The sequence below is a fragment of the Gluconacetobacter sacchari genome (assembly GCF_014174255.1).
In the GTDB taxonomy this organism is placed as follows: domain Bacteria; phylum Pseudomonadota; class Alphaproteobacteria; order Acetobacterales; family Acetobacteraceae; genus Gluconacetobacter; species Gluconacetobacter sacchari.
In genome coordinates this window covers 1-56,767 of record NZ_JABEQJ010000011.1, presented here as the reverse complement: position 1 = coordinate 56,767, position 56,767 = coordinate 1, and the positions used below count along the sequence as shown (strand labels likewise).

Genomic DNA, 56,767 nt, shown 5'->3' with positions numbered 1-56,767 from the left:
ATCTGCGTCGCCGGCATCGGCGCCATCGGCGGCACGCTGGCGGCCACTCTGGCGCGCGGGGGCGCCCCTGTGTCGCTGATCGCGCGCGGCGAAACCCTGTCGCACCTGCGCGCGCACGGCCTGACCCTCACCGGGGCCGGCCAGGCTTACACCTGCCGGCCCGACGCCGCCGAACGCGCCTCCGGCCCGGCGGATATCCTGTTCCTCGCCGTCAAATCGCATCAATTGCCCAGCCTGCTGCCGGCGATCCTGCCGGCCGTCGGCCCCGAAACGCTGATCGTCCCGGTCGTCAACGGCATCCCATGGTGGATGACGGCAGGCGACGCCCCGCCCGCCTTCCGCGCGATCGCCCCCCTGCTGGACCCAACCGGGCGACTGGCCATCCATCTGCCGACTCGACAGATCGCGGGCTGCGTCGCCTATGCCTTTTCCGCCAGCCCGGCCCCCGGCCGGGTCCATTCCCTGCGCCCGATGCGCCTGATGCTGGGCCCGGCCACTTCCGGCCCGCACGCGCGGCTGGACCAGCTGGCCGATCTGCTGCGCGCCTGCGGGATCGACGCCTGCATCGCCGACACCATCCGCGGGGAAATCTGGACCAAGCTCGCCGGCAACGTGGCATCGAATCCCCTGTCGGTCATCACCGGCGCCACGCTCGCGGCCATGGCCACCACCCCCGCCACCCGCGCCATCGTCCACGCGACGCTGAACGAGGCGATCGCCGTCGGCACGGCCTGCGGCATCCCCCCCCTCAAGCCGGCCGGCGCGATCTGCGACATCATGGCGGCGGCCGGCGCGCACGAAACCTCGATGCTGCAGGATTTCCGCGCCGGCCGCACGCTGGAAACAGTGGCGATCGGCGACGCACTGGTCGCCCTGGCGGCCCATCTGGGCGTACCCACGCCCGTGACCGCCACCCTGCTCGGCCTCGTGACCTTCCAATGCACCTCCCTGCCCGTAAAGGAACAGACATCATGACCAGCGACGCGATGCAGGACGAATGGACCCTCCGGGTCCGCCTGGCGGAATGCTATCACCTCATCAGCCATCTCGGCTGGACCGAGATGATCTTCAACCACATCTCGCTGCGCCTGCCCGGCGAGCCGACGCGCTATCTCGTCAATGCCTTCGGCCTGCATTACGAGGAAGTGACGCCGGAAAACCTGCTGGTCGTCAACGCCAGCGGCGAACTGGTGACCCAGTCGGCCTACAAGCCCAATCCCGCCGGCTTCGCCCTGCACGGCGCGATCCATACCGCGCGCGACGACATCCATTGCGTGATCCACACCCATACCAGCGCCGTCACCGCCGTCGCGATGAAGGAAGGCGGCTTCAGCCACGACAATTTCTACGGCGCCCAACTCTTCGGCCGCGTCGGCTACCACACGTTCGAAGGGATCACGCTCTATGACGAAGAGCGCCCCCGCATGCTGGAAAGCCTGGGCGACAGGAATGTGCTGGTCCTGCGCAATCACGGCCTCGCGGTCGGCGAGGCCGATGTCGCGCGCGCCTTCTTCCTGCTGTGGATCTGCCAGCGCGCCGCCGAGATCCAGTGCCATACCGGCATGATCCCCGGCGCCGACGTCCGGCTGTCCGACGAGATCCGGCGCGGCTGCGCCCGCGACGCGGCCGGGCTGATCGCCCATTCCTCGGCGGCCGACCTGACCTTCGACGCCGCCGTGCGCAAGATGCGCCGCGAACGCGGGCCGCTCTGGCCCGGCGACAACGCGGCCTGACGGAAAAGCAGGGCACATGACTTCCGACATCTCCGTCACATCCGACCAGTTCCGCCGCGCGATGGCCCATTTCGCCACCGGCGTGGCGGTGGTCACCGCCCGGGACGATCACGGCGACCAGGGCGCCACCATCAGCGCCCTCAGCTCGGTGTCGCTCGACCCGCTGACCCTGCTGATCTGCCTCAAACGCGGCAGCGCCACCTGCCGGGCGATCGAACACACCCGGCGCTTCGGCCTCAGCGTGCTGTCCCACGGCCAGGAACCGATCGCCCGCTATTTCGCCCTGCCCGCCGACCGCAAGCAGGGCAGCGTCGCCACCCGGCGCGAGGCGGACGGCACGGTGCTGGTCGACGGCGCGCTGGTCCACATCACCGCCGAGGTGGTCGAGACCCTGCGCGGCGGCACGCACGAGATCTTTCTCGCCCGGCCATTGCACGTCGCGGTCGATCCCGACCCGGCCGCCGGGCCGCTGCTTTATTTCCGGGGCGCCTTCGACCTCCCGGGCCAAACGGAACGCCATCCAGGGTAAGGAATGTCATGACAGGCCAGACCATCGACCCCACCGCCCGCATCGCGCACATCGCCCGTTTCGAACCCGGGATCCAGGCCTTCGCGGCCCACGATCCAGACCGCCTGGAACAGGATCTGGCAACCGCCCCGCCGGGCCCCCTCAACGGACGGCTGGTCGGCGTCAAGGACATCGTCGATACCCAACATTACCCCACCGGCTACGGGTCGGAAATCTACGCCGGCCATCGCGCGACCGGCGACGCCGCCTGCGTCGCCCTGCTGCGCGCGGCGGGCGCCAGCATGGCAGGCAAGACCGTCACCACCGAATTCGCCTTCTTCCGGCCCGGCCCGACCACCAATCCGTTCGATCCGGCCCGCACCCCCGGCGGCTCCTCCAGCGGCTCCGCCGCCGCCGTGGCGATGGGCATGGTCGATATCGGCATCGCCTCGCAGACCGCGGCTTCCCTGACGCGCCCGGCCTCCTATTGCGGCGTCGTCGGCTTCAAGCCCACCTACGGGCGCTATGCCCTGTCGGGGGTCAAGGCGCTCGGCCCCTCCTTCGACGCGCTCGGCACCATCACCCCCGACGTGGCGACAGCCATCGCCGCCGACGCGGTGCTGGCCGCCCCGGTGCCCGCCACGCTGCCCGTCTCTCCCCGGGCCCCGGCCCGGATCGGCATCTGCCGCACCCCATGGTGGAACGAGGCCGAAGAGGGCACCCGCATGGCGATGGAGGAGGCCGAGCGCCTGTTCGGCGCCCACACGGCGGTCGAAACGGTGCAGATGGACGATTTCGCCGCCGCCGCCGACCTGCACGTCACGATCATGAGCTTCGAGGCCGCCCAGGCCCTGGCCTGGGAATACCAGGCCCGCCGGGACATGTGCAGCCCGCAGATCGTCGGATTGATCGAGGCCGGGCGCAAGATCACCCGCGCCGCGTACGAACAGGCCCAAACCCAGGCCGCGGACCTGCGCCGCCGCGCCGCCGCGCTGTTCGCGCAGTACGACATGCTGGTGGCGCCGGCCGCCCCCGGCGAGGCCCCGTTGCGGAGCCAGGGCACCGGCAGCCCGATCTTCAGCCGCCTGTGGACCCTGCTCTATCTGCCCACGGTGACGCTGCCGGGCCTGCTCGGCCCGTCGGGCCTGCCGGTCGGCATCCAGTGCCTGGGCCCCCATGGCACCGACCACGCGCTGCTCGGCCACGCACTGTGGGCCGAGGCCCTGCTGCCCGCCCGCCCAATGCCGCCCGCGCTGAAATCATAAGGAGTCCGGTCATGAACATCGAAGACCGCCTGGCCCGCCTGGAGGCGAAACTGGACGCGCTGTCCGCCGAGGCCGATATCCGCCGGATTCAGGCGCGCTACATGTTCCTGTGCGACACCCCCTGCCCCGAGCCCGGCCAGATCGACGACGCCGAGCGGATCGCGCGGATCATGGATCTCTATTGCGAGGACGCGGTCTGGGAAGGCGTGGGCGCCTATTACGACAACCAGTTCGGCCGCGCCGTGGGCAAGGACGCGATCCGCGCCCATTTCGAAAAATTCTGGAGCCCGTCCCGCAGGCCCGGCCTGCTGCTGAACGCGCATTACCTGACATCGGAACAGATCCACGTCCATGGCGACGAGGCCGACGGCCAGTGGATTCACTGCCAGCCCTGGATTTTCGACGACGGCACCGCGCTCCTGCGCTCCAGCCGCCTCAACAATCTGTTCCGCAGGGTGGACGGGGTCTGGAAGGTCGCCCGCACCCGCACCGAAAACGTCTTCGTCGCGCCGCTGACACCGGGATGGGCGAATGCCTATCCCGCCGTTTCCGTCCTGATGAATCCCTGACCGCCGGAGTGTCCCGCACCATGACCGACCGTTTGCTGAAAGCCGCTCACGATGAAATCGTCGCCCTGCATGTCGTCCTGCAAGCCTGGTTCCGTGGCGAAGGCACCTCCGATCCGGCAACGGTACTCAAACATTTCACTCCCGACTACGCCATGGTCGGCGCCGCCGGCCGCCTTCTGCCGGTCGAAACCTTCGCCACTGCGCTGCCCACCCTGCACGGCTCGCGCCCCGGCCTGGTGATGACGATCGAGGACGTGGCCCTCCGCCATGTCTTCCCCGGCGGCCTCCTGGCCACCTACCGGGAAATCCAGACCCAGGGCGAAACCCGCACCGAACGCTGGTCCAGCGTAACATTCGCCGAAGGCCCCGACGACACGCTGCTCTGGGCGTTTCTACAGGAAACCTTCTGCGCGTGACGCCGCTGCGGGGCGGCTAAATCGCGATATGCGCGCGAACCTGGTCCGCCGCCAGGTTCTCCGCGCGCCCCGCAAGGACGACCTGGCCACGATCCAGCACGGTCACCGCATCGGCCAGTTCGAACGCGAAATCGAAATATTGCTCCACCAGCACGATCGCCATGTCCCCGCGATCGCGCAGCATACCGATGATGGTGCCGATATCCTTGATGATGCTCGGCTGGATTCCCTCGGTAGGTTCGTCGAGAACCAGCAGCTTCGGCCCGATCACCAGCGCACGCGCGATCGCAAGCTGCTGCTGCTGCCCCCCCGACAGGTCGCCCCCCCTGCGATCGAGCATCCTGGCCAACACGGGAAAAAGATCGAAGATCTCATCGGGCACCTTCCTGCGTCCGCGCGGCAGCAGGCCGAAGCCCGTGGCCAGATTCTCGCGCACCGTCAGCAGGGGAAAGATATCCCGCCCCTGCGGCACGGTGGCGATGCCCCGCCGCGTCCGCTCATAGGCCGGCAACGACGTGATGTCCTCGCCCTCCCACGCGATCCGTCCGGAAGCGACCGCATGCATGCCGGTGACGGCGCGCAACAGGCTGGTCTTGCCCACCCCGTTGCGCCCCAGCACGCAGGTCACCTCGCCGGCCCGCGCCTCCAGCGACGCGCCGCGCAGGGCCAGGGCCGCGCCATATTGCAGATGCACGTCCTCAACCCTGAGCATAGCCGCTCCTTCCCCCCGCGGACCGCCATATTTCAACGGCCAAGATAGACCTCGATCACACGCGGGTCGGCGCTCACCACGTCCAGCGCGCCTTCGGACAGCACGCTGCCCTCGTGCAGAACCGTCACCGTCACGTCCAGGGCGCGGACGAAATCCATGTCATGCTCGACCACCACCACGCTGCGCGTCCGGTTGATCTCGCGCAGCAGGTCGGCCGTCGCCATCGTCTCGGCATCCGTCATGCCCGCCACCGGCTCGTCCACCAGCAGCAAGTCCGGCTCCTGGCCCAGCAGCATGCCGATCTCCAGCCATTGCTTCTGCCCATGGCTCATCCCCCCGGCCCGGCGGTCGGCATGCTCCGTCAGCCGGATCACGCCCAGCAGATGATCGACCCGCTCCCGCTCCTCTCCCGACAGCCGCGCCATCAGCACGGCGAACGGCGTGCGCAGGCCACGCAGCGACAGCACCAGATTTTCCCGCACGGTCAGCGCCTCGAACACCGTCGGCTTCTGGAATTTACGGCCGATCCCCATCCGGGCGATCGACGGTTCGTCCAGTTGCGTCAGATCATGCCCGCGAAAGCGCACGATGCCGGTATCGGGGCGCGTCTTGCCGGTAATGATATCCATCATGGTCGTCTTGCCGGCTCCGTTCGGCCCGACGATCGCGCGCAATTCTCCGGGCCGAAGCGACAAACTCAAATTGTTGATGGCACGAAATCCGTCGAACGCCACGCTGACGTCGCGCAGTTCCAGCAACGGTGCGTCGCTCATGCCTCTCCGCCCTCCACGTTTGAAACCTCAGGCGTCACCTCGGCGGCCGGAAGCGCGCGCACCGGGCGACGCAAGCCCATCAGCCCGTTCGGCAGAAACAGCGTGGTGACGACAAACAGCAGCCCCAGCCCGTAAAGCCAGAATGCCGGCAGCCACGCCGTAAACAGCGTCTTGCCGAAATTGACCAGCACGGCACCCAGCACCGCGCCCGACAGGGTGCCACGCCCGCCGACCGCCACCCAGATCACGGATTCGATCGAATTGGCCGGCGCGAACTCTCCGGGATTGATAATGCCCACCTGCGTCACATACAGCGCGCCCCCCAGCCCCGCGATCATCGCCGAAAAGACCCAGACCAGCAGCTTCACCTGCTCGGGCCGGTAGCCGAGGAAGCGCGTGCGGCTTTCCGCATCCCGCACCGCGATCAGCAGATGGCCGAACCGGCCACCGACCACGAAGCGGGCCGCCAGCAGCGCCCCCGCAAGCGCCACGGCCGTCACGACCAGCAGCATGGCCCGCGTCGAGGCCGCATGCAGATCGGCCCCCAGGATATCCTTGAAATCCGTCAGCCCGTTATTGCCGCCGAACCCCAGCCCGTTCTGAAAGAAGGCCAGCATGAGGGCGTAGGTCAGCGCCTGCGTGATGATCGACAGATAGACACCCGACACGCGCGAGCGAAACGCCAGCCAGCCGAACAGCCCGGCCAGCAGCCCCGGCACCGCGAACACCAGCAGCAACGCCCACGCCCAATGGTCGCTGCCCCACCAGTACCAGGGCAGCCGGTTCCATGACAGGAAGATCATGAAATCCGGCAGGTTCGCATTGCCATAAACCCCGCGCGCGCCGATCTCACGCATCAGATACATGCCCATCGCGTACCCGCCCAGCGCGAAGAACGCGGCATGACCCAGCGTCAATATCCCCGCGAACCCCCAGACCAGATCCACCGCAAGCGCCAGCATCGCATAAGCAAGATATTTGCCCGACAGCGACACGACAAAGGCCGAGACATGCAGCGGATTGCCCTCGGGCAGCAGGCTGGCCAGCGCCACCGCCACCGCCACCGCCACCACCACGATCGCGGTCCGGGCCGCGCCGGAAAAGGGCCGGCCCATCGTTGCGGAAAACGCGCTCATGATTCGATCCCCCGGCCACGCACCGGAAACATGCCGCGCGGATGCCGCTGGATATAAAGAATGACCAGCACCAGGATCGCGATCTTCGCCGAAACCGCGCCGATCGTCGGTTCCAGCACCTTCCCGCCCATGCCCAGCGCCATGGCCGCGGCCAGCGTGCCCCACAGATTGCCGACGCCGCCGAACACGACCACCATGAAACTGTCGATGATATAGGATTGCCCCAGATTGGGGCTCACATTGTCGATCTGGCTGACGGCGACCCCGGCCAGTCCGGCCAGCCCGGCCCCCAGCCCGAACGCCATCGCATCGACGCGCGGCGTGCGAATCCCCATCAGGGCGGCCATGCGGCGGTTCTGCGTCACCGCCCGCATCTCCAGCCCCAGCGCCGTGCGCCGCAGCACCAGCATCAGCCCGCCCAGCACCAGAAACGCAAAGACCAGAATGCCCAGCCGGTTCAGGGTGATCTCCATCCCCCCCAGCGCGAACGACCCGGACAGCCAGGACGGCGTCTCCACCGCGATATTGGTCGGACCGAAGACCGACCGCACGGCCTGCTGGAGAATCAGCGACAATCCCCAGGTGGCCAGCAACGTTTCAAGCGGGCGCCCGTACAGAAACCGGATCAGCCCACGCTCGATCAGCACGCCGAACGCGGCGCAGACCACGAAACTCACCGGAATCGCAATCAGCAGCGCGATCGGCTCCAGTCCGGGCACCGTCATGCGGATACCCTGCTGGACCATCCACGTCACATAGGCGCCGATCATCATCATCTCGCCATGCGCCATGTTGATGACGCCCATCACCCCGAAGGTGATGGCCAGCCCCGTCGCGGCCAGCAGCAGGACAGAGCCGTAACTCAGGCCGTAAAACGCATTCTGCAGCACGCCCCAGACGCGCAGGGTCCAGTCGATACGCGATACGGCCGCGCGCGCCGCCGCGCGAACGCCCGCGTCCTCGCTCGCCGACGCGGCAACCGAGGCAAGGATGCCGCGCGCTTCCAGCCCACCGGCCGCGCGCAGGCTCGCCACCGCCTCCAGACGCGCCGCGACCTGGTCCGGCGCCGGTGCCTGCTCCAGGATCGTCGCGGCCCGCGCCCGTACCAGCGCCGACCGCACGGCCCGATCCTTCTCCCCCGACAGCACACGCCCGATCGCCGGCAGCATCGCCGGATCGGGGCGGTGATAAAGCGCCTCCGCCGCGCCCAGCCGCTTCGCCACCAGCGGCGAGGACAGATCGCGCTCCGCCCACGCCGCGACCAGGGCCTTGCGCACCCGGTTATTCAGCCGGACGGGCGCGATCATGTCCGGCACGGGGGAAACCGGCTGCCCGGTTCGCGCGTCCCGATACACCTCCCCCTGCCGGATGAAGAGTCCACCCGAGGGCGTGAAGAACAGCCTGCGCTGCTCCAGCGCATGCAGCACGCTTTCCGCCTGCGGGTCGCCGGAGGCCGCCAGCGTCGCGACCCCGCCGGCGATCGCCTCGAACTGCCCTCTGGCCAGCCCGGCGAAATCGTCCGCCCGCGCCCCCTGCCCGGGCGCAAGGACCGCGCCCAGCCAGAATGCGACGACCAGCGTCAGGCACGCGAGACTACGCATGCGTCTTGCCGAGACAGGCCTTGGTCACGGTGTCGTAATTTCCGCAGGCGATCGGCTTCGTCCAGTCGCCGATCAGGTTCTTCGTCTCCGGCACCCAGGGCGACCACGCCTGGCCCGGCACCAGGTCCGGCGTCTTCCATACCACGCTGAACTGGCCGTCCTCCTGGATCTCGCCGATATAGACAGGCTTGGTCAGATGATGGTCGGGCAGCATCTGCGCGATCCCGCCGGTCAGGTTGGGCTGGCGGATGCCGACCATGGCGTCGATCACCTTGTCATGGTCGGTCGTACCGGCCTTGGTGACGGCCTGCACCCACATATTGAAGCCGATATAATGCGCCTCCATCGGATCGTTGGTGGTACGCTTCGGATTCTTCGTGAAAGCGTGCCATTCCCTGATGAAGGCCTCGTTGGCCGGCGTCCTGATACTCTCGAAATAGTTCCATGCCGCCAGTTGGCCGACCAGCGGCCTGGTGTCCATGCCCGCCAGTTCCTCCTCGCCGACGCTGAAGGCCATGACCGGGATATCGGTCGCGGAAATGCCCTGGTTTCCCAGCTCCTTGTAGAACGGCACATTGGCATCGCCGTTGATGGTGGACACCACCGCCGTCTTCTTGCCCGTCGAACCGAACGCCTTGATCTGCGACACGATGGTCTGCCAGTCGGACTGGCCGAACGGCGTGTAGTTGACCATCACATCCTCGTCCCTGATTCCCTTGAACCGCAGGTAATTGGCCAGGATCTGGTTGGTCGTGCGCGGATAGACGTAATCGGTGCCGACCAGCGCGAAACGCCGCGCGCCGCCGCCATCCTCGCTCAGCAGGTAATCCACCGCCGGAATGGCCTGCTGGTTCGGCGCCGCGCCGGTATAGAAGATATTGCGGCTGCATTCCTGCCCTTCATACTGCACGGGATAGAACAGGATGCCGTTCAGCTCCTCGAACACCGGCAGCACCGATTTACGCGACACGCTGGTCCAGCAGCCGAAGGCGGCGGCCACCTTGTCCACCGACAGAAGCTGGCGCGCCTTTTCGGCAAAGAGCGGCCAGTTCGACGCCGGATCGACCACCACGGGCTGCAACGGCCGTCCCAGCAGGCCGCCCTTGCGGTTCTGCTCGGCGATCAACATCAGCATCACGTCCTTCAGCGTCGTCTCGCTGATGGCCATGGTGCCCGACAGAGAATGCAGGATCCCGACCTTGATCGGCTCGCCACCGGGTGCCGCCGCGAGCGCGTCGCCCGGCCGCCAGCCCGACGCCAGGGCCGCGGCGGAGGAAGCCAGAGCCAGCCGCCCGAAAGTACGGCGCGAGAAAGACGGCAGAATGTCGGACATGGATCAGCGCTCCTGTTGATGCGTGCATTGTCAGCCAAACGGAAAACGACTTCCCATACGTGATCCTGCGTATGGCCCGACGAGGCGATCCGTTACGATGGTACATCATCCTTTCCTGACGGGACAGCACGACCTTGCCACCTGACGCCAGATGCCTGCGTATCGTGCGTACGCGCCGCGCCTACAACCGCTGGGCGGCCGACCAGACGTTCGAGGACTATGCCCTGCGCTTCACCGCGCGCACGGCCCGCGCGGCCACGCCCGGCCGCGCGGCGCTGACCGCCCTGGGCTCGATGTCCTTCCTGGCGCTGGAGGCCATCGGCGGCACATTGACGCTGGCCTTCGGCTTCGCCAACACCGCGCTGGCCATCGCCTTGGTCGCGGTCGTCATTTTCTGCATCAGCCTGCCGCTCTGCGTCGCCGCCGCGCGCGCGGGGCTGGATATCGACCTGCTGACCCGCGGTACCGGCTTCGGCTATATCGGCTCGACCATCACGTCGCTGATCTATGCCAGCTTCACCTTCATCTTCTTCGGGCTCGAGGCCGCCATCATGGCCGGCACGCTGCACGCGCTGCTGGGCATGCCCCTCTGGCTGGCCTATCTGGCCTGCTCCGCCCTCGTCATCCCGCTCGTCACCTGGGGCATCTCGTTCATCGCACGTTTCCAGATCGCGACCCAGCCCGTCTGGCTCGCGCTCAATCTCGTGCCGCTGGCCGTGCTGCTCACGCGCCATTCCGACCTGCTGCCGCAATGGACGCGTTTCCCCGGACTGTCGCCCTCCGTGCCCCATATCAGCGCGGTCGCCATCGGCAGCGCGGCCTCGATCATGATCGTGCTGGTCTGCCAGAGCGCGGAGCAGATCGATTTCCTGCGCTTCCTGCCGCCATTGACCGAGACCAACCGCCGCCGGTGGTGGATTTCCCTGGTCATGGGCGGCCCGGGCTGGATCGTGATGGATGCCTTCAAGTTCCTGGCCGGCTCGTTCCTGGCCTGGATGGCGCTCGACATGGGATTTTCACCCGCCCAGGCCACCCAGCCGGGCGTGATGTACTGGCTGGCCTGGGGCACGATCACTTCGCCGGCCATGGCAACCATGCTCACCGTCTCGCTCGTCGTGCTGGCCCAGACCAAGATCAACATCACCAACGCCTATGCCGGCTCGCTGGCCTGGTCGAACTTCTTCTCGCGGCTGACCCACAACCATCCGGGCCGCGTGTTCTACGTCATCTTCAACATCGCCATCGCGCTTTTGCTGATGGAGGCCGGTCTGGTCAGTACCATCCAGGCCGGGATCACCCTCTACGCGGTGCTCGCATGCTCGTGGATCGGCGCGATCCTCGGCGATGTCGCGCTGTGCAAGCCGCTCGGCCTCAGTCCGCGACTGGTGGATTTCAAGCGCGCGCTGCTGCCCGATCTCAACATCGTCGGGCTCGGCGCCTGGGGGCTCGGCGCCGCCGTCGGCCTGCTGGCGCTCAGCGGCCGCATCGGCCTGTACGCCGCCGCCTACGCCCCGTTCCTCACCCTCGTCGTCGCCTGCGCGACGGCGCCGCTGCTGGCCCGTGCCACCGGCGGCCGCACCTATTTCGCCCGCCGGCAGCCCGCGGACTGGAACAGCCGCCCGACGATGACCTGCGTCATCTGCGAACATAGTTTCGAAGCCGAGGACATGGCGTCCTGCCCGGCCTATGGCGGCGATATCTGCTCGCTCTGCTGTTCGCTCGACGGGCGCTGCCGCGACCGCTGCAAACCCGCCTCCACCCGCATCGGCACCCAGCTCGCAACCCCGCTGCGCGTGCTGCCGCCCAGGCTCCGGCGGATCGTGACTTCGCCGGGCGGCCGCTTCGCCGTCCTGCTGGCGGGCATCGTGCTCGCCCTCGGCCTGCTGGCGAAGCAGACCGGCCTGCGGCCCGACAGCACCCCGCTGATCGTCCTCTTCCTGGCCTGCGTCGTCGGCGCATGGTTCCTCATCATGGCGCAGGAAGGCCATCGCACCGCGATCCGCGAAACCCTCCACCAGACCCGGCTGCTGATGAGCGAGGTCCGCGCCCGCCGCCGCACCGACCTCGCCCTCCAGGTCGCGCGCGAAAAAGCCGAAGGCGCCAGCCTCGCCAAGACCCGCTATATCAGCGGCATCAGTCACGAGATCCGCTCGCCGCTCAATGCCATCATGGGGTATATCCAGCTCTTCCAGCACGACCGGCGCCTCCCGCCGGAGCGTCTGGCCGCCCTGGGCCTGATGCGCGAAAGCGGCGAGCATATCACCTCGATCCTGGCCGGCCTGCTCGACATTTCCCGCATCGAGGCCGGCCGGATCGAACTGCATTCCGACACGGTCGCCCTCCCCGCCTTCCTGGAATCAGTGGCGCAGATGATCCGCCCGCAGGCCCAGGCCAAGGGGCTGGAGTTCATCTGGCAACCCGGCTACCTGCCGGCCGTCGTCACCTGCGACGAACACAGGCTGCGGCAGATCCTGCTCAACCTCCTGTCCAACGCGGTCAAATTCACCCAGCGGGGGTCCGTCACCTTCTCCGCCCGCTGGCGCTCCCAGATCGCCGAACTGGTGATCGAGGACACCGGCCTGGGCGTCGCGCCGGAAGATCACGCGCGGATCTTCGAACCGTTCGAACGCGGTTCGGCGACCGGCAACGTTCCCGGCACCGGCCTCGGCCTGACCATCACCAAGCTCCTGACCGAAATCCTGGGCGGCGAACTGACCTTCACCAGCACGCCGGGAGAAGGGTCCCGCTTCCGGGTCCGGCTGATGCTGCCCGACCGCCAGGTCCAGCTCTCGCCCGGCCTGCCCGCCATGCCCGTCGGCTACCAGGGTCCCAGCCGCACGATCCTCGTCGTCGACGACAATCTCGCCCATCGCCAGATCATGCGCGAATGCCTCACAGGCTGCGGATTTCGCGTCGAAACGCTGGAAAACGGCCCCGCCTGCCTCGAACATCTCGACCGGATCCGCCCCGACCTGCTGCTGCTCGACCTGTCCATGCCCGGCATGGACGGGCGCGAACTGGCCCTGCGCGTCCGCGAGAGCACCTGGTCGCACCTGCCGATCCTGTTCCTGACGGGCAATCTGATCGAAAGCATCAATCGCCACGTCCCGTCGCTGGAGGATTGCCCGGTCATCGGCAAGCCGGTCAATCTCTCGCTCCTGATCGCGGCGGTCGGACGCGCGCTGAACCTGGCCTGGGTCCTCCCGGACGCGGTCCCGTCCCATACGGATGCATCCGGCGCAACGCCCCGCACGCTGCCCGAAAACGAACGCGCCGCCCTTCTCTCCGCGCTCGAAAGCGGCGAATTCCGACGCCTGAAAGACCAGCTTGCCGTCCTGCGAGCCGCCCGGCCGGACCTGGAGGCCGTCATCAGCCCCCTCGCGGCGCTAGCCGCAACCTATCAGCTTGAGGCCCTCCGCCGGCATCTGGAGCACGACCATCCATGACGACGATCTCCGCGTCCGCCCGCCGCAGCATCCTCGTCATCGACGACGACCCCGCAGTACTCGGCCTGATGGACGAAACCCTGACCGGCAGCGGCTATGTCGTGCTGCTGGCCCAGTCCGGCCCGGCCGCGCTCGACGTGGTCGCCCACACGCTCCCCGACCTGGTTCTCGTCGATGCGCTGATGCCCGGCATGACCGGCTGGGACGTCTGCCGGATGTTCCGCCAGGACCCGCGGATCGCGGCGATCCCGTTGATCTTCATGACGGGCCTGACCGAAACCGAACATGTCCTGCGCGCGTTCGAGGCCGGCGCCTCCGACTACGTCACCAAACCCCTGGCGCTGGAAGAAGTCCTCGCGCGCATCGGCGTGCATATCGAAGCCGCATCGCGCATCCGCGCGGCCCACAAGGCCCTCGACAATGCCGGCCGCTTCCTGCTGGCGATGAACACGGCGGGCGAGACGCTATGGGCCACGCCCCAGGCCGCGCGCCTGCTCGCCGTCCTTCCGGCGGACCTGCGCGCCGCCATGCACGTCGCCGATCCCCCGCCCCCGCCCGGCACGGTCATGCTGCGCCATCTGGCCGGCGAGAACGAGATCCGCCTGACCCTGGTCGGCGCAACGGGGCCCGACGAACACCTGTTCCACATCGCGGCCCAGACATTGTTTCCCGAAAGAACCCTGCAAACCCGGCTGGGCCTCAGTTCGCGCGAGGCCGAAGTCCTGCTCTGGATCTCACGCGGAAAAACCAGCCGAGACATCGCGGACATCCTCCAGGTCAGCCCCCGCACGATCGACAAACATATCGAGCAGATCTACAATAAGACCGGCCTCAGCACGCGCGCCGCGGCGGCCGCCACGGCGTCGCGCCTTCTCCACCAGGGCTGAACGCCCCGGCCCGCAAGGCGCCGTCACCGCGACACCGGCGGCTCGTCGGCTTCCATCCGCTGCTGGGTATCGGCCGGCGCCGCGATCACCGGGCAGTTCCTCACCCGCTCCGCGTCCCGAACCGCCCGCAGGTTCTTCTGTAGAGTTTCCAGCGTTTCATCGGCCTCCGCCGTGCTTTCCAGCCGTCCTTCGGGCGTCAGGGTCGCACCATGCATGACGCCGATACCCGGCAGCGCATCGAAGTGGACCGCGAATCCCTTGTACCCGGTCGTATCCGGCGCGCCCGCATCCTTGCGCTGCCGCACCGCGATCCGATCGGACAGCCTCACGTCCCGTACCAACAGATGGCGACAATCCGACGCCGGGGAAAAGGACGCCGCGCGCACGGTTTCCGCCTCGAGGCAGCAGGACAGGGCCAGCGCCCCGCACAGGATCAGTCGTTTCACGGTCAGCACTCCGGTCTCTTCTGGTGTCACGGGTTTGACGGGTCGGGATCGGACCCGCCTCAATACTGGAACTGCATGCCGATCAGGAACGCATTGGACACACGGGCCCCGGTCGGGGCATAGCGCACGTAATCGAACGTAAACCGCAGATTGTGACCATCCATGATATAGTTCGCCCCCGCGTCGAACTGATTGGTCTTGGGATGCCCCGGCCCGTACAGGCCCTTGCGGTAACGAAACTGCTGGTAGCGCACCAGCGGCTGCAAGCGCCCCCAGCCCAGCCGGTAGGGAATCAGATAGGCCGTGCTGGCCAGAAACGCCGTTCCGCTGTTGATACCGCCGATATTGCCGAAATCCGCCGAAGGCTGGCGGTAACCGGGGGCCACGTCCCGCACCCCGTCGGTATAATACTGGTAATAGGCCCCTTCCAGCGTATAGACACCGGCCCGCGCGTTCCTGCCGATCCGCTTTTCGAAAAGACCATCCACGTTCCAGGCCTTGTAATCGCCCTTTTCCTGCGCGCTCCCCACGCCGTCCGCCTGATACTGGCCCGCGAGACCGATCGCGAGGATATCGGCTTTTCCGTAATAGGTGCTGGCGGTGTAGTAGGCCGGCGAGGGTTCGGGATCGAGGAAATTATATTCCAGCCGTCCGGCAAACAGCGGCTGGTGGCCATAGGCCGAGGCCCCGGGATTCCAGTTATGACCGCGATAGACACCGGCGACATAGCGAAAGCGATCCTTCAGCAGCTTGCCCCAGATCGACATGCCGTCATCGCGGCCCGACCACGAACCGGGATATTGCGCGACGATGGGAAAGGCATAGGTGCTCAGGAAATAGGGTCCGTCGAGGTTGGAACGGTCGCTGCCCGGCAACATGCGGCCGAACCACACATTGAACGCCTTCCACGGCTCGATCTGGAAGATACCGTCAAGAACGTTCCAGTTTCCATCGCGTATGCGCTCCAGATTGAGCGTGCTCTTGATAAAGCGGTACCATTGCGCACCCATATAGACACGCAGGTCGGCAGCGGCGGCGGCACTCCCATTGTCCGGCGTGGACGGGTCCGCGGTCATATATTGCGCGCGAACGCCGACACCGAGCGTGAAGTTGGATTCCGGCCCCAGATCGACCGTCACGGCAGCCGACGCCGCGCGCGGCATCGTCATGCCGATCGCCACGCACGCGGACAGGACGCTTCCGCACCGCAGCACACTCTTTTTCCGGCTCACCGAGAACCGCGACCCTTTCGCCATCCTGAACATCCCCTTTCGTCACAGTCGCCCTCTGACGATGCGGAAACATTACGATGCAGAATCTTCAAAAGAGGATGCGTGAAATTACTTAGCGCGGCTTCACGACGCCCGTTTCCACAATTTGCAGGATGACGGTCCCGCGCAATGTCCTTAACCTGTCGGCATGAAACAGACGATGGCTCCTCCATCCACGCGCCATGGCCGGTCTTCCCTGCTGCTCATGCTCGCGCTCGCCGCCGCCAATATCGGATTCTGGCTGCTGGCGGCCACCGCGATCCGCGACCATCCCCGCTTCCTGGCACCGTCTTTCCTGGCCTGGACCTTCGGCCTGCGCCACGCGCTGGACGCCGACCATATCGCGGCAATCGACCTCGTCACGCGCCGGCTCATGGCCCGCGCACGGCGCCCGATCCTGGTCGGGCTGTTCTTTTCCATCGGCCATTCCAGCGTCGTGATGCTCGCCTCGCTCGTCCTGCTGCTCGTCCCGGTCCATTCCTGGCTCGATCGGGTCCACGATGTCGGCGGCCTCATCGGCACCTCCGTCTCCATCCTGTTCCTGTCCATCATGGCCGCATCCAACATGCTGTCCTTCCGCGCCCAGTGGCGGGCGGGCCCGTCGGGCCGTGCGCCATCCGGCCCGGCGGGCGTCATGACGCGCCTGCTGGCACCGATGACGGACCTCATCCGGCATGACAGCCAGATGATCCCGCTCGGCTTCCTGTTCGGCCTCGGCTTCGATACGGCAACGGAAATCGGCCTGCTGGGCCTGACGGCGTCCGAAGCGACACACGGCCTGTCCGCCATCCACATCATGCTGCTGCCGCTGCTGTTCGCCGCCGGCATGGCGCTGATGGACAGTCTCGACACGGTGCTGATGGTGCGCGCCTGGAGCTGGAGCAGCGCCTCGGCCGAGCGGCGCGCCCTCTATATCCGCGCCGTCACGGCCTTCTCGGCGCTGGCCGCCGCCTGCGTCGCGGCGATCGAACTGCTTCAGCTCGTCGGCGGCAACGAACCGATGCCGCCCCTTCTGCGCGCCCTGGCAGCCCGTGCCGCGGACCATTTCCAGATCGTCGGTATCGGGCTCGTCATGGGGTTTCTTGGCCTGTGGGCCATCGCGGCCCTGCTCGCCACCCCCCGCCAGCCGGCCTTTACAGACCGCCCTGATCGATGATGAAGCGCGCGATCGCCTCTACCCCCTCGCCCGCGCGGATATTGGCGAAGACAAACGGCCGCACGCCGCGCATCTTCCGGCTATCCCGGTCCATGACCACCAGGTCGGCCCCGACATAAGGCGCCAGGTCGATCTTGTTGATCACCAGCAGATCGCTGCGCGTGATGCCCGGGCCCCCCTTGCGCGGAATCTTGTCCCCCGCCGACACATCGATGACATAGATCGTCAGGTCGGCAAGCTCCGGGCTGAACGTCGCCGCCAGATTGTCGCCGCCGCTTTCCACCAGTACCAGATCCAGCCCGGCGAACCGCTCCGTCAGTTCGGCGACCCCGGCCAGATTGATGCTGGCATCCTCGCGGATCGCGGTATGCGGGCAGCCGCCCGTCTCGATGCCCATGATCCGTTCCGGCGGCAGCGAGCCCGCGCGCGTCAGGAATTCGGCATCCTCGCGCGTATAGATATCGTTCGTGATAGCCGCGATCTCGTAATGATCGCGAAAGCGGCGGCACAGCGCATCCATCAGCGCCGTCTTGCCCGTGCCGACCGGGCCGCCGATCCCGACGCGCAACGGGCCATGCTTGGTCTTCGTCATGTCCTGAACAACCTCGTTCCCTGGGTTTCATGATGCATCGTAGCAAGATCGGACCGGAAACACGCCCCGCCCAGATCCTCCAGCGTCAGCAAGGCCGTCCGCTCGACCGCCGCCAGCAGAACCGGCTCCAGCCGCGCCAGCGCATGCAGCCCGTCCGTCTGCCCCAGCGGCACCAGCCGCACCGCGGCGGACACCAGCGCCGCAACACCGCCATACCCGCCCGACAGCACCGCCTGCGCGCGCGTCACCCCACCCCGCTGGAACACCAGCCCCTGCGCCACGGGCAAGGGCCAGCGCACGCCTACCCTCTCCTCCGGTCCGGGCACCACACCCCAGACCGATGCCGCCTTCATGAACGCCTCTCCCTGATAGACCGCCTCCTCAAACCGCTCGCGCGACGAGGCACAGGCACAGGCAAAATCCGCGATTTCGCGCAACCCATCCCGATCGTCCGCGGCGTCCCAGGCCGCGCCAAGAATGATCAGGTCATTCCCCAGCGACCCATGATCCAGCAACGCGCCGATCCACGTGCCAAGCGTCCCGACATCCCGCACATCGCCGGTTTCCACCGCCCATTCCAGGCCATGGCTGTAGGCATAGCCACCGGTCGGAAAGGCCGGCGAGACCCAGGACAGCAGCCGGAGAAAGGCCTCGCTCTCCTCCCGGGCCGGATCAATCGTGGGCGTGGTGATGATGGCCGTGCTCCGCCGCCTCGCCACGCGCGGCATAGGCCCCGCTTTCCGGGTCGAACGGCACCTCGACCATACGCACGTGCCCGCCCAGGCCCCGGATCATGTCCGCGATGACGTGATCGCGCCGCACCAGGATGCGCGCCTCGTCAATCGCAGCGGGCAAATGCCGGTTTCCCAGATGCCAGGCCAGCCGCAGAAGATGCAGCGGACCATGCGCCGTCACCTCCATCAACGCCTCGGGCAGTGCCTCGACCCGCACGATCCGCCCGTCATCCAGCTTCAACCCCTCCCCCGCCCGCAGCAGCCGGGCATGCGCCAGGTCGAGCAGCACCGTCTCCCCCGACCCCAGCGGCAGCATCATCCGCCGGCGATGCCGCCCCTCGCAATCGGCGGCGAACACATCCGTCGCCTGCGCGACGGGCCAGCTTCCCGCTGGCAGGATCTCGGTCACATGGGCCATCAGAACAGAAAATACCTTTGCGCCATGGGCAGGATCTCGGCGGGCTCGCAGGTCAGCAGCACCCCGTCGGCCCGCACTTCATAGGTTTCGGGATCGACCTCGATCCGCGGCATCGCGTCATTATGGATCATGCTGCGCTTGCCGATCCCCCCGCGCGTGTTCGACACGGCGGAAAGCCCGCGCCGCAATCCCAGCCTGCACCCGATATCGTCCTCAAGCGCGGCCTGCGAGACGAAGGTCAGGCTGGTATGGGTCAGCGCCCCGCCATACCCGCCGAACATCATGCGGCCATAGACCGGCTGCGGCGTCGGAATCGAGGCATTCGGATCGCCCATCATCGCATAGACGATCGCCCCGCCCTTGATGACCAGTTCCGGCTTCACACCGAAAAACGCGGGCTCCCACAACACCAGATCCGCCAGCTTGCCGACCTCGACCGAGCCGACCTCATGCGACAATCCGTGCGCGATCGCCGGATTGATGGTATATTTGGCGATATAGCGCTTCACCCGGACATTGTCCGCCGCCCCGTCCCCGGCCAGCGCGCCGCGCTGCACTTTCATCTTGTGCGCCGTCTGCCACGTCCGCAGCGCCACCTCGCCCACGCGCCCCATCGCCTGACTGTCCGAGGACATCATCGAGAGCACGCCCATATCGTGGAAAATATCCTCCGCCGCGATCGTCTCGCGCCGGATGCGGCTTTCCGCGAAGGCGATATCCTCTGGCACGCGCTGGTCCAGATGATGGCAGACCATCAGCATGTCCAGATGCTCGTCCAGCGTATTGACCGTAAACGGACGCGTCGGATTGGTGGAGGACGGCAGCACGTTCGCCAGCCCGGCGACACGGATGATATCGGGCGCATGTCCGCCCCCCGCGCCCTCGGTATGGAACGCATGGATCGTCCGCCCCCTGAACGCCGCGATCGTATCCTCCACGAATCCGCTTTCGTTCAGCGTATCGGTATGGATCATCACCTGCACGTCCATGCGGTCCGCCACATCCAGGCAGCAATCGATCGCCGCCGGGGTCGACCCCCAATCCTCATGCAGTTTCAGGCAGCACGCCCCGGCCCGCACCATCTCTTCCAGCCCCTCGGGCCGCGCGGCATTGCCCTTGCCCGCGAAGGCCAGATTGACCGGAAACGCCTCGGCGGCCTGGATCATCCGCGCCAGATGCCACGGCCCCGGCGTGCAGGTCGTCGCCGCCGTGCCCGTGGCCGGCCCGGTGCCCCCGCCCAGCATGGTGGTGATGCCGGAAGACAGCGCCTCCTCGATCTGCTGCGGGCAGATGAAATGGATATGGCTGTCGATCCCCCCGGCCGTCAGGATACGCCCTTCGCCGGCGATGATCTCCGTCCCCGGCCCGATGACGATATCCACACCCGGCTGGATATCCGGGTTCCCCGCCTTGCCGATCCCGGCAATCCGCCCGTCGCGGATCGCCACGTCCGCCTTGACGATCCCCCAGTGATCGACGATCAGCGCATTGGTGATGACGGTATCCGCCGCCCCCCCGGCACGCGTGACCTGCGACTGGCCCATGCCGTCACGGATCGTCTTGCCGCCGCCGAACCGCACTTCCTCCCCATAAACGGTGTAATCGCGCTCCACCTCGACCAGCAGGGCGGTATCGGCCAGCCGCACCCGATCTCCCACCGTCGGGCCGAACTGCGCCGCGTAATCGTGCCGGGAAAGCCGCGTCATGGGTCCACGCTCCCCATGACCTCGCCACGAAACCCGACCGCGCGCCGCAGCCCGCGCAACGGCACCAGCGTCACCGCGCGCTCCTGCCCAGGCTCGAAGCGGATCGCCCCGCCCGAGGGCACATCCAGCCGCCAGCCCATCGCCTGCGCCCGGTCGAAGGCCAACGCCGGATTGATTTCGGCGAAATGATAATGGCTGCCGACCTGCACCGGCCGATCGCCGGTATTGGTCACGACCAGCACGCGCCGCGGCTGGCCCTCATTCAGCACGATCTCGCCCTCAGCCGGCAGGACCTCGCCCGGAATCGCGCCGGCCGGCAGCGGATCAGCGTATCGGGTCATGCACCGTCACCAGCTTCGTGCCATCGGGAAAGGTCGCCTCCACCTGAACGTCATGGATCATCTCGGCCACGCCCTGCATGACCTGCGCGCGCGTCAGCACCCGGCCGCCGCTGGCCATCAGTTCGGCCACATTCCGCCCGTCCCGCGCGCCCTCGACGACATGCTCGGTAATCAGGGCCACGGCTTCCGGATAATTCAGCAGCACGCCGCGCTCCAGCCGCTGCCGCGCGACGATCGCGGCCATGGCGATCAGCAGCTTGTCCCGTTCGCGAGGCGTCAGTTTCATATCCCGGTCGATCTCCCGTTTCGCATCACGCCCCGGCTGCCAGCCATCACGAGCGCCACGTGGCCGGCACCGGCCGCGCATCCCGCAGCGCCGGCAGCAGGCGCTGCACGGTGTCCTCCAGCCCACGCCCGCCCGACGACACCCCCCGGACGACCAGCATGCCATTCCACGCCGAACAGGCAAACCCGCCATCGCCGATCTCGCCCAGGCGATCGCGAACCCGATCCAGCCGCCCTTCCGCATCGGCGGACACCAGCACCAACGTCGCCACCCCCGCCTGGCCCGCCGCCACCGCACGGTTCGCCAGTAACGCCGAGACATCCGTGCTCTCCAGCCGAAACATGTCCTCCAGGACCGCACGCCCCTCCCGCCGTACCGACAGACGATCCCGCACGTCCAGACGATGCAGCGTCTCGCCCGACCCGATCCGGCCGAACATCCGACATTCGAGAAAGAGAAAACTGGACGAGGCCGCCATCTCAACCCGCATGTGCCGCCGCAACCGGCAGCCATCGAAGAAGATCGTGCCATGCGGCAGCCATTCCAGCCGCGCCCCCGCCCCGATCCTGCACGACACGTCGATTTCCGCCGGGCCATCCCCCGCCCGCGCCCGATAAATCCGCTCCGCCGCCTGCGACGTCACCAGCAGATCCGTCTCCGGCGCACAGTCCAACGCACCCGCGATCCTGTCCCCCGCCGCAATGCCGCCGGAAATATTGACCGTCACCGCCTCCAGCGCGGCCTGCGCCCGCTTCGGGAACAGCAGCCGGCAACACCCACCCTGCTCCAGATCCGCCACGCCGACACGTCCATCACGCGGCCGCACCGCCAGCCGGAAATGTCCACGCGCACGCTGTAGCGTGGTCACCGTGCCTATGCTCCCGTCCCGGACACCCGCCCCGACCATAAATCCGCCACCCTCCGCCTCCATGGGTGAAACTACGTAGCACAGAGGCGCACGGACGGTCCGGCGGGGTCCGCCCGCCATCAATCGCCCGTCGAACGCGCGCTCATGGTCAGCAATTCATACCGGGCGACCGTCTCGTCATTCTGGTTGAACAATTCGGCATCCCAGCGCACTTCGCCATAACCCGGCTCCCTTCCCGGATTCTTGCGCTTGACCGTCAGCCGCACGCGGATGGAATCCCCCGGCGACACGGGTTTGAGGAAGCGCAGCCCCTCCAGCCCGTAATTGGCCAGCAACGGCCCCGGCGCCGGGTCGACGAACAGCCCGGCCGCGAAGGACAGCAGCAGATAGCCATGCGCCACCCGCCCCGGGAAGAATGGGTTGGCGCGCGCCGCCGCCTCATCCATGTGCGCATAGAATTCGTCGCCGGTGAAATGCGCGAAATGCTCGATATCCTCCAGCGTGATCACGCGCGGCGGCGTCTGCACGCTCTCGCCGATACGCAGATGGTCGTAATCGCGCCGGAAAGGATGTTCCGCCGTCACCGGCGCGGGCGCGCCGGGCAGCCAGGTCCGCACCAGCGCGGACAGGCGGCCGGGCGAACCCTGCAACGCCGTGCGCTGAAGATAATGATGCACACCACGCGCGCCACCCATCTCCTCGCCGCCACCGGCCCGACCCGGCCCGCCATGGATCAGGCCCGGCAGGGGCGAGCCATGTCCCGTCGATTCCTTCGCGCAATCGCGATCGAGGACAAGAATACGGCCGTGATACGAGGCAATACCGAGAACCAGTCTCTCCGCCACCGCGTCATCATGGGTATAGACCGAGGCCACCAGACTTCCCTCGCCGCGCGCGACGATGGCCAGCGCATCCTCCAGCGTGTCATAGGGCATGACGGTTGCGACCGGCCCGAACGCCTCGACCTCATGCGGCGCCGTCGCCGTCAGCGGCGACGCGCAACGCAGCAGGACCGGCGCCTGGAACGCGCCCGTCTCCGCGTCTCCGCCCAGCGGGCTGACCCTGCCGGGGTCGCCATACACGATCTCGGCCTCCCGCGCGATGTCCGCCACGGCTTCCCGCACGGCGGCCCGCTGGCCAAGACTGGCGAGCGGCCCCATCTTCACATCATCCCGCCTGGGATCGCCCACAGTGATCCGGTCCAACTGCCGGCCCAGCGCCGCGATCACCGCCCCCTCCTGCGCGCGCGGCACGATGATGCGGCGAATGGCGGTGCATTTCTGCCCGGCCTTCACCGTCAGTTCCCGCACGATTTCACGGACGAACAGATCGAATTCCGGCGTCCCTTCCAAGGCGTCGGGCCCCAGGATGGCGGCATTCAGCGAATCCCGTTCGGCGACGAAGCGCACCGCCTTGCGCGACACCGCGTCATGATCGCGCAGCCTGCGCGACGTCGCGGCCGATCCGGTAAAGGACAGCACATCCTGCCCGTCCAGATGGTCCAGCAGATCGCCCGTACTACCCGCGATGAACTGGAACGCCCCATCGGGCAGAATGCCGGAGGACACGATCAGCCGCGCGACCGCCTCCGCGACATAGGCGGTCGCGGTAGCCGGTTTGGTAATCACCGGCACACCGGCCAGAATCGTCGGCGCCAGCTTTTCCAGCATCCCCCAGCAGGGAAAATTGAAGGCATTGATATGCACCGCGACGCCCTGAAGCGGGGTCAGCACATGCAGCCCGATGAAACTGCCTTCCTTCGACAAAGGCTCGACGGCCCCATCGACGACGAAACGCTCCGCGGGAAAGTCCCGCCGCCCGCGCGAGGCATAGGCGAACAGCGTGCCGATACCGCCATCGATATCGAAGAAATTATCCCGTTTCGTGGCCCCGCTATCGGCCGAAAGCGCATACAGCTCCTCCTTGTGCGCCGTCAGATGCACCGCCAGCACCTTGAGCATGGCCGCGCGATCGTGAAAGGTCATCGCGCGCAGGGCCGGCCCGCCGACCATGCGGGCATGGCGCGCCATGGCGCCGAAATCCAGCCCGCTGCTGGACGCGCGGGCCACCACCCGCCCGTCGATGGCGCTGGGAATATCCACCAGCCCCGCTTCCGCCTCGACCCAGCGATCCTGCGCGTAATTTCCAAGTTTCTTGTTCATTGTCATTCTCCCCGATCCAGGCTGGAAAAAGTGCGGCCCGACCGCGCCAGTTCGATCAGAAGCGGCGCGGGCTCCGACCCGGCGCCCCCCGTCGCGTATGCCTGCTCCATTTCGCCGAGCACCGCCGTCAGACCCATCCGGTCGGCAGCCCACATCGGGCCGCCCCTGGCGCGCGGAAAACCGTATCCATTGACGAAGGCCAGGTCGATGTCCGACGCCCGCAGGGCGATGCCCCCGGCGATCGCCTTCGCGCCCTCATTGGCCAGCACCGCCAGCAGCCGCCGCTGAATCGCCTCGGGCGTGAAACGGCGCGGCACAATGCCCCGCCGCGCGCGTTCCCCGGCGATCAGCGCCGTCACCGCCGGGTCCTCAGCCTTCACTCCGTCCGCATAGCGGTACCATCCGCCGCCCGTCTTGCGGCCCAGCCGCCCCGCCTCGCACAACAGGTCCGGAATGGTGACATAGCGTTCGCGCGGGTCGCGGGTGGCAGCCCGACGCTGGCGCATCGCCCGGGCGATATCGAGCCCCGACATGTCGGACACTGCGAAAATGCCCATGGCAAAGCCATATTCTTCCAGCGCGGCATCGATTTCGGCGGGCGCGGCGCCCTCCTCCACCAGATATTCCGCATGACGGCGATAGGCGGCATACAGGCGGTTGCCGATAAACCCGTCCTCATTGCCCGCCACGACCGGCTGCTTGCCCAGCTTCCGCGCCAGCGTCAGGGCAGAGCGCAGCACATCCGGCGCGGTTCGCGCGCCCCGCACCACTTCCAGCAATTTCATGACATTGGCGGGCGCGAAGAAATGCAGCCCCACCACATCCTCCGGCCGCGCCGTCACCGCCGCAATGGCGTCGAGATCCAGATAGGACGTATTGCTCGCCAGGATCGCCCCCGGCCGCGCCACCGCATCCAGCCGGCGAAAAATCTCGCTCTTGACATCCATATCCTCGAACGCCGCCTCGATGACCAGGTCGGCATCGCGCAGCCGCGACCAGTCGGCTCCAACCGCGATCCGCCCCAGCCGCTCGGCCATCGCGCCATCCGTCAGCCGCCCGCTTCCGACCTGCCGGGCATAAATGTCCCGCACCCGTTCCAGCCCCGCCGCCGCCGCCGCCTCATCCCGCTCGACCAGCAGAACCGGAAAACCCGCATCGGCATGCGCGACGGCGATGGCCGCCCCCATCGTACCGGCCCCGACCACCCCGACCGTACCGACCGGCCTCGGCCGCGCATCGCCCAATCCGGGGATCTTCGTCGCCTCGCGCTCAGCAAAGAAGAGATGCAGCAGCGCAGCCGCCTCCACACTCTCCCGCAGGGCCAGAAAGGCCGCGCGCTCCATCGCCAGCCCGACGGCAAAATCCTGCCCCCGCGTCGCGGTCACGACCCGGATCGCCTCCTCGATCGCCGGAACGCCGCCGGCCTTTCGCCGCGCGACGGCAATGGCGGCTACCTCCTCCTTCTCCTCCCCCGGCGGCACCACCACCCGGGACAGCCGCCGTTTCACGGTGCCGGGCGCCCGGGCAATCGCTTCCGCAAGCGGGTCCCCCTCGGCCACCGCATCGAGCAGCCCGATCGCGCACGCTTCCCGCGCCGTGAGGATACGACCGGCGCAGATCATCTCGACCGCACGGGCGATGCCGACCAGACGCGGCAGACGCTGCGTCCCGCCTGCCCCCGGAATCAGCCCCAGCCGGGTCTCCGTCAATCCGATCAGCACACTGGCGCCACCGATCCGCGCGTCACAGGCCAGGGCGATCTCACATCCGCCCCCCAGCGCCGCACCGGCAATCGCGGCGACCACCGGCTTGTCGCACCGCTCCATCGCTTCGATCACCTCGGGCAGAAAGGGCGGCGCGGGCAAACCGGCCATCTCGCGCAGATCCGCCCCCGCGATAAAGCGCGACGGGCCGCCGCTCAGCACCACCGCCGCCACCGACTCATCGTCGGCCACATCGCGAAACACCGCGATCAGCGCCTGCCGGACGGCGGTAGACAACGCATTGACCGGCGGAAAATCGACCGTAACGACCGCGACCGCCCCCTCCTGCCGCACCCTGACGGGTCCCATGATGTCGCTCATCGCTCAGACCCTCTCGATCAGGGCGGCAATGCCCTGGCCGACCCCGATGCACATCGTGGCGACAGCCCGCCTGCCGCCCAGCGTTTCCAGCCCGTTCACCGCCGTCATGGCCAGCCGCGCCCCCGACATGCCCAGCGGATGACCCAGCGCGATCGCGCCACCATGCGGATTGACGTGCGGCGCATCATCCGCAAGACCCAGCGCGCGCAGCACGGCCAGCGATTGCGCGGCAAAGGCCTCGTTCAGTTCGATCAGATCGATATCCGCGAGCGCCAGCCCATTGCGCGCCAGCAATTTGCGCGTCGCCGACAATGGCCCCATGCCCATGATGCGCGGCGGCACTCCGGCCTGCACCACCGACACCACACGCGCCCGCGGCGTCAGGTCATAGGCCCTGACAGCCTGTTCTGAGGCGATCATCAACGCCCCGGCACCGTCATTGACACCCGACGCATTGCCTGCGGTCACAGTCCCGCCGTTCTTGCGAAACGGCGCCTTCAACGCCGCCAGACCATCCAGTGTCGTATCGGCACGCGGATGTTCGTCATGCTCCATCACGGTCGCGGCGCCCTTGCGCCCGGGAATCGCAACCGGCGCGATCTCGCGCGCGAAATAACCCGCCTCGCGCGCCGCACGCGCCTTCACCTGCGACCTGTAGGAAAAGAGATCCTGATCCTCGCGTGAGATATCGTATTCCTCCGCAACATTCTCCGCTGTCTCCGGCATCGAATCGATGCCGTATTCCGCCTTCAGCAGCGGATTGACGAAGCGCCAGCCGATCGTGGTGTCATAAATCTCCGCCTGGCGGGAAAAGCCCTGCGTCGCCTTCGGCAATACGAACGGCGCGCGGGACATGCTCTCGACCCCGCCGGCAATCACAAGGTCGGCATCGCCGGTGATGATGGCGCGCGCCGCCATCCCGACCGCATCCAGCCCCGAACCACACAAACGATTGATAGTCGTCCCGGGAACACCGACGGGCAGGCCCGCCAGCAACGCCGCCATGCGGGCGACATTGCGATTGTCCTCGCCCGCCTGGTTCGCGCAGCCGAAAATCACATCATCCAGTGCCTGCCAGTCGATTCGGCGATGCCGCTCCGCCAGGACACGCAGCGGATGGGCGGCCAGATCGTCGGCACGAACGCCCGCCAGCCCCCCAGCATACCGCCCGATGGGCGAACGAACGAAATCGCAGATAAAAGCGTGAACCATGGAATGAATCCCTGCTGCCGACATCATGAAAAACGATTACGCATCCCGGCGAAACGCCGGCCCGGGCTACCGGAAATCCCGCACCGTCCCGCCGGGACGTTTCGCAATGTCTTCCCCTCCGCCAGAAGTGATCGGCGCTCCTGCCGAAAGTCTGTAATCTGGCAATTGTCATTGACCGACCGTACGGTCAATTCAAGAAGTCGTTTTCGACCCAATCCGGGAGAGATTAAGTGGAGCCGACGCTTCTCATAGATCGCCATGACGGCTGGATGGAGCTGACCCTCAACCGACCGGCGCGCCTCAACGCCTTTAACGAAGACCTCCACCAACGCCTGGCCGCGACGCTGGACGAGGCGGAGGAGGAATCCTGCCGCGCGGTCCTGCTGACCGGCGCCGGACGCGGCTTCTGCGCCGGCCAGGACCTCGGCGACCGCGTCAACGCGGCCGGCCCTCTCGATCTCGGCACGACGATCGAGCGTTACTACAACCCGCTGGTCCGGCGCCTGCGCGCACTGCCCAAACCGGTGATCTGCGCGGTCAATGGCGTGGCGGCCGGCGCCGGCGCGAATATCGCACTCGCGTGCGACATCGTCCTGGCCGCCCGCTCGGCCAGATTCATCCAGGCCTTCGCCCGGATCGGACTGATCCCCGATTCCGGCGGCACCTTCACCCTGCCCCGACTGGTCGGCGACGCCCGGGCCCGCGCCCTGATGCTTCTGGCCGAACCCGTCGAGGCCGAACTGGCCGCGCAATGGGGCATGATCTGGAAAACCGTCGCGGATGAAGGCCTGATGGACGAAGCCCGCCGGCTGACCGCCCACCTCGCCACGCAACCCACCCAGGGCCTGGCGCGCATCAAGGCAGCCCTGAACGCATCCGCGACCAACGATCTCGACAGCCAGATCACCCTGGAACGCGACCTTCAGCGCGAAGCCGGCCGAACGCCGGATTATCGCGAGGGCGTTGCGGCATTCATGGAAAAGCGCTCCCCCCGCTTCACGGGCCGCCCGGCATGACGCCCGAGCAACGCGCACAGGCATCCGCCGAAGCCCTGTGGACCGGCGACCGCGCAAGCAGAAGCCTGGGCATGGAAATCCTGGAAGCGGGCCCCGGCGTCTCGACGGTCGCCATGGACGTGACCATCGAGATGGCGAACGGCGTCGGCACCGCGCATGGCGGCTTCATCTTCGCCCTGGCCGACAGCGCCTTCGCCGTGGCATGCAACAGTTATAACGAACGTACGGTCGCCGCGCATTGCGCGATCACCTATCTGCGCCCCGGCCTGCCGGGCAAGCGCATGCTGGCCCGCGCGCGTGAGGTCAGCCGCGCCGGACGTTCGGGATTGTACGACGTGGAAATCAGCCAGGAAGGACTCATCATCGCACAGTTTCGGGGCCATTCCCGATCCATCGGCGGCACGCTCCTGCCCGAGCCGCCTTCCGAACCATAAGCACGGTCAGCGTGTTGATAACAAAAACACGGTAAACGTGTTCACAACAAAAGCACGGTCAACGTGCTTCATGGAGGAACTCATGACACTGGCTTGTCCTGCTGTGTCGACAAACAAAGGTTTCATCCAGTCGCTCGATGCCGCCGAACGCGCGTCGCGCGACGAAATCATGGCGCTTCAGCGCGAAAAACTAAGATGGTCGTTAAGGCACGCATACGAAAACGTGCCCTTCTATCGGCGCAAATTCGACGAGGCCGGCGTTCACCCGTCCGATTTCCGGCAATTGTCCGACCTCGCGCGTTTTCCCTTCACCAAGAAGGACGATCTTCGGGAAAACTACCCGTTCGGCCTGTTCGCGGTACCGCGTGAAAAGATCATCCGCCTGCACGGCTCCTCGGGCACCACCGGCAAGCCGATCGTGGTCGGCTATACCGAGGCCGATATCCGCATGTGGTCGGACGTCGTGGCCCGCTCGCTGCGCGCCGCGGGCGTCGTTCCTGGCATGATGGTCCATGTCGCCTATGGCTACGGGCTTTTCACCGGGGGGCTGGGCGCGCATTACGGCGTGGAGCGCCTGGGATGCACCGTGGTGCCGATGTCCGGCGGCATGACCGAACGCCAGGTCCAGGTCATCACCGATTTCCGGCCGGACGCGATCATGGTCACGCCCAGCTACATGCTGGCGCTGGCCGACGGCTTCGCCCGCGCGGGGATCGATCCCCGCGCCTCCTCGCTGAAATTCGGCATTTTCGGCGCCGAACCCTGGACGAACGCGATGCGCCAGGAAATCGAGCAGGATTTCGGCATCGACGCCACCGATATCTACGGGCTTTCCGAGGTCATCGGCCCCGGTGTCGCGCAGGAATGCGTGGAAACCAAGGACGGCCTGCATATCTGGGAAGACCATTTCTACCCCGAGGTCATCGACCCGCTGACCGGCGAAGTCCTGCCCGACGGCGCGAAAGGCGAACTGGTCTTTACCTCCCTGACCAAGGAGGCCTTCCCCATCATCCGCTACCGCACGCGCGACCTGACGCGGCTGCTGGCGGGGACGGCACGCCCTGGCATGCGCCGTATGGAAAAGATCACGGGCCGTTCCGACGACATGATCATCCTGCGGGGCGTGAACCTGTTCCCGACCCAGATCGAGGAAATCCTGCTGAGCGATACCCTGTGTACAGGCCATTACCAGCTCGAGCTCACGCGCGAAGGCCGCATGGACGCACTGACCATCCATGCCGAACTCCACGCCGGCAGCTACGCGCAAACCGACCTGTCCGGCTTCTCCACCAGGATCAGCAAGCGCATCAAGGATATCATCGGCGTTTCCACGCGGGTCTGCGCCCATGGCCCGGGCGAAATCGCCCGCGCCGACGGCAAGGCCCAGCGCGTGATCGACAAACGCCCGAAATAGCCGGCGCCTTCAGGACCTTTTCCGGGTCTTCCGCGCCTCCGCGCGGGCGCCGTGTCGCGCCTTCGTTTCAGCAGACCTCACCGCTCGTCCGGACGCATTCTCCGGGCGGGATTCATGTCGCACATCCAGCAGGGCTCCTGTTCAGGAGACAATATCATGGCCTTCACATCAGGTCCCGCCTCAACCCGCTCCCGCCGCCGGCTGACGGCACTGGCCGCATGCGCCGCCTGGGGCCTCCATTACGTCCCCCGCACCGCCCACGCCACGGAAGGCGGCGGCAGCACCTATCCGACCGGCGTCAACACCGTCATGCCCGCGATCATGCCCGATCTGGGGAAGACCGAACTTCTGAACTACCTGGCCGACATTCCCCTCACCTCGCTCAATGACAGCCACGGCCGGCATTCCGCCGAAGCCTTCGGCGGCAATCTGTTCGCCTTCGCCCCCCGCCTGCTCCACACCTGGAACTTCACCCTGGGCGATTTCCATTTTTCGACCGGCCTCTCTCCGGTTTTCCAGCGCAAATATGTCAGTGTCGGCGGCCGGGACAGCTATACATTCAACATGTCGTCATTCGACCTGCAGGCACTGTACGTCACCTGGTCGAAAGGCGACCTGCACCTGCTGTTCGGCCAGGATTTCTGGTTTCCCGGGTCATCGTACAACAAATCCGACTTCTCGAACGTCACCTCGACGCGTGTGACCTTCATGGAAGAGGGCGCCGTCACCTGGACGCCCGGACATTGGGAATTCTCCATGGAAAATACCGTGCAGATGTCCACCCGCGATGCCGATACCGGTTATCATGACGGCACGCTGTATAATATGGATTACGGCATTTCCTACCGTCCGTTCGCGAAGTTGCGCAATCTGCAGTTTGGCGTCAACGGCAACTGGGCCTACCAGACCAGCAACGACACGCTGCACGGCCGGCGCTATATGGACGGCTACAAGATGCGCAATTTCACCATGGGGCCGCAGATCGTCTACGATTTCGCCCCCGGCACCGCCGTGGTCCTGAAATGGCAGCATGCGCTCGACGCCCGCAATACGGTCGGCGGCGACCGCTACTGGGTGGAATTCGCCGTGCCGATCCATCTGTTCGAATGAACCCGTCGAACAGCAGCACGCAGATCCCCCATCGCAGGAAGCCCACACATGGCTGAAGTCACGATCCTACCCCAGGTCCGCGCATTTCTCGAACGATCGAACGGCCAGTTCATAAACGGCCAGCGCGTCACGTCCGAAGGCGGCGAAACCATCGCCGTCGCAAATCCCGCGACGAACGAGGTCATCGCGCATGTGGCCCCGGCCACGAACGCCGAGATCGACGCGGCCGTCGAGACCGCCCATCACGCCTTCCACGGCGCCTGGGCGAACACCACCCCGGCCCAGCGCGGCCTGCTGCTCAACCGGCTCGCCGACCTCATGATCGCCCATCGCGAGGAACTGGCCCAGCTCGAAACCCTGTCCTCGGGCAAGCTCATCACCCTCTCGCGCGCGTTCGAAGTCGATTACGCGGTCGCCTTCCTGCGCTATTACGCAAGCTGGACGACAAAAATCGAAGGCAGGACGGTCGCTCTTTCCCTCCCCTCGGCGACCGGCGAGAAATATACCGGCCTCACCCTGCGCGAGCCCCTGGGCGTGGTGGCCGGCATCGTGCCGTGGAATTTCTCGATCATGATCGCGGTGTGGAAATTCGGCTCGGCCCTGGCCTGCGGCTGCACGGCCGTCCTCAAGCCAAGCGAGGTCACGCCGCTGACGATGCTGCGCGTCGCGGAACTGGCGATCGAGGCCGGCATTCCGCCGGGGGTTCTCAACGTGGTGAACGGCCGCGGGCCGCAGGCCGGCCACGCCCTCATGACCCACCCCGAAATCGCCAAGATCACCTTCACCGGCGGCATGGAAACCGGCGCCGCCATCGGCACCGCCGCGATGCAGTCCGGCTTCAAACGGGTCACGCTCGAACTCGGCGGCAAGAACGCGGCCGCCTTCCTGCCCGATACCTCCCCGGACAGGACGGTGGACGGCATTATCGAGGCCGGGTTCCTCAATTCAGGCCAGGTCTGCGCCTCGGCGGAACGCTGTTACGTCCATCGCTCCCGGATCGACGACGTCGCCGAGCGACTGGGCAAGCGCCTCGCCGCCTTCGCGCCCGGCGATCCCATGGACGACGAAAGCCAGTTCGGCCCGCTGGCCAGTCGAGCCCATTTCGAAAAAGTGACGGGTTCCTTCGCCAGGGCCCGCGCCCGGGGGGCCCGGTTCATCCACGGCGGCGGCGCGTTCGACATCCCCGGCTGCTACATCCAGCCGACGGCGGTACTCGCACGGTCGCAGGACGACGAACTGATGCGCCAGGAAGTGTTCGGCCCCGTCGTCTCCCTGCTCGTCTATGACAGCGTGGAGGAACTCGTCACGCTGATGAACGATTCCCCCTACGGGCTGACAGCCAGCCTCTGGACCAACGACCTGTCGCAGGCCCTGCGCCTGATTCCACGCATCGAAGCCGGTACCGTCTGGATCAACATGCATAATTACATCGATCCGGCCATGCCGTTCGGCGGCGCGAAAGGCTCGGGAATCGGCCGCGAATTCGGCAGCGCGTTCATCGAGCATTTCACGGAAATCAAGTCGGTCATCATGCGATATTAACGACATCATCCGGTGCGCCCCCTCGCGGGAGCGACCGGTCGAGAGCCATATCATGACACACCCTCACCTGTTTCGGACAACCCTGTACACGTGCATCCTGGCCATGTTCGCGCTCTCTCCCTCACCGGCACAGGCGGCAACCGACGACCCCGTGGTCACACAGGCCGATCGGTCGCCGCAGAACTGGCCCACCAACGGGCGCACCTATGACGAGCAGCATTACAGCCCGCTCAGCCAGATCAACAAGGACACGATCGGCCGCCTCAAACTCGCCTGGTTCAGCGATTTTGACACCAACCGGGGCCAGGAAGGCACGCCGCTGGTCGTCGACGGCATCCTCTACGCCACAACGAACTGGAGCAAGGTGCGCGCCTACGACGCGGCCACGGGCAGGCTGCTCTGGAGTTACGACCCCGAGGTGCCCGGCGCGTCGGCGGTGCGCGGCTGCTGCGACACCGTAAATCGCGGCGCTGCCTACTGGAACGGGAAAATCTTCGTCGGCACCTTCGACAACCGGCTGGTCGCGCTGGACGCGAAGACCGGACGCAAGGTCTGGGACGTCCAGACGATTCCCAAGGATTCCTGGCTGGGCGATATCAGATCCTACGTCACGGACGGCGCGCCGCGCGTGGCGAAGGGCGTGGTCATGATCGGCAATGGCGGGGCCGAATTCGGCGCGCGCGGCTTCATCTCCGGCTTCGATGCCGAAACCGGCGCGCTGAAATGGCGCTTCTTCACCACGCCCAACCGCGCGAACCAGCCCGACCACGCGGCCTCCGACACCCCCCTGACGACCATGGCCTATCAGAGCTGGGGTCCCAACGGCGCCTGGACCCATTCCGGCGGCGGCGGCACGGTATGGGACGCAATCGTTTACGATCCACGGACCGATCTGGTCTATGTCGGTGTCGGCAACGGGTCCCCCTGGAACTACAAACAGCGTTCGGACGGCGTCGGCGACAATCTCTTCCTCGGCTCGATCGTCGCCATCCGTCCGGAAACTGGTGAATATGTCTGGCATTTCCAGGAAACACCGCAGGACCAGTGGGACTATACCTCGACCCAGCCCATCATGACGACCGATCTCGAGATCGGCGGCAGGATGCGCCACGTCCTGCTCCATGCGCCGAAAAACGGCTTCTTCTACATCCTGGATGCGAAAACCGGCCAGTTCCTCTCGGCTAAGCCCTACGTGCCGGTCAATTGGGCCAGGAGCGTCGATCCGCTGACCGGACGGCCCGACATCGTGCCCGATGCCCTCTATTCCGTGACCGGTAAGCCCTGGGCCGGCCTGCCCGGTGATCTGGGCGGTCATAATTTCGCGGCCATGAGCTACAGTGCCCGAACCGGCCTGGTCTATATCCCCGCGCAGCAGATCCCGATGATGTACGTCCCCGATCCGCAGCCCCTGAAGCAGAAAGGGCTCAATCTCGGAATCAGCATGCAGGGCCTACCCGACGACCCGGCCGTGCGCGACGGGTTCATCAAGACCCTCAAAGGCTGGCTGATCGCCTGGGACCCGAAACAGCAGAAGGAAATCTTCCGCGTCGATCACGGCGGCCCCTGGAATGGCGGCCTGCTCGCAACCGGCGGCGACCTGGTGTTCCAGGGCCTCGCCAACGGCGTCTTCCACGCCTACGACGCGACGAACGGCGCGGATCTCTTCCGTTTCAACGCCCAGAGCGGCATCATCGCGCCGCCGATCTCCTACCAGGTCAACGGCCGGCAATATATCGCCGTGGAAGCAGGATGGGGCGGCATCTATCCGCTGCTGCTGGGCCGGACCGCCCTGTCCTCGGGCTGGACGGTCAATCATTCCCGCCTGCTGGTCTTCGCCCTCGACGGCACGGCCCGACTGCCCGCTCAGAACGACAAGGGCTTCTTGCCGGTCCAGCCGCCATCACATGTCGATACGCGACAGGCAGGGGCCGGATACGAGCTGTACGAAAATTTCTGCCAGGCCTGCCACGGCGACAACGCGCAATCCGGCGGCGTCCTGCCCGACCTGCGCTGGTCGGGCGCCCTGCGCGACCGGACGGCATTCTACAACGTCGTCGGCCGGGGCGCCCTGACGGCCTACGGAATGACCCGCTTCGACGACATCCTGCCGCGCCGGGATATCGAAGCGATCCGCCAGTTCCTCATCAAACGGGCCCAGGACACCTACCCGCGCGAGGTCGCCGCGCGCAGCAATCCCCAGGGCATCCCCCAGGGCCACGCGATTACCGAGTAACCGCCGGCGGCGGGCCGGCCAGGGCGGTGGAGGAGGCGGTGATGAACCTGTCCCCCTCCCCGTCGTCCAGAACCCCCTCCAGCGTCAGCAGATGCCCTTTCAGACTGTCCTTGGGCTGGATCGCGACAATGCGCCATGTCAGCCGCGCCCGGCAGCCCGCGGGTACCGCCTTGCGGAACCAGAAGGCGAAATCCAGCCCCACGGCGGCATCCCGCTCCGTCAGCCACCCGGCCAGCCCCCCCAGCATCATGGCGGCGCAATGGCCGCCACTGGCGATCAGATGCCCGAAGCGGCTGGCCTTCGCGACCGCCGCGTCATGATGCAGCGGGTTGGTATCGCCGATCAGCGTCGCGATGTCCCGAACGCTGCCCTCGTCGAACGAGAGGATCGTCGACATCCCCTCCCCCACCTGAAATACGCAGCCATTGCCGGTCATCTCGAACGCTCACATCTGGTCGTAATCGATGACGACCCTGTCCGTCTTGGCCCGCGCCTGGCAGGTCAGGACGAACCCGGCCTCGGTCTCCCACGGTTCCAGCGCGTAATTCACCTCCATCTCGACCGCGCCCTCCACCACCTTGGCGCGACAGGTCGAACACATGCCGCCCTTGCAGGCAAACGGCAGGTCCAGCCCGGCGCGCAGGGCCGCGTCCAGGATCGTCTCGTCCGCCGCCACCGGCACCTCCCGCCGCTTGCCGTCCACGATCAACGCCGCGACATGCGCCGGCGCGGCCGTCGGCGAGACGACAGGCCGCGGCCGCGGCACCCCGGAAAAAGCCGAGACGAACCGCTCGGCATGGATCTGCCCCTCCGCCAGGCCCAGCCCGCGCAGCGCCCCCTCGATCTCCTCGATCATCTCGCTGGGGCCACAGAGAAAGGCGTGCGCCACATCCCGCGCCGGCACCAGCGCCGTCAGCAGCAGGCGCGCCTTCGCTGCATCCAGCCGCCCGTTCAGAACCGGCAGATCCTGCTCTTCGCGAGACAGGACGTGAAAGACCGAAAGCCGCTCCAGATACCGGTCCTTCAGATCCTCCAGTTCCGAGCGAAACAGAATCGTATCGATCGACCGGTTGCCATAGAACAGGCAAAACCGGCTTTGCGGCTCGCGCGCCAGCACCGTCCGGGCGATCGACAGCACCGGCGTGATCCCCGACCCGGCGGCAAAGGCCACATGCGTCCGCCCGTTGCCCGGACTGTTCTGCAGCCCGAACCGCCCGGTCGGCGTCATGACATCCAGCAGATCTCCCGGGCGCAGCACCGTGTTGACCCAGGTGGAAAACGCCCCGCTCTCGATCTGCTTGACCGCGATGCGCATCTCCCCATCGTCGGGGCAGGAACAGATCGAATAGGAACGACGCAGCTCCTCCCCGTCGATCTCGGTCTTCAGCGTCAGATACTGCCCGGCCTCATAGCGATAATCCTCGCGCAGATCGTCGGGAATCTCGAAGGTGATCGACACCGCATCCGGCGTCTCGCGCCGCAGCTCGGTCACCCGCAGCGGGTAAAAACGCGGCACCCGCGCCCGGCTGGCGGACGGCGCGGCAACGAGGGGGTCGTGAACGATGGCCATATCTGAATCCCGTCATGATGCGTTCGCTCGAAACGAGCCTGGATCAGTGACATTTGAAATAATCGAATGGTTCCCGGCAGGCATTGCACCGCCACAGGGACTTGCACGAGGTCGAGCCGAAGGGTGCGATCTCCCCGGTATCCGTCGACCCGCAGCGGGGACAGGCAACGGTCTCGACGCCGAACAGCGCGCGGCGGCCGGCGGCCGGCGCCGGCGGCGCAATGCCGTAATCCTTCAGCTTGCGGCGCCCGTCGTCGGTCAGGAAATCGGTGGTCCAGGCCGGGGACAGCACGGTCCTGACCGTAACCGGCCCCAATCCAGCCTTTTCGACCGCCAGACTGATCTCCAGCGCGATCATGTTCATGGCCGGACAGCCGGAATAGGTCGGCGTTATGGAAATTTCCGCCGTCTCGCCACGAATGGCGACATCGCGCAGCACACCCAGATCGACGATGGTCAGCACCGGTATTTCCGGATCGACCACCGTCCCCGCCACCCGCCAGACCGCCGCACGGCGCGCGGCGGGACCCGAGGGCGCGGCCTCGTCTACCATGTCGCGCCCGGAAAACTGCGCTGGAGAAACTGCAATTCCGCCAGCAGCGGACCAAGATGCTCCGAATGGCGCCCGTCGCGCCCGCCGGACTGCATCCATCCCCCCTCCGGCAGTGCCAGCGTCGCCCGCCCCAGCACATCCGACACGGTGTCCCGCCAGACCGCGCGCAACGCAGCCGGGTCGGGCACCAGCCCCTCGGCCGCCAGCACATCCTCGTCCGCCGGCACGTCGAACATCTCGTTCGTATAGGGGAACAGCCGGGCGATCGCGGCCCGCGCGCGACGATGGCTCTCCGCCGTGCCGTCACCCAGCCGGATCACCCATTCGGCGCTGTGGCGCAGGTGATAGGCACTCTCCTTTTCCGCCTTGGCCGCGATGGCGGCCAGCGTCGCATCGGCCGAGCCGGTCAGAAGCCGCCAATACGGATCGATGAAGGCCGCGTAAAGAAACTGCCGCACCATCGTCTGGGCAAAATCGCCGTTGGGCTGCTCGACCAGCAGCAGATTGCCATAGGCCCGCTCGTCGCGCAGATAGGCCAACTGGTCCTCGTCATGGCCGGCATCCTCGATTTCGGCGGCGTGCGTATACAGCGCGCGCGCCTGGCCGATCAGATCCAGCCCCATATTGGCCAGCGCCATATCCTCTTCCATCGTCGGCGCCCTGCTGCACCATTCCGACAGGCGATGACCAAGGATCAGCGCATCATCCGCACGCCGAAGAAGATAACTGGCAAAAGGCGATGCTTTGAATTGAATGGATGTCGTAGCCATGGACCTGTTCCTGAAACCGATAGAGACCGGAATGCATGCGCGCCGGGCAACCCCGCGCGTCACATATGGCCGACCTCTTCAGGAACCTCGTAGAAGGTCGGATGACGGTAGATCTTCGACGCCGTCGGCTCGAACATCATCGCCTTGTCCACCGGATCGGACGCGGTGATCGCCGTGGACGGCACCACCCAGATGGAAAGCCCCTCGCCCCGCCGCGTATACAGGTCCCGCGCCGCCTGAAGCGCCAGCGTGGTATCGTCGGCATGCAGCGATCCGACATGCTTGTGCGAAAGGCCGTTGCGGCTGCGGATAAACACTTCCCACAGCGTGGTCATGGTCTCGGTCATGACGCGTTTTTCCTTGTTCTTGCTTTTGATGACGCGCGAGGGCGCGGGATGGCAGCGGCCGCTCAGGCCGCGCGACGCGCCTTCTGCCTGGCGGCATGGGCGGCGGCGGCCTCGCGCACCCAGGCACCGCTCTCATGGGTCTCGCGCCGCCGGGCCAGGCGGTCGGCATTGCACGGACCGTTGCCGGCAATCACGTTCCTGAATTCCTCCCAGTCGATCGCGCCATGCGCCCAATGGCCGGTTTCCGGGTCGAAGCGCAGATCCGGGTCCGGCAGCGTCAGCCCCAGATAGGTCGCCTGCGGAACCGTCGCATCGACGAATTTCCGGCGCAGATCGTCATTGGAAAACCGCTTGATCTTCCAGCGCGTCGACATGTCCGAATGCGTGCTCTGCCCGTCGGGCGGCCCGAACATCATCAAGCTCGGCCACCACCAGCGGTTCAGCGCATCCTGCGCCATCGCCTTCTGCTCCGCCGAACCGCGCGCCAGCGTCATCATGATCTCGTAGCCCTGGCGCTGATGAAAGGATTCCTCCTTGCACACACGGATCATCGCGCGGGCATACGGCCCGTAGGAACAGCGGCAGAGCGGAATCTGGTTCATGATCGCCGCCCCGTCGACCAGCCAGCCGATGGCGCCGATATCGGCCCAGGTCATCGTGGGATAGTTGAAGATCGAGGAATATTTCGCCCTGCCGGACAGAAGCTGCTCGACGAATTCCTCGCGCGCGATCCCCAGCGTCTCCGCCGCAGCGTACAGATACAGCCCATGGCCGCATTCGTCCTGCACCTTGGCCAGCAGCGCCGCCTTGCGCCGCAACGAGGGCGCGCGCGTGATCCAGTTGCCCTCCGGCTGCATGCCGATGATCTCGGAATGGGCATGCTGCGAAATCTGCCGCGCCAGGGTCCGCCGATACGCGGCGGGCATGAAATCGTTGGGTTCGATCCGTTCCTCGGCATCCACGCGCTCCAGAAAGCGTGCGGTCTGCTCCGCATCCTCCAGGTCGGGCCGTGCCTCGGGGGCCGCATTCAGCGACTTGGTATACATCGGGATTGCCTCCTTCTTGGAGGCAGCCGGCACAGTCGCCCGGCCTGCGATCCGGCGCGACTCTTCAGGCAGCCTCTATGCCCTCTTCAATATATTACCGAAAAAAAGAATCAAATTATATTCTGTAATATGTCCTCCCGAACACAGGAATTTTACAGATCCACCCGATCAGAATCGGAATCGCGCCTCACCGCCGGCCGGCAGCGGCGCCCCGTCCTCGCCGACGGCATTCTCATCCAGCCAGCGCTCGGACCCCGCCCGCAGCCGGTCATAGATCCGCCCGCACACCGCCCGCGCCCGCTCGCCGGGCCAGTCGGCCGGCAGCAGTTCGGCAGGCAGCAGCGGATCGCGCAGCACGATGCGGCGATAGGCATGGATCAGGACGATCCGTGCCACCATCGCCCCCAGATCGTCCAGTCCCGCCCCGGCGTCCAGCCCCTCCGCGCAGGGCGCGAACGCGTCGAGAAACGCCTGATACTCCCGCGCGATGTCCTCCAGGGGCCACGCGCGCGCGGCCAGCCCGCGCAGCGCCTCCACCGGCCCGGAAAGCGCGAACGCCGGACAGGCCGCGCCGGGTGGAACCGCCCGCCCGCCCGGCGCCACGAACAGTCCGCCCAGCGGCGAACCGAATCCGGCCTCGGCCAGCGCGGGAAACGCGGTCTCCCGCACCGACGCATCGGGCATGACCATCGTCAGGTGCCCCGTCCACAGCGGCGCCCGCTCGCGATAGATATGCTCGGCGGCCAGCAGGAACGCCTCCCGCCCCCTGGGGGCCAGCGCATAGAAACTGTTGCGGCCATGGCGCGTCCGGCTCACCCAGCCATCGGCCGCCAGGCGCGACATGGCGGTGCGTACCGCGTTCTCCTCCACCTCCATGCCGCGACACAGCGCCAGAAGCGTCCCCACCCACACGCTCCCCCCGCGCGGCAGGATCGCATCGCCATAGATGGTGATAATAACGGACCATAGCCGAAAACGTGTCCGGCCGAACGCGTCGAGGAAGGCGGCCAGCGCGGGCGCGGTGGCTGGCGCGGTCATCGCGATCCGGCCATCCGGCGGCACCGCGCCCGGGGGGCCATCAGGACCGCGCGGCCCGCCGTCCGGCGCGCGCGGCGGCGGGCCTGCCCGCCCGCACCGCCTTCGGTACGGGTGCCGTCCCGTCCGCGGCCGCACCGCCCGCCAGCAGCGCCGGCGCGGTCCTGCCGCCCGAAACGATGAAATGCGTCACGAGGCGCGCGTAATCCTCGCGCGTCAGCCCCTTGCCGTCATGAAACCACAGATAATGCCAGTTTATCATGCCGAAGACCGACATGGTGCTGGGCGCCAGCATCGGCGTTCCGGCCAGCTCCGGCACCGCATCGACCACCGCATCCGACATCAGCTTCACCAGCCGCCGCTCGAACAGACGCAGCTTTTCCTGGTTCGCGGGCGAGAGCAGCTTGAAATTGGCCAACTGCACCTGATGCTCGGCATCCGCGTCGCGATAGGCGTCCAGCAGCGCCAGGCACAGCGCGCCCAGCTTCTGGCCCGCCGGCGCGCGCTCGAACGCCCCGGTCGTAACAGTCACCAAATGCCCCAGATGCGTCGCAAGGATGTCGTATATGACCGCTTCCTTGTCGCTGTAATAGTGATACAGCAACGATTTCGACACGCCGCACGCTTCCGCGATCATGGTGATCGAGGCCCCGACATAACCGAAACCGGCAAACAACTTCGCGGCATTGCGCAGGATGAGCTGCCTCTTCTCGTCGTAATCCTGCGCCCGAGGTCGCGCCATGTCCCCTCTTTCGTCTCTGCCGGCCATGCGAACGCGCCGCCGGGCGTCCGGCATCATACTGTCGCCCCGCGACCGCCGGCGCAAGAGTTGAACGACCGGTCGATCACCCCCGTCCGACCGGCGCCCTCCCGGCACTCAGGCAATGCCGTCGAGATTGGGCCCACGCCCCGGCATCCCTCCCTCGGCCGACGGCGCTTCCGCGAACCGCGATGCCGGCGCCTCGCAATCGGGCATACGCCACAGCGCGATTCCCCCGCACAGCGTGGCCACCAGGATATAGACGACCGGGGCCAGCGCCGTATGCGCCATCAGGGCCGAAACCGCCATCGGCGTCAGCCCGCCGAACACGGCATAGGCAACGTTGTAGGAGAAGGACAGGCCGGAAAACCGCACCGGCGCCGGAAAGGCCCGCACCATGGCGATGGGCACCAGCCCGGTAAAGCCGCAGCCGATCCCGGCCAGCGCCGCCATCGGCAGCAGCCACTCGGGATGCACCGGCGCCAGACGGTACAGGCCGACTGCCGCCGCCATCAGCAGAATCGTCGCCAGCGGCGCCATCGCCCGCATTCCCCAGCGATCGACCCCGATCCCGAACAGCACCACCGCCACCGCTCCCGCCATCGTCTCGACCAGGCTGGCCTGCAACGTCACGCCGGCCGGCATGCCGTACAGCGTCTGCATCAGGCTGGGCATCATCAGGTTCAGCACAATGATCGCCACCGTCAGCGCCCAGGTGGCGATCACCGACAGGACCACCTCGCGCCGATGCGCGCTCAGCACGGTGACCAGGGGCATCTGCTGCTCGACCTCCGCACGCGCCTTCAGCGCCGCGAACACCGGCGTCTCCTTCAGCCAGCGCCGCAGGACCATCGCCAGCAACCCGAAAATCCCGCCCAGCACGAAGGCGGCCCGCCACCCCCAGCTGCCGACCTGCTCCGGCGACAGAAAACCGTTGAGCGCCAGCGCCACCAGCGACCCCAGCAGAATGCCCATCTGCAACCCGCCGGTCAGCAGCCCGCAGGCCAGGCCCTCGCGCGCGCGGCCGGCATGTTCGGCCACGAACACCCAGCCCCCCGGCGCCTCGCCGCCGATCGCCGCCCCCTGCATCATGCGCAGCAGTAGCAGGATCAGCGGCGCCGCGATGCCCAGCGTCCCGTAACCCGGCAGAAACCCCATGGCCAGCGTCGGCAGCGCCATCAGCAGCACGCTCAGGGTGAACATCCGCTTGCGCCCGGTCTTGTCGCCGAAATGCGCCATCACCAGCCCACCCAGCGGCCGGATCAGATACCCGGCGCCGAACAGGCCGAACGTTTCCGTCTGCCGCAGCCAGTCGGGCTGCCCGGCGGCGAAGAAATGCTGGCCGATCACTTTCGCGAAAAAGGCGAAAATAACGAAATCATAAAATTCCAGCGCCCCACCAAGCGATGCCAGGGCGAGCGTGCGAATCTCCCCCCGGCTCAGGCCGTGGGAAGATGACGTGGGAAGAAAGGTGGCCATGCGGGGATTGATCCCTCTTTTTTTGGATGTCATGCACCTTGCATGCAGGCAACATGCCTCGCACGCACATCAGAAGAAACAAACATATTTCTTTTAAATAAAACAGATTTGAGAACAGGCCCGATCATCTGGCACGACGCCCGTCCATTCGAAAACGATGAACTCCCGTGACTTCACCACCATGTTCCCCTATCATGGCCAGGATATCGCTACGGGAAGGAAGACGCCATGCCACATCTTGTCCTGCTCTATACGCGCGATTTGGAAAAGGACGTCGATTTCGACGTGCTCACGCGTTCTCTCGCCGACACAATGCTGACCCGACGCGACGAGAACGGAAAACAGGTTTTCCCCACCGGCGGCACCCGCGTCCTGGCCTATCCCGCCGCGCACGGCGCCGTCGCCGACGGACAGGGCGATTACGGTTTCCTCTACGCCAATCTGCGGATCGGCGCCGGTCGCAGCGCCCAGACGCACAAATCGGTCGGCGACGCGCTGCTCGCCGTCCTGCGTGCCGCCCTCGATCCGGTGCTGGCCGCCCGGCCGGTCGGCCTCACCCTGCAAATCGACGAGAGCCCCGCCCAGGTCTATGACGGCAAGCACAGCAGCCTGCATCCACTCTTCGCCGGACGATAACCCCCGGCGTCCTGCCTCCGTCCGCCCTATGCCTCCCCCTTCATGCCGCCGCGAAAATCCTCCAGCAATCTCCGCGTTCCCCCGGCAAGAATGCCCACATCGCTGCCGATCGCGACAAATCGCGCGCCCAGCGCGACATAGCTCTGAGACAGGGCCAGATCGCTCGACAGAATCCCCGCCGGCTTGCCCGCCGCCACGATCTTCCGCAGCGCCGCCCTGACCGTCTCCTGCACCGCCGGATGCCCGGGATTGCCGCGATAGCCCAGATCCGCCGCCAGGTCCGCCGGCCCCACGAACACGCCGTCCACGCCCTCGACCGTCAGGATCTCGTCCAGCGCCGCCAGTCCGGCGCGGCTTTCGACCTGCACCAGCAGGCAGATCTCATCATCCGCCGACGACAGATAGTCCGGTATGCGGTTGAACGCCGAAGCCCGCGCCAGCGCAGCCCCGATCCCGCGCCGCCCATCAGGCGCATAGCGCACCGCACGGGCCACCGAAGCCGCCTGTGCGGCGGATTCGATCATCGGCACCAGCACGGTCTGCGCCCCGATATCGAGGATCTGTTTCAGGATCCAATCCTCCCCGACCGGAGGGCGGACGACGGCATGGCTGCCGGTCAGCGCGATCGCCTGCACCTGCCGCATGATGCTGCGGATATCGTTCGGCCCGTGCTCGCCATCCACCAGCACCCAATCGAACCCCGCCCCGGCACAGATCTCCGCCGTATAGCCCTCGCCCAGCGCCAGCCACAGGCCGAGAAGGCACCTGTCGTCGCGCAGCGCCGCCTTGAAACCGTTCCGAGGTGCCGGCATGTCACGCTTCCCTTTCAAAAAAGCAACTGATTGTCCCCAGCTTGCCGTATTCCGCCACGATCGTATCGCCCCGCCGAGCCTCGACCGGGCGGATGAACGAGCCCGACAGCACCACCTGCCCCGCTCGGATCACGCCGCCATACGCCCGCAACCGCTCGGCCAGCCAGACGATCCCGCGCGCCGGATGGTTCAGCACGCCCGCCGCCAGTCCGGTCTCCTCGACCACCGCATTGCGGGAAACGATGGCCCCCGCCCAGCGCAGATCCACCTCGTCGACCGAAAACCGCCCGCTGCCCAGCACGATTCCCGCATTGGCGGCATTGTCCGCGATGGTATCGACAACCGTGCGGGCCGCGCCGGTACGCGGATCGGCGCGACGGATCCGCGTATCGAGAATCTCCAGTGCCGGCACGATATAATCCGTCGCCGCCAGCACGTCGAACACGCTCTCCGCCGCCCCATCCAGATCCCGCTTGAACACGAAGGCCAATTCCGCCTCGATGCGCGGCTGGATAAACCGGCTTGCGGGAATCGACGCTCCGTCCTCGAACAGCATGTCGTCGAACAGAATGCCGGAATCCGGCGTGCCGATATTCAGCGCATATTGCATCGCCTTCGATGTCAGGCCGATCTTCCAGCCGATGACCTGCCGCCCGCCGGCAATCTTGCGGCGCACCCACGCATCCTGAATCGCATACGCATCCTCCAGCCCGGCTTCGGGATATTTCAGCGAGATCAACCCGACCTGCCGCCGCGTCTGCTCGGCCTCGTCCAGCAGCCCCGCCTCCACAGCGATCTGCTCCGGAGACAATCCCGTCATCTCCCTATTCCTCATCCACGATCGGGTTGCGCAACACGCCCAGCCCCGTCGCCTCGACCTCCACCACGTCTCCAGGCCGCAGCCACACCGGCGGGTCCAGCCGCGCACCCGCCCCGGTCGGGGTCCCGGTCACGATCAGGTCCCCCGGCACCAGCGTGGTGAATGTCGAGATGTAGGAAATGATCCTACGGAACGAAAAGATCATCCGGCCGGTGCGGTCCTGCTGGCGGACCGCACCGTTCACCCGCGTCGTCAGCGCGATATCGCCGATCTGCGCCTCCGAGCGATAGGGCACCAGCCAGGGGCCGATCGATCCGGTCCGGTCGAAATTCTTACCCTGTGTGACGTTGAATTTCGCATGGCGTACCCAGTCGCGGATCGTCCCCTCGTTACACAGGCTCAGCGCCGCGACATGATCCAGCGCCGCTTCCTGCGCGATCCGCCGGCCGCCCTTGCCGATCACGAGCACGATCTCGCCCTCGTAATCCAGTTGCGGCGATTCCGGTGGCCTGACCAGCGGCTGAAGATGCCCGACGAAACTGCGCGGAAAGCGGATGAACAGGGACGGATTGGCCGGCGCCGCCTGCCCGTCCTTGTACTCCTCGTTCCGATCGGGAAAATTGACACCGACACACAGAATCTTTTCCGGATTGGTCACCGGTATCTCATAGCGGATCTCCTCCTCCAGGAAATCCACCCGCTTCGGCGCGCCGGCCGCCAGTTCCTCCAGCATGCCCGCCGCGATCACCTCGCGCAGGCCGGGCCATCGCATCCCATGTTCCGCCCACAGGTCGGTGATCCCCTCCGGCCGATGCAGGCCGTAGCGCACCTGCCCATCCTTCGAGAAACTGACAAATCGGTCGGTCATCCTGCCATCCTCCCCCTGCGGCATCGCCCGGTCAGGGCGCAATGATCGGGCTCGCGGTCAGCGCCGGTTCGCCGACGGCCGACCCGGCGAAGACGCTGCCATGTTCGAACCACGAGCGCGGCGCCGGCGCTCCCCACAATGTCTGGCGCTGCGGGTCCTTCAGGTCCCAGCGGATCGGCTCGTTATCCGGGTCCACCGTCTGGTAGTCGGAGCAGTAGATCTCGATCCGATGCCCGTCAGGGTCGAGAATATACAGGAAGAAGGCATTCGAGATGCCATGGCGTCCCGGCCCGCGCTCGATGTTCGCGACATAGCCCGTCGTCGCCATCAGATCGAGCAGGTCGATGATGTTCAGCGGCGTCGGCACCCAGAAGGCGGTATGATGCAGCCGGGGGCCACGTCCGCAGGTAAAGGCGATATCATGCACGCCGCCCTTCCGATGCATCCACGCCGCCCACAGCCTGCCGCTGGCCTCGTCCTCGGTATATTCCGTGGTCCGGAAACCAAGCTTGTTATAGAACGAGACCGACGCATCGACATCGGTCGAAAAACAGTTGAAATGGTCGATCCGCAGCGGCTTCACGCCATGATACAGCGCGTATTTCTGATGAATGGGCGCCAGCCGGTCCATCTTGAAATAGAACTCCAGCGGAATACCGCTATTGTCGCGGGTACGGAACGTCCGGCCCTGATAGGGGCGCACGACCCACTCGACCGGATAGTCGAGGTCCCGGAAATAGGCCGCCCCCTTGTCAAGATCCGCTTCCGAAAACACCTTGAACGATAGCGCATACACTTCCGGCTGCGCACTCTTCGTCAGGATGACGCAGTGATGCCCGCGCTCTTCCATCGCGCGGAGATAAATGTGCTCGCCGTCCTCGTCGGTCACCTGCAACCCCAGCGTATCGGCATAGAATGCCTTGCTACGGGCCAGATCCGTCACGCCCAGTTCGACATGGCTCAGGCGGAGGACGTTGAAATCGGGATAGAGGTTGAACGCTTCGAGTGCCATGGATATTACCCCGGAAAGCCGCCGGTCTCGCACCGTCGGCCTGCTGTTTTGTTCTTGTCGGTCGCCCGGAAATCCGGCCGACTTGCCCTAGCCGAGTTTGGGAATGGCGTGGAAGGTCGTCGCGAAACTCACGTTCTTGGTCTCCATGTAGAAATCGAACGACCAGTCCCCTCCGTCGCGGCCCATCCCCGACGCCTTGACCCCGCCGAACGGCGTGTCGAGATGCCGCACATTCTCCGAATTCACCCAGATCATCCCCGCCTCGATCTGCTCGGACACACGGAACGCCCGGGTCACGTCCGATGTCCAGAGATAGGCCGCCAGACCGTATTCGGTGTCGTTAGCCAGCGCCACCGCCTCGTCTTCCGAATGGAAGGCGATCGCCGTCAGCACCGGGCCGAAAATCTCCTCCTGCGCGATACGCATGCGGTTATCGGCTCCGGTAAACAGCGTGGGCGCGACATAGCAGCCGCCACCCGGCCCTTCGTATCTCGTGCCGCCGGCCGCGACCACCGCGCCCTCCTGCCTGCCGATCTCGATATAGTCCAGAACCTTCTTTTCATGGACAGGATGAATCAACGGCCCGACCACCGTTTCCGGGTCCAGCGGATGCCCGACCCTGATGGCCCTGACGCGCTCCGCAAGCTTCGCCAGAAAGCGGTCGGCGATCTCCGCATCGACCAACAGGCGCGATGACGATGTGCAGCGTTCCCCGTTCAGCGAATAGATCATGAACAGCACCGCATCCGCCGCGCGTTCCAGGTCGGCATCCTTGAAGACGATGACGGGATTCTTTCCGCCCAGCTCGAAATGGAAGCGCTTCAGCGTATCGGCTGCCTGCTTCATGATCATCGACCCGGTGCGGCTCTCCCCCACGAAGGCGATCGCCTTGATGTCGGGGTGCCGCGTCAGTTCCGCGCCGGCATCCTCGCCAAACCCGTTGACGGTGTTCCACACACCAGGCGGCAGCCCGGCCTTCTCCGCGATGCGCACCAGCAGCGACGCGGTAATCGGCGAGAACTCCGCCGGCTTGTGAACCACGGTGCAACCCGCCGCCAGCGCCGGCGCGATCTTCCAGGTGGACAGCATGAACGGCGTGTTCCACGGCGTAATCACCCCGACAGGCCCCACCGGCACGCGCGTGGTGATATTCGCCTGCCCCTTGGCCGGCAGCGACAGCCCGTTGCGCGCCCCCGGCGCACGATCGGCGAAATAGCGGAAATTCTCGGCGCCGCGCAAGGCGGCCTTGGCCATGAAGCGCACGGCCTGCCCCGTATCGAGACATTCCATAAACGCGATTTCCTCCGCATTCTCCTCGATCGCATCGGCGATCGCATGCAGGACCTCCCGCCGCTTCGCGCCGCCGGTCGCCGTCCAGCCCGGCTGGGCCGCCTTCGCCGCCTTCGCCGCGGCGGCGATGTCCCGCTCACCGCCTCGCGCGACCCGGGCAAGCGGCTTCAGATCGACCGGAGAAATGGTATCGAACGTCTCGCCGCCGATTGCCGGGCGATCCTCGCCGCCGATGCGGTTCAGAATGCCCCGCGCGCGGATCGCATCCAGATACGCCTCGGCCTTCCGCACATTGTCTTCTAGTTTACCCACGGACCCGACTCCTGTTTCTTCCGTTCCATGACGGTCCCGAAAAGCTCCCGTGCCCCGTCTCCGGGATATAATTAACGTGTTAAGTTTATAACGCGCGACCGAATGTCCGGCTTCACACGTTTGCGTTATCCTTGGGTCTTGGCTATCGTTTTGCCGAATCCGTCCCACATCCTGGATCGAGTCCCACCATGCCCCCGAAAATCCGCCCGGCATCGGCGCGAAGCGACCCGCCGGCCACCGACACCGCCGCCCCCGCCGCCTCGCCGCAAACCACGACCACCTCGCTGACCGTGGCCCTGCTGGCGGCGCGCGAGGCGTTGCTGTCCCGCTTCCGGCCGCTGCTGGCCGAGCATGGGCTGACGGCCCAGCAATGGCGCGTCATCCGCCTGCTGCACGAACACAGGATCCTCGACGCCAGCCAACTCGCCGAAAGGGCCTTCATCCTTCCTCCCAGCCTGACGCGGATCCTGGCCAATCTGGAGGCACGGACACTGGTCACGCGGCTGCAACCCACGTCCGACCGGCGGCGCTACCTGTTTTGCCTGACCGGCGAGGGCGAAGCCATCTTTCGCAGCGTCCTGCCCGACAGCATGAAAATCTATACCGAGCTGGAAGATTATTTCAGCCGCGACCAGATCGCCCTGCTGCTCGATCTCCTGCACCGGCTGGCGAAATTCTGACCGCCGACCGGCGATCACCCCGCCGGCACGGCCACGGTCGAGCCGACGAAGGCGCGATCCAGATACAGCAGCGGGTGCCCGGTCGGCCGATGGCGGATGCCCAGCACCTCGCCGAACAACACGTAATGGGTGCCGACAAGCTGGTGCGCCACGATCCGGCAGTCGAACGCGGCAATGGCATCGTGCAGCGCGAAATTGCCCGACGGCAGCGTCTCCCAGTCCCCCGACGCATAACGCGCCTCCATGTCGGCGATCTTGCCGGCAAAATGGCCGGCCAGCGCGACATGGTCATTGCTCAGCACGTTGACGCAGAACACCCCGTTTTCCAAGAACATCCCGCATTGCGCCGACCGCCGGTTCATGCAGACCAGAAGCGTCGGCGGATCGTCGGTCACAGAACTCATCGCCGTCGCGGTAAAGCCGCCCCGTCCAGCCGGACCGGCCGAGGTAATCACATTGACCGACGCGCCGACCCGCGCCATCGCGGCACGAAACGCCAGGGCATCCGCCGCATCCACGGGGGCCGCCCGATCCTGTTGAGACATCGCATTCATGTCACACCTCACCCGCACCCGACCGGCGGCAGCCACGTATCGGCGGTCCAGCCATGCTCGTCGTAATCGCCCATGCAGGTCTCGACCAGCGCCTCCATCTCCCGCAGCAGCGGGCCGCGCTCGGCGCCCTTGAGGATCTGTAGCCGCACATCCTCCGGCGAGCCGGCATAATTCAGCTCGTACAGCGCATGCCGACCACCGAACTCCGATCCGGTGGCATCCCACATCAGCTTCATGATCTTGATGCGCTCGATATGGTCGATCCCGTTCGAGCCGCGCACATATTGCGCGAGATAGCGGTTGATCTCCGGATTCGCGAAATCCCTGGCCGAGGACGGCAGATAGATCAGCCCCGAAGCCACGCAGCGCCGGACCAGCTCGATCACCCGCGGATAGGCATCGGACATGAAGGCCCGATAGGTCAGCGCCGCCTCCAGGTTCGGCAGCATCGCGCCGTTGTGCCATTGCTGCGGATTGCGCGCCATGGCGCTGGACAGCGACCAGAACATGTGGCGCAGCCCGATCACCTCGCCCAGCGCCGCCTGGTTGCCGCGAAACGCGTCGCCCCCGGTGCAGCGCAGCGCCTTGGCCAGCAGCCCGGCCAGGAAATCCAGCTTCACGGCAAAGCGCGTGCAGCCCTGGAAACAATAGCCCTGCATGAAGCCCGAACCGATGGGAAAGGACAGGATCCGCTTCGCATCGCGCAGGACCAGCACGTCCTCCCAGGGCACGAACACATTGTCCAGCACCAAGATGGCGTCATTCTCGTCGAAGCGCGACGACAGCGGATAATCGAACGGCGTGCCGACCCGGTTCGCCGTTTCCTCGTACGAGGTCCGGCAGATCATCTTGATGCCGGGGGCATTCATCGGCGCGATGAACGTCACAGACATCGACGGATCCTCCGTCACCGTCGCCGAGCTCTGGGCCAGCAGGTTGTAATGGGTCAGCGCCGAAGAGGTCGCCACCACCTTGGCGCCGGAGACATGGATGCCGGCATCGGTCTCCTTGGTGATATGGACGAAGACGTCCTTCACCTCTTCCGCCGGACGATGGCGATCGATCGGCGGATTCACGATCGCATGATTGAGGAAGAGCGTCCGCTCCTGCGTCTTCTTGTACCAGGCCCGGGCGTTGTCGGCATAGGGGCCATACCATTCGGCATTGGCGCCCAGCGTATTGGTCAGCGCGGCCTTGTAATCGGCGGTACGCCCCATCCAGCCATAGGTCAGCCTTGCCCATTCCGCGATCGCCTGCTGCTGGCCCAGCAGATCCTCGACCGATTTCGCCCCCTTGAAATTCCTGTGGGTAAAGCCGCCATTGCCGGTATCGGTCGGGGTGGTCAGAACCTCCCGGCGCTTTGCGTCATGCAGCGCATCATACAGCCTGGCGATCGAGCGCGCCGCGTTACGCATGGCCGGGTGCGCGGTCACGTCGTCGACGCGCTGGCCATCGATATAGACATTCCGCCCGTCACGCAGCGACGCCAGATATTCGGCGCCGGTAAACGGCAGAACCGTGGCGGTCCGCCCCTCCTCCAGGGTAGCGTTGGCGTCGAAGCATTTGCTCATGTCTCGCTCCTGTCGTTTTTTGTTATTATCGGATGCAAAGCCGAGAACGTGGTCTCCGCGCAGACCCTAGAAGCGGCGCCAGCCGAAAAGAATGGACAAAAAACGAGAAGAGTTGGACATTTTTGAAATGCTGCGGAATACCGACGTCCCGACCTATCTCACCTATGGCCGCACCGCGAAAACCGACGATATCGGCTCGGTCCATATCGAAAAAGTGATGGACCGCCGCTCCCTCCACAACGGCCACGTCGCAGCGCACCAGCACACGCAGTTGGTCCAGCTCTGCCAATGGACGTCGGGCGGCGGCACCTACGCGATCGACGATCGCATCATTCCCTTCACTGCCCCGACATTCGTCTTCATGCCCACGCAGGTCGTGCATGGGTTCGACGTCCTGGACGGTTCCGACGCCATCGTCATCTCCCTCAAGGACGCGGAGATGACGACATCATCGTTTTTCCGCAGCCCCCCCTATCGCGACACCCTGATCCTCAACGGGTCGGAAAGTCCGCGCCCCTCACCGCTCATCACCACGCTGATGGAGGCCGGCTACGACCGCTATCGCCAGAATCCCGCCACGGCGGAGGGCGTCGTCTGCGGCCTGGCCAACGCGATCCTGGCAGAAGCCGCCACCCTTGCCCGCATGCAGGACAGCAAGGCGACCCGCCCCGCCGATCACCGCATCGCGGACCTGATAGAAATGCATTTCCGCGATTCCTGGTCGGTTTCCGAGTACGCCCGACAGCTCGGCTGCACGCCGTACCAGCTCAACGCGATGGCGCGTACGACTTGCGGCCATAGTCTCAAACGCCTGATTTCCGACAGGCGGCTGCTGGAAAGCAAGCGCCTGCTCGCCTTCACCATCCGCCCCATCGAAACCATCGCCGCCGAGATCGGCCTGCCAGATCCCGCCTATTTCTCCCGCTTCTTCCATAGGTTGACCGGCCTGTCCCCCCGGGATTGGCGCCGCCAATGGCTTGAGAAAACCGCTCATCCCTCCACCGACGCGCCGCCGAACACATTTCTTTGAGAGCACCGCCGCCGGGTTTGGTTGTTAACATGCTAATCAAATCATGTTAGAGGTTCTGCCCGCCCCGATACAGGGCGCGCCAATACGCCTGAAAATCAGATTTACCCTAGAACAACAACAAATGAAGGGTAGAACAATGCTGGAAAACAAGGCGCTCATGCCGCATGAGCGCGCAAACATGCATATCCATATCGGCGATCTGGTCGCGCTGCTTTATCTCGGCGTCGTGAGCTGGGGCGTGATCTCCCTGGTGCATACCGTGCAGGGCCATCCCTTCGCGCTCGCCTTCGTCAAATTCGCCCTTCTGGCCACGTTCGGCGAGTGCCTGCGGCGGCGCATCGCCTCCGGATCGTGGATCGCGGACCATCTCGTGATCCGCGCGATCGTCTGGGGCTTTTTCGGCATCTGGATCGCCCTCGCGCTCATGATCATGAGTGCGGGCGTCCACGCCGCCACGGCCGCCACGCACCTCCCCCCGCTGTTCGTGGCCTTCCTGGTCAGCCTGTGGATCAATGTCTTTTCCGGGTATGGATTTTTCATGATGCTGTCGCATTTCATGACCGACCGGATAATCGAGGAAGGCTTCAAGTCCCCGCTGCGATACCTCACCTCTCCCACTTTCGGGCCGTGGGCGCGCATGGTCTCGCTCTGCCTGGTCTTTTTCTGGACCCCCGCCCACACGATCACCTTCATGCTGCCCGACCAATGGCGCGTGCTGTTCGCGGCCTATCTCAGCGTGGCGCTCGGCCTGCTTCTGTCCCTGGCAGCCCATGCCGGCCGGCGTCCGGTCGGCTAACCTGCCCGATCGTCGCCCCCATCGCATTCTGATCTGATTGAAAAACAAGAATAATTCAAATCAGAAGGAAATTTTCGTGACATGCTCTCATTTGGCTCGGCGGCCGGCGGCCCGGCGCGCGGCCATGGCCGGCGCTGTCCTCCTCTGCGCCGGGCTCGGGCCCCGCGCCCCGGCGGCCACCACCCCCACGCCACTCGACCCGTCCGCCCTGGAAATCAGTCGACGTTACAACAATATTCCGGCACCGATCACGTTCGTGCCGTCATCGCTGCCGCCGTCGGTTCTCGCCGGTGCGCCCCTGCTGGTATCGCCCTACACACCGCCGCGCCGGGGACCGCTGACCTTCCTCGGGCATTTTTTCCGCCAGTACGGCATCACGCCGCACGCGATCTTCAATCAATATTACTTCACCAACCCCAATGTCGGCCCTCGCAACGGCCGCTTCGGCCTCGGGACGGGGATCGCACTGGGGTTCGATGTCGATTTGCAGAAAATGATCGGCCTGTACGGCGGCGAACTGCATTTCGAGGAAATTCTCTTTCGCCCCACGGCCAATGCCGGCTATCCTTCCGCGCCGGCCTACGCCGGCGCCGTTGGCACCTATTTCGCGGGGATCGACATGCATAACGATCTTGCCGGCGGCTGGCTCGCGCTGATGACCTATTATCAGCGCCTGCTTCATGACCGCATCCTCCTGTCGGTCGGGCGCACCCACCCTCGGCGCTATTTCTATTTCAACAATTGCGACAACGCGCTGAACTGCACCGATCCGATCATGCAGGCAGCGGCCGGCGTCCTGCCGCCCCCCTATGCGACATGGGGCGGTTATTTCACCTCCCGCCTGGTCGACGATCTCAGCCTGGAAGCCGGCGTCTTCGAGGCCAATCTCAATCAATATTACCAGGGCGGCAACGGCTGGCGCTGGGACACCCGCACCGCGACGGGCTATCTGCTCATCGGCGGCTTCAACTTCAGGCATCTGATGATCAGCCATAAATACGGCGGCCGTTACCAACTCATGGGGTTCTTCAACAGCTCTCGCTATACCGATCCTTATACCGGCACCGCCCATAACGGGCGTGCGGGGGGCGAATTCCGGCTGCAACAGATGGTCTGGCGCAAGGATCACGCGCACCCGGTACTTCAGCCGCTGCCCGAATCCCTGCATCTGTTCGGGGCGTTCGGCTTCGCCGCCGATCCGTCCTCACCCTTCAAGGGCCTTGCGGAAATGGGGCTCAGCTATCACGGCCTGTTCGGGCGCAAGCTCGATACCGAGCAGATAAAATTCAGCTATGCCCGCGCGTCGGAACATCAGATGCTCTTTCAGCGGCGCATGCGCGTGCGCGGCGGCGGCGATCCGGCGATGGGCTCGCAGAACATCATGCGCCTCGAACTCAGCGGCCACATCTCGGTCATGCCAGGCATCGCGGTCGAGCCGACCATTCAATACATATTCAACCCCGACAATTACTACAACCCGGCGGCCAGGACCATCAGCACCAATGGCGTGGTGCTGGAGGCCGCTCTCTCGGTCGATATGGGATTCCTGACCGGCCTGTCCCACAAATAGCCCAGATTCGGAGAAGACGATGCAGACCACCATCGGAGAATTCCTGCTGACCCGGCTGAAACAGATCGGGATCGACCACATCATCGGCGTTCCCGGCGATTACAACCTCCAGTTCCTCGAACAGGTGCCCAAGGTCGCGGGGCTCGGTTTCGTCGGCACCTGCAACGAGCTCAACGCCGCCTACGCCGCCGACGGCTATGCCCGACTGGCCGGCGTCTCCGCCCTGCTCACCACCTATGGCGTGGGCGAACTCAGCGCGCTATGCGGCGTCGCCGGCGCCTGCGCCGAACATGTTCCCATCGTCTGCATCACCGGCGCGCCGCCCCTGTTCGCCATGCGGCGGCGATGGCTGCTGCACCACACGCTGGCGGATGGCAATTTCGACAACATGGCGGCTTGCTACCAGCATTTCACTGCGGCGCAGACCCGCCTCACACCGGCCAACGCGGCCACCGAGATCGACCGGGTCCTGCGCGCCTGCCTGCTGGAAAAGCGGCCGGTCTACATCCAGCTCCCCTCCGACATCTCCTTCCTGACCATCGAGGTGCCGGACCAGCCCTTCGCGCTGCCCGAACCGGCCAGCGACCCCGCCCGCCTGGCTGCCGCGCTGGACCATCTGTCCCGCCTTTACGCGCAGGCCAGGCGGCCCGCCGTGCTGCTGGACATGGATGCGGAGCGCTTCGGCCTCACCGGTCTCCTCCGTGCCTTCATCGACAGGACGCAGACACCCTACGCCGCGCTCGGCACCGGCAAGGCGATCCTGAGCGAAACGGACCCGCTCTCGCTCGGACTCTATGTCGGCGGCAAATCCGCGCCCGCGGTCAGGGAGCGCATCGAGCACGCCGACTTCCTGCTCACCACGTCGCCGCGCTTCATCGAGAGCAATTCCGGCTCGTTCACGCAATCCCTGCCGGCGGAAACGATCAATCTGGGCTTCCATGACGTCACCGTCGGCGCGACGGTCTATGAGGGCGTGGTCGCCCGCGACCTGCTGGCCCCCTTCATCGACCAACTGCCCGCCACACCGCCACGCCCCCCGGCCCACTCCCCCTCCGTCCAGCCACCCACCACCCTCCCACCATCCTCGCCGCTGCGACAGGCCCGGATATGGCGTCAACTGACCGGTTTCCTGCGCCCGGACGACGTGGTGATCGCCGAAGCCGGAACCTCGAATATCGGCTTGACCGGCGAGAAACTCCCCCCGGACGTCACCTATATCGCCTCCAACATCTGGGGGGCGATCGGCTATACATTGCCCGCCCTGCTGGGCACGATGCTGGCTGCCCCCCACCGCCGCCACATCCTCTTCATCGGCGACGGCTCGTTTCAGTTGACGGCGCAGGAACTCTCGACCCTGCTGAGGCTGGACCTGAAGCCAATCATCTTCCTGCTGAACAATGGCGGCTACACGATCGAACGCTTCATCCTCGGCATGCAGGCCGCCTATAACGACATCGCCAATTGGCAGTATACCGGCCTCCCCAGCATCTTCGCGCCCGGTCGCGCGGTCCAGACCTTCACCGTCGCGACCGAAGGCGAACTGGCCGCGGCCTTGCAGGCGATCGCCGCCGGCGACAAGGCCGCCCTCGTCGAACTGCAACTCGATCCCTTCGACGCGCCGGAGGGTCTCAAGGCTTTCGGCCCCGCCACCGCCGCTTTCGATTACGGCCCCAGCGGACCACAGGCGACACCCGCAGCCCCGACCTCCGAGTGAGCTGAACCGCCCCGGGTTTACCAGAGATTAGAGCGGAATTCATTCTGAATGAGTCGTCAGGGGTACCCAAGCGGGCGTATTTATGATTCATCATGATGGCCGGACGGGAGGCCGGCGGTCATGTCGAAAGCTCTGTCC

At 66.1% G+C, this 56,767-nt stretch carries 54 protein-coding genes (1 of these 54 cut by a window edge); 21 read left to right on the top strand and 33 right to left on the bottom strand.

Annotation, left to right across the window (positions count from 1 at the left end; genetic code table 11):
• The 6 genes in view from HLH48_RS10065 to HLH48_RS10040 are tightly spaced (at most 20 nt apart) and all read left to right on the top strand, a layout consistent with a single transcriptional unit that may run on beyond the window.
• A protein-coding gene (locus HLH48_RS10065) for a ketopantoate reductase family protein (protein WP_182997382.1) crosses the window boundary here: on the top strand, positions 1-975 show its 3' portion. The gene continues 15 nt to the left of window position 1, outside the view; only the last 975 of its 990 coding nucleotides appear in the window; its start codon lies off the left edge, out of view; the stop codon is at positions 973-975.
• Positions 972-1,733, top strand: a complete 762-nt coding sequence (locus HLH48_RS10060) for a class II aldolase/adducin family protein (RefSeq protein ID WP_182997381.1) — start codon at positions 972-974, stop codon at positions 1,731-1,733. The genes HLH48_RS10065 and HLH48_RS10060 overlap by 4 nt, the downstream gene beginning before the upstream one ends.
• Positions 1,734-1,749: 16 nt before the next feature.
• Positions 1,750-2,262, top strand: a complete 513-nt coding sequence (locus tag HLH48_RS10055; RefSeq protein WP_182997380.1) for a flavin reductase family protein — start codon at positions 1,750-1,752, stop codon at positions 2,260-2,262.
• A gap of 8 nt (positions 2,263-2,270) precedes the next feature.
• Positions 2,271-3,506, top strand: a complete 1,236-nt coding sequence (locus HLH48_RS10050; protein WP_182997379.1) for an amidase — start codon at positions 2,271-2,273, stop codon at positions 3,504-3,506.
• Positions 3,507-3,517: 11 nt separating this feature from the next.
• Complete coding sequence (locus HLH48_RS10045; RefSeq protein WP_182997378.1) at positions 3,518-4,075, top strand: nuclear transport factor 2 family protein; 558 nt, start codon at positions 3,518-3,520, stop codon at positions 4,073-4,075.
• 20 nt (positions 4,076-4,095) lie between these two features.
• Positions 4,096-4,491 (top strand): hypothetical protein, encoded by a 396-nt coding sequence (locus HLH48_RS10040; protein WP_182997377.1) that lies wholly within the window; start codon positions 4,096-4,098, stop codon positions 4,489-4,491.
• Positions 4,492-4,507: 16 nt separating this feature from the next.
• Here the strand turns inward: HLH48_RS10040 and urtE are convergent, their stop codons facing one another.
• From urtE to urtA, 5 genes are read right to left on the bottom strand one after another with little or no spacing between them, the layout of a single operon-like run.
• A complete protein-coding gene (urtE, locus tag HLH48_RS10035; RefSeq protein ID WP_182997376.1) occupies positions 4,508-5,203 on the bottom strand; it encodes an urea ABC transporter ATP-binding subunit UrtE in 696 nt (231 codons plus the stop codon).
• 32 nt (positions 5,204-5,235) lie between these two features.
• Entirely contained in the window at positions 5,236-5,976 is a 741-nt protein-coding gene (gene urtD, locus HLH48_RS10030; RefSeq protein ID WP_182997375.1) for an urea ABC transporter ATP-binding protein UrtD, read from the bottom strand.
• Positions 5,973-7,112, bottom strand: coding sequence for an urea ABC transporter permease subunit UrtC (gene urtC / locus HLH48_RS10025; RefSeq protein WP_182997374.1), 1,140 nt, complete (start codon positions 7,110-7,112; stop codon positions 5,973-5,975). The genes urtD and urtC overlap by 4 nt, the downstream gene beginning before the upstream one ends.
• Positions 7,109-8,713 (bottom strand): urea ABC transporter permease subunit UrtB, encoded by a 1,605-nt coding sequence (gene urtB, locus HLH48_RS10020; RefSeq protein ID WP_182997373.1) that lies wholly within the window; start codon positions 8,711-8,713, stop codon positions 7,109-7,111. Before urtB ends, urtC begins: the two co-directional genes overlap by 4 nt.
• Positions 8,706-10,046: an urea ABC transporter substrate-binding protein gene (gene urtA / locus HLH48_RS10015; protein WP_182997372.1), complete on the bottom strand. Its 1,341-nt coding sequence runs from the start codon at positions 10,044-10,046 to the stop codon at positions 8,706-8,708. The genes urtB and urtA overlap by 8 nt, the downstream gene beginning before the upstream one ends.
• 164 nt (positions 10,047-10,210) lie before the next feature.
• On the opposite strand from urtA, the gene HLH48_RS10010 reads away from it, so the two are divergent.
• Positions 10,211-13,492, top strand: coding sequence for a hybrid sensor histidine kinase/response regulator (locus HLH48_RS10010; protein WP_408871447.1), 3,282 nt, complete (start codon positions 10,211-10,213; stop codon positions 13,490-13,492).
• A complete protein-coding gene (locus HLH48_RS10005) occupies positions 13,489-14,379 on the top strand; it encodes a response regulator transcription factor (protein WP_182997370.1) in 891 nt (296 codons plus the stop codon). Before HLH48_RS10010 ends, HLH48_RS10005 begins: the two co-directional genes overlap by 4 nt.
• Positions 14,380-14,402: 23 nt before the next feature.
• Here HLH48_RS10005 and HLH48_RS10000 read toward each other — a convergent pair whose 3' ends face one another.
• The gene (locus tag HLH48_RS10000) at positions 14,403-14,825 is read right to left on the bottom strand and encodes a hypothetical protein (RefSeq protein WP_182997369.1); all 423 of its coding nucleotides are present in this window, start codon (positions 14,823-14,825) and stop codon (positions 14,403-14,405) included.
• A 59-nt stretch (positions 14,826-14,884) separates the two neighbouring features.
• Positions 14,885-15,994 carry a porin gene (locus HLH48_RS09995; protein WP_306309973.1) on the bottom strand — a complete coding sequence of 370 codons (1,110 nt, stop codon included), beginning with the start codon at positions 15,992-15,994 and terminating at the stop codon, positions 14,885-14,887.
• A 262-nt stretch (positions 15,995-16,256) separates the two neighbouring features.
• Between HLH48_RS09995 and HLH48_RS09990 the strand changes: the two genes are divergently transcribed.
• Positions 16,257-17,252 carry a HoxN/HupN/NixA family nickel/cobalt transporter gene (locus HLH48_RS09990; RefSeq protein ID WP_182997368.1) on the top strand — a complete coding sequence of 332 codons (996 nt, stop codon included), beginning with the start codon at positions 16,257-16,259 and terminating at the stop codon, positions 17,250-17,252.
• Here HLH48_RS09990 and ureG read toward each other — a convergent pair.
• The 10 genes from ureG to pcaF all read right to left on the bottom strand — a co-directional run bounded on the left by ureG (position 17,230) and on the right by pcaF (position 27,655).
• Entirely contained in the window at positions 17,230-17,844 is a 615-nt protein-coding gene (ureG, locus tag HLH48_RS09985) for an urease accessory protein UreG (RefSeq protein WP_182997367.1), read from the bottom strand. The two genes, HLH48_RS09990 and ureG, sit on opposite strands and share 23 nt — an antisense overlap.
• Positions 17,841-18,572, bottom strand: coding sequence for an urease accessory protein UreF (locus HLH48_RS09980; RefSeq protein WP_182997366.1), 732 nt, complete (start codon positions 18,570-18,572; stop codon positions 17,841-17,843). Before HLH48_RS09980 ends, ureG begins: the two co-directional genes overlap by 4 nt.
• Positions 18,517-18,996: an urease accessory protein UreE gene (locus HLH48_RS09975; protein ID WP_182997365.1), complete on the bottom strand. Its 480-nt coding sequence runs from the start codon at positions 18,994-18,996 to the stop codon at positions 18,517-18,519. The genes HLH48_RS09980 and HLH48_RS09975 overlap by 56 nt, the downstream gene beginning before the upstream one ends.
• A complete protein-coding gene (gene ureC / locus HLH48_RS09970) occupies positions 18,996-20,702 on the bottom strand; it encodes an urease subunit alpha (RefSeq protein ID WP_182997364.1) in 1,707 nt (568 codons plus the stop codon). The genes HLH48_RS09975 and ureC overlap by 1 nt, the downstream gene beginning before the upstream one ends.
• Entirely contained in the window at positions 20,699-21,043 is a 345-nt protein-coding gene (locus HLH48_RS09965; protein WP_182997363.1) for an urease subunit beta, read from the bottom strand. Before HLH48_RS09965 ends, ureC begins: the two co-directional genes overlap by 4 nt.
• Positions 21,027-21,329 (bottom strand): urease subunit gamma, encoded by a 303-nt coding sequence (locus HLH48_RS09960; protein ID WP_182997362.1) that lies wholly within the window; start codon positions 21,327-21,329, stop codon positions 21,027-21,029. The genes HLH48_RS09965 and HLH48_RS09960 overlap by 17 nt, the downstream gene beginning before the upstream one ends.
• 46 nt (positions 21,330-21,375) lie before the next feature.
• On the bottom strand, positions 21,376-22,197 hold the full coding sequence (locus HLH48_RS09955) for an urease accessory protein UreD (RefSeq protein ID WP_264813461.1): 822 nt from the start codon (positions 22,195-22,197) through the stop codon (positions 21,376-21,378).
• 119 nt (positions 22,198-22,316) lie between these two features.
• Positions 22,317-24,359, bottom strand: a complete 2,043-nt coding sequence (gene paaZ / locus HLH48_RS09950) for a phenylacetic acid degradation bifunctional protein PaaZ (protein ID WP_182997360.1) — start codon at positions 24,357-24,359, stop codon at positions 22,317-22,319.
• A gap of 2 nt (positions 24,360-24,361) precedes the next feature.
• Complete coding sequence (locus tag HLH48_RS09945) at positions 24,362-26,431, bottom strand: 3-hydroxyacyl-CoA dehydrogenase NAD-binding domain-containing protein (RefSeq protein ID WP_246387206.1); 2,070 nt, start codon at positions 26,429-26,431, stop codon at positions 24,362-24,364.
• A 15-nt stretch (positions 26,432-26,446) separates the two neighbouring features.
• Positions 26,447-27,655 carry a 3-oxoadipyl-CoA thiolase gene (gene pcaF / locus HLH48_RS09940; RefSeq protein ID WP_182997358.1) on the bottom strand — a complete coding sequence of 403 codons (1,209 nt, stop codon included), beginning with the start codon at positions 27,653-27,655 and terminating at the stop codon, positions 26,447-26,449.
• Positions 27,656-27,885: 230 nt separating this feature from the next.
• Between pcaF and paaG the strand changes: the two genes are divergently transcribed.
• The 6 genes from paaG (at position 27,886) to HLH48_RS09910 (ending at position 35,404) form a co-directional block, all read left to right on the top strand.
• Positions 27,886-28,671, top strand: a complete 786-nt coding sequence (paaG, locus tag HLH48_RS09935) for a 2-(1,2-epoxy-1,2-dihydrophenyl)acetyl-CoA isomerase PaaG (protein ID WP_182997357.1) — start codon at positions 27,886-27,888, stop codon at positions 28,669-28,671.
• Positions 28,668-29,105, top strand: coding sequence for a hydroxyphenylacetyl-CoA thioesterase PaaI (gene paaI / locus HLH48_RS09930; RefSeq protein WP_182997356.1), 438 nt, complete (start codon positions 28,668-28,670; stop codon positions 29,103-29,105). The genes paaG and paaI overlap by 4 nt, the downstream gene beginning before the upstream one ends.
• 82 nt (positions 29,106-29,187) lie before the next feature.
• Positions 29,188-30,519: a phenylacetate--CoA ligase PaaK gene (gene paaK, locus HLH48_RS09925; protein WP_182997355.1), complete on the top strand. Its 1,332-nt coding sequence runs from the start codon at positions 29,188-29,190 to the stop codon at positions 30,517-30,519.
• 156 nt (positions 30,520-30,675) lie between these two features.
• A complete protein-coding gene (locus HLH48_RS09920) occupies positions 30,676-31,629 on the top strand; it encodes a SphA family protein (RefSeq protein WP_182997354.1) in 954 nt (317 codons plus the stop codon).
• Between the two features lie 48 nt (positions 31,630-31,677).
• Complete coding sequence (locus HLH48_RS09915) at positions 31,678-33,171, top strand: aldehyde dehydrogenase family protein (RefSeq protein ID WP_182997353.1); 1,494 nt, start codon at positions 31,678-31,680, stop codon at positions 33,169-33,171.
• A gap of 103 nt (positions 33,172-33,274) precedes the next feature.
• The gene (locus HLH48_RS09910; RefSeq protein WP_246387219.1) at positions 33,275-35,404 is read left to right on the top strand and encodes a PQQ-dependent dehydrogenase, methanol/ethanol family; all 2,130 of its coding nucleotides are present in this window, start codon (positions 33,275-33,277) and stop codon (positions 35,402-35,404) included.
• On the opposite strand, the gene HLH48_RS09905 is transcribed toward HLH48_RS09910, so the two are convergent.
• The 9 genes from HLH48_RS09905 to HLH48_RS09865 form a co-directional block, all read right to left on the bottom strand.
• On the bottom strand, positions 35,394-35,801 hold the full coding sequence (locus HLH48_RS09905; RefSeq protein ID WP_182997351.1) for a MaoC family dehydratase: 408 nt from the start codon (positions 35,799-35,801) through the stop codon (positions 35,394-35,396). The two genes, HLH48_RS09910 and HLH48_RS09905, sit on opposite strands and share 11 nt — an antisense overlap.
• A gap of 48 nt (positions 35,802-35,849) precedes the next feature.
• Entirely contained in the window at positions 35,850-36,974 is a 1,125-nt protein-coding gene (gene paaE, locus HLH48_RS09900; RefSeq protein WP_182997350.1) for a 1,2-phenylacetyl-CoA epoxidase subunit PaaE, read from the bottom strand.
• A gap of 43 nt (positions 36,975-37,017) precedes the next feature.
• A complete protein-coding gene (gene paaD, locus HLH48_RS09895; protein WP_182997349.1) occupies positions 37,018-37,527 on the bottom strand; it encodes a 1,2-phenylacetyl-CoA epoxidase subunit PaaD in 510 nt (169 codons plus the stop codon).
• Complete coding sequence (paaC, locus tag HLH48_RS09890) at positions 37,521-38,297, bottom strand: 1,2-phenylacetyl-CoA epoxidase subunit PaaC (protein WP_182997348.1); 777 nt, start codon at positions 38,295-38,297, stop codon at positions 37,521-37,523. Before paaC ends, paaD begins: the two co-directional genes overlap by 7 nt.
• A 59-nt stretch (positions 38,298-38,356) precedes the next feature.
• Positions 38,357-38,644, bottom strand: coding sequence for a 1,2-phenylacetyl-CoA epoxidase subunit PaaB (gene paaB, locus HLH48_RS09885; protein WP_182997347.1), 288 nt, complete (start codon positions 38,642-38,644; stop codon positions 38,357-38,359).
• A 62-nt stretch (positions 38,645-38,706) separates the two neighbouring features.
• Positions 38,707-39,690: a 1,2-phenylacetyl-CoA epoxidase subunit PaaA gene (paaA, locus tag HLH48_RS09880; protein WP_182997346.1), complete on the bottom strand. Its 984-nt coding sequence runs from the start codon at positions 39,688-39,690 to the stop codon at positions 38,707-38,709.
• A gap of 168 nt (positions 39,691-39,858) precedes the next feature.
• Entirely contained in the window at positions 39,859-40,728 is an 870-nt protein-coding gene (locus HLH48_RS09875; protein WP_182997345.1) for a PaaX family transcriptional regulator C-terminal domain-containing protein, read from the bottom strand.
• Positions 40,729-40,768: 40 nt separating this feature from the next.
• Entirely contained in the window at positions 40,769-41,467 is a 699-nt protein-coding gene (locus HLH48_RS09870) for a TetR/AcrR family transcriptional regulator (protein ID WP_182997344.1), read from the bottom strand.
• Positions 41,468-41,602: 135 nt separating this feature from the next.
• Positions 41,603-42,964: an MFS transporter gene (locus HLH48_RS09865; RefSeq protein ID WP_182997343.1), complete on the bottom strand. Its 1,362-nt coding sequence runs from the start codon at positions 42,962-42,964 to the stop codon at positions 41,603-41,605.
• Positions 42,965-43,192: 228 nt separating this feature from the next.
• Here HLH48_RS09865 and HLH48_RS09860 point away from each other — a divergent pair, with 228 nt between their 5' ends.
• Positions 43,193-43,600, top strand: coding sequence for a 5-carboxymethyl-2-hydroxymuconate isomerase (locus HLH48_RS09860; protein WP_182997342.1), 408 nt, complete (start codon positions 43,193-43,195; stop codon positions 43,598-43,600).
• A gap of 26 nt (positions 43,601-43,626) precedes the next feature.
• On the opposite strand, the gene HLH48_RS09855 is transcribed toward HLH48_RS09860, so the two are convergent.
• The 5 genes from HLH48_RS09855 to hpaE all read right to left on the bottom strand — a co-directional run bounded on the left by HLH48_RS09855 (position 43,627) and on the right by hpaE (position 48,714).
• Positions 43,627-44,412 (bottom strand): aldolase/citrate lyase family protein, encoded by a 786-nt coding sequence (locus HLH48_RS09855; RefSeq protein ID WP_182997341.1) that lies wholly within the window; start codon positions 44,410-44,412, stop codon positions 43,627-43,629.
• Position 44,413: 1 nt separating this feature from the next.
• Positions 44,414-45,232 (bottom strand): 2-oxo-hept-4-ene-1,7-dioate hydratase, encoded by an 819-nt coding sequence (gene hpaH, locus HLH48_RS09850; RefSeq protein WP_182997340.1) that lies wholly within the window; start codon positions 45,230-45,232, stop codon positions 44,414-44,416.
• Positions 45,233-45,236: 4 nt separating this feature from the next.
• Positions 45,237-46,100: a fumarylacetoacetate hydrolase family protein gene (locus HLH48_RS09845; RefSeq protein ID WP_182997339.1), complete on the bottom strand. Its 864-nt coding sequence runs from the start codon at positions 46,098-46,100 to the stop codon at positions 45,237-45,239.
• Positions 46,101-46,131: 31 nt separating this feature from the next.
• Entirely contained in the window at positions 46,132-47,112 is a 981-nt protein-coding gene (gene hpaD, locus HLH48_RS09840) for a 3,4-dihydroxyphenylacetate 2,3-dioxygenase (RefSeq protein WP_182997338.1), read from the bottom strand.
• Positions 47,113-47,199: 87 nt separating this feature from the next.
• Entirely contained in the window at positions 47,200-48,714 is a 1,515-nt protein-coding gene (gene hpaE, locus HLH48_RS09835; protein ID WP_182997337.1) for a 5-carboxymethyl-2-hydroxymuconate semialdehyde dehydrogenase, read from the bottom strand.
• A 188-nt stretch (positions 48,715-48,902) separates the two neighbouring features.
• On the opposite strand from hpaE, the gene hpaR reads away from it, so the two are divergent.
• Positions 48,903-49,394, top strand: coding sequence for a homoprotocatechuate degradation operon regulator HpaR (gene hpaR / locus HLH48_RS09830; protein WP_182997336.1), 492 nt, complete (start codon positions 48,903-48,905; stop codon positions 49,392-49,394).
• Between the two features lie 14 nt (positions 49,395-49,408).
• Here the strand turns inward: hpaR and HLH48_RS09825 are convergent, their stop codons facing one another.
• Both HLH48_RS09825 and HLH48_RS09820 read right to left on the bottom strand, forming a co-directional pair.
• A complete protein-coding gene (locus HLH48_RS09825) occupies positions 49,409-49,948 on the bottom strand; it encodes a flavin reductase (RefSeq protein ID WP_220795070.1) in 540 nt (179 codons plus the stop codon).
• A gap of 8 nt (positions 49,949-49,956) precedes the next feature.
• Positions 49,957-51,519 carry a 4-hydroxyphenylacetate 3-hydroxylase N-terminal domain-containing protein gene (locus HLH48_RS09820; RefSeq protein WP_182997335.1) on the bottom strand — a complete coding sequence of 521 codons (1,563 nt, stop codon included), beginning with the start codon at positions 51,517-51,519 and terminating at the stop codon, positions 49,957-49,959.
• A gap of 127 nt (positions 51,520-51,646) precedes the next feature.
• Here HLH48_RS09820 and HLH48_RS09815 point away from each other — a divergent pair, with 127 nt between their 5' ends.
• The 4 genes from HLH48_RS09815 (at position 51,647) to HLH48_RS09800 (ending at position 56,629) form a co-directional block, all read left to right on the top strand.
• On the top strand, positions 51,647-52,549 hold the full coding sequence (locus HLH48_RS09815) for a helix-turn-helix domain-containing protein (protein ID WP_182997334.1): 903 nt from the start codon (positions 51,647-51,649) through the stop codon (positions 52,547-52,549).
• 178 nt (positions 52,550-52,727) lie between these two features.
• The gene (locus tag HLH48_RS09810) at positions 52,728-53,345 is read left to right on the top strand and encodes a hypothetical protein (RefSeq protein WP_182997333.1); all 618 of its coding nucleotides are present in this window, start codon (positions 52,728-52,730) and stop codon (positions 53,343-53,345) included.
• A gap of 124 nt (positions 53,346-53,469) precedes the next feature.
• On the top strand, positions 53,470-54,915 hold the full coding sequence (locus HLH48_RS09805) for a carbohydrate porin (RefSeq protein WP_182997332.1): 1,446 nt from the start codon (positions 53,470-53,472) through the stop codon (positions 54,913-54,915).
• Positions 54,916-54,934: 19 nt separating this feature from the next.
• Complete coding sequence (locus tag HLH48_RS09800) at positions 54,935-56,629, top strand: alpha-keto acid decarboxylase family protein (RefSeq protein WP_182997331.1); 1,695 nt, start codon at positions 54,935-54,937, stop codon at positions 56,627-56,629.
• The last annotated feature ends 138 nt before the right edge of the window (positions 56,630-56,767 follow it).

Coding starts and splice junctions, on each gene's coding strand:
- pcaF (WP_182997358.1), bottom strand. CDS start 27,655: ATGGTTCACGCTTTTATCTGCGATTTCGTTCGTTCGCCCATCGGGCGG.
- urtE (WP_182997376.1), bottom strand. CDS start 5,203: ATGCTCAGGGTTGAGGACGTGCATCTGCAATATGGCGCGGCCCTGGCC.
- paaK (WP_182997355.1), top strand. CDS start 29,188: ATGACACTGGCTTGTCCTGCTGTGTCGACAAACAAAGGTTTCATCCAG.
- urtC (WP_182997374.1), bottom strand. CDS start 7,112: ATGAGCGCGTTTTCCGCAACGATGGGCCGGCCCTTTTCCGGCGCGGCC.
- HLH48_RS10005 (WP_182997370.1), top strand. CDS start 13,489: ATGACGACGATCTCCGCGTCCGCCCGCCGCAGCATCCTCGTCATCGAC.
- paaA (WP_182997346.1), bottom strand. CDS start 39,690: ATGTATACCAAGTCGCTGAATGCGGCCCCCGAGGCACGGCCCGACCTG.
- paaC (WP_182997348.1), bottom strand. CDS start 38,297: ATGGCTACGACATCCATTCAATTCAAAGCATCGCCTTTTGCCAGTTAT.
- ureC (WP_182997364.1), bottom strand. CDS start 20,702: ATGACGCGGCTTTCCCGGCACGATTACGCGGCGCAGTTCGGCCCGACG.
- urtD (WP_182997375.1), bottom strand. CDS start 5,976: ATGAGCGACGCACCGTTGCTGGAACTGCGCGACGTCAGCGTGGCGTTC.
- paaZ (WP_182997360.1), bottom strand. CDS start 24,359: ATGAACAAGAAACTTGGAAATTACGCGCAGGATCGCTGGGTCGAGGCG.
- HLH48_RS09975 (WP_182997365.1), bottom strand. CDS start 18,996: ATGGCCCATGTGACCGAGATCCTGCCAGCGGGAAGCTGGCCCGTCGCG.
- paaI (WP_182997356.1), top strand. CDS start 28,668: ATGACGCCCGAGCAACGCGCACAGGCATCCGCCGAAGCCCTGTGGACC.
- HLH48_RS09905 (WP_182997351.1), bottom strand. CDS start 35,801: ATGTCGACGATCCTCTCGTTCGACGAGGGCAGCGTTCGGGACATCGCG.
- HLH48_RS09995 (WP_306309973.1), bottom strand. CDS start 15,994: ATGACGATGCCGCGCGCGGCGTCGGCTGCCGTGACGGTCGATCTGGGG.
- HLH48_RS09855 (WP_182997341.1), bottom strand. CDS start 44,412: ATGCCGGCACCTCGGAACGGTTTCAAGGCGGCGCTGCGCGACGACAGG.
- paaE (WP_182997350.1), bottom strand. CDS start 36,974: ATGGCCATCGTTCACGACCCCCTCGTTGCCGCGCCGTCCGCCAGCCGG.
- HLH48_RS10050 (WP_182997379.1), top strand. CDS start 2,271: ATGACAGGCCAGACCATCGACCCCACCGCCCGCATCGCGCACATCGCC.
- hpaR (WP_182997336.1), top strand. CDS start 48,903: ATGCCCCCGAAAATCCGCCCGGCATCGGCGCGAAGCGACCCGCCGGCC.
- HLH48_RS09960 (WP_182997362.1), bottom strand. CDS start 21,329: ATGAAACTGACGCCTCGCGAACGGGACAAGCTGCTGATCGCCATGGCC.
- HLH48_RS10040 (WP_182997377.1), top strand. CDS start 4,096: ATGACCGACCGTTTGCTGAAAGCCGCTCACGATGAAATCGTCGCCCTG.
- HLH48_RS09810 (WP_182997333.1), top strand. CDS start 52,728: ATGCATATCCATATCGGCGATCTGGTCGCGCTGCTTTATCTCGGCGTC.
- HLH48_RS09800 (WP_182997331.1), top strand. CDS start 54,935: ATGCAGACCACCATCGGAGAATTCCTGCTGACCCGGCTGAAACAGATC.
- paaD (WP_182997349.1), bottom strand. CDS start 37,527: ATGGTAGACGAGGCCGCGCCCTCGGGTCCCGCCGCGCGCCGTGCGGCG.
- HLH48_RS09870 (WP_182997344.1), bottom strand. CDS start 41,467: ATGGCGCGACCTCGGGCGCAGGATTACGACGAGAAGAGGCAGCTCATC.
- HLH48_RS09965 (WP_182997363.1), bottom strand. CDS start 21,043: ATGACCCGATACGCTGATCCGCTGCCGGCCGGCGCGATTCCGGGCGAG.
- HLH48_RS09865 (WP_182997343.1), bottom strand. CDS start 42,964: ATGGCCACCTTTCTTCCCACGTCATCTTCCCACGGCCTGAGCCGGGGG.
- HLH48_RS09990 (WP_182997368.1), top strand. CDS start 16,257: ATGGCTCCTCCATCCACGCGCCATGGCCGGTCTTCCCTGCTGCTCATG.
- HLH48_RS09805 (WP_182997332.1), top strand. CDS start 53,470: ATGGCCGGCGCTGTCCTCCTCTGCGCCGGGCTCGGGCCCCGCGCCCCG.
- ureG (WP_182997367.1), bottom strand. CDS start 17,844: ATGACGAAGACCAAGCATGGCCCGTTGCGCGTCGGGATCGGCGGCCCG.
- urtB (WP_182997373.1), bottom strand. CDS start 8,713: ATGCGTAGTCTCGCGTGCCTGACGCTGGTCGTCGCATTCTGGCTGGGC.
- HLH48_RS09915 (WP_182997353.1), top strand. CDS start 31,678: ATGGCTGAAGTCACGATCCTACCCCAGGTCCGCGCATTTCTCGAACGA.
- HLH48_RS09815 (WP_182997334.1), top strand. CDS start 51,647: ATGCTGCGGAATACCGACGTCCCGACCTATCTCACCTATGGCCGCACC.
- hpaH (WP_182997340.1), bottom strand. CDS start 45,232: ATGACGGGATTGTCTCCGGAGCAGATCGCTGTGGAGGCGGGGCTGCTG.
- HLH48_RS09875 (WP_182997345.1), bottom strand. CDS start 40,728: ATGACCGCGCCAGCCACCGCGCCCGCGCTGGCCGCCTTCCTCGACGCG.
- HLH48_RS10045 (WP_182997378.1), top strand. CDS start 3,518: ATGAACATCGAAGACCGCCTGGCCCGCCTGGAGGCGAAACTGGACGCG.
- HLH48_RS10060 (WP_182997381.1), top strand. CDS start 972: ATGACCAGCGACGCGATGCAGGACGAATGGACCCTCCGGGTCCGCCTG.
- HLH48_RS09920 (WP_182997354.1), top strand. CDS start 30,676: ATGGCCTTCACATCAGGTCCCGCCTCAACCCGCTCCCGCCGCCGGCTG.
- HLH48_RS09945 (WP_246387206.1), bottom strand. CDS start 26,431: ATGGGACCCGTCAGGGTGCGGCAGGAGGGGGCGGTCGCGGTCGTTACG.
- HLH48_RS09860 (WP_182997342.1), top strand. CDS start 43,193: ATGCCACATCTTGTCCTGCTCTATACGCGCGATTTGGAAAAGGACGTC.
- paaB (WP_182997347.1), bottom strand. CDS start 38,644: ATGACCGAGACCATGACCACGCTGTGGGAAGTGTTTATCCGCAGCCGC.
- HLH48_RS10055 (WP_182997380.1), top strand. CDS start 1,750: ATGACTTCCGACATCTCCGTCACATCCGACCAGTTCCGCCGCGCGATG.
- hpaD (WP_182997338.1), bottom strand. CDS start 47,112: ATGGCACTCGAAGCGTTCAACCTCTATCCCGATTTCAACGTCCTCCGC.
- HLH48_RS09825 (WP_220795070.1), bottom strand. CDS start 49,948: ATGAATGCGATGTCTCAACAGGATCGGGCGGCCCCCGTGGATGCGGCG.
- HLH48_RS09910 (WP_246387219.1), top strand. CDS start 33,275: ATGTTCGCGCTCTCTCCCTCACCGGCACAGGCGGCAACCGACGACCCC.
- HLH48_RS09845 (WP_182997339.1), bottom strand. CDS start 46,100: ATGACCGACCGATTTGTCAGTTTCTCGAAGGATGGGCAGGTGCGCTAC.
- urtA (WP_182997372.1), bottom strand. CDS start 10,046: ATGTCCGACATTCTGCCGTCTTTCTCGCGCCGTACTTTCGGGCGGCTG.
- HLH48_RS09820 (WP_182997335.1), bottom strand. CDS start 51,519: ATGAGCAAATGCTTCGACGCCAACGCTACCCTGGAGGAGGGGCGGACC.
- HLH48_RS09980 (WP_182997366.1), bottom strand. CDS start 18,572: ATGCCGCGCGTGGCGAGGCGGCGGAGCACGGCCATCATCACCACGCCC.